The 57,380-nt window shown below is 76.9% G+C and carries 53 protein-coding genes and 1 tRNA gene (2 of these 54 only partly in view); 35 read left to right on the top strand and 19 right to left on the bottom strand.

The window, feature by feature from the left end; all coding sequences use genetic code 11:
• The 4 genes from CHC04_RS05865 to CHC04_RS05850 form a co-directional block, all read left to right on the top strand.
• On the top strand, positions 1-39 hold the end of the coding sequence (locus CHC04_RS05865) for a type II toxin-antitoxin system VapC family toxin (RefSeq protein WP_089402949.1). 351 nt of this gene lie to the left of the window's left edge; only the last 39 of its 390 coding nucleotides appear in the window; its start codon lies beyond the left edge, outside the window; it ends in the stop codon at positions 37-39.
• Between the two features lie 120 nt (positions 40-159).
• Positions 160-1,260: a transcriptional regulator gene (locus tag CHC04_RS05860; protein WP_089403359.1), complete on the top strand. Its 1,101-nt coding sequence runs from the start codon at positions 160-162 to the stop codon at positions 1,258-1,260.
• Positions 1,257-2,174 (top strand): ABC transporter ATP-binding protein, encoded by a 918-nt coding sequence (locus CHC04_RS05855; protein WP_089402948.1) that lies wholly within the window; start codon positions 1,257-1,259, stop codon positions 2,172-2,174. Before CHC04_RS05860 ends, CHC04_RS05855 begins: the two co-directional genes overlap by 4 nt.
• 16 nt (positions 2,175-2,190) lie before the next feature.
• Entirely contained in the window at positions 2,191-3,000 is an 810-nt protein-coding gene (locus CHC04_RS05850) for an ABC transporter permease (RefSeq protein WP_089402947.1), read from the top strand.
• A gap of 185 nt (positions 3,001-3,185) precedes the next feature.
• Here CHC04_RS05850 and CHC04_RS05845 read toward each other — a convergent pair whose 3' ends face one another.
• Positions 3,186-3,995: a lipase family alpha/beta hydrolase gene (locus CHC04_RS05845; RefSeq protein WP_089402946.1), complete on the bottom strand. Its 810-nt coding sequence runs from the start codon at positions 3,993-3,995 to the stop codon at positions 3,186-3,188.
• A gap of 56 nt (positions 3,996-4,051) precedes the next feature.
• On the opposite strand from CHC04_RS05845, the gene CHC04_RS05840 reads away from it, so the two are divergent.
• Positions 4,052-4,723, top strand: coding sequence for a CDP-alcohol phosphatidyltransferase family protein (locus CHC04_RS05840; RefSeq protein WP_089402945.1), 672 nt, complete (start codon positions 4,052-4,054; stop codon positions 4,721-4,723).
• Positions 4,724-4,803: 80 nt separating this feature from the next.
• Entirely contained in the window at positions 4,804-5,781 is a 978-nt protein-coding gene (locus CHC04_RS05835; RefSeq protein WP_089402944.1) for a carbohydrate kinase family protein, read from the top strand.
• A gap of 205 nt (positions 5,782-5,986) precedes the next feature.
• Here the strand turns inward: CHC04_RS05835 and CHC04_RS05830 are convergent, their stop codons facing one another.
• From CHC04_RS05830 to CHC04_RS05805, 6 genes are read right to left on the bottom strand one after another with little or no spacing between them, the layout of a single operon-like run.
• Complete coding sequence (locus tag CHC04_RS05830; RefSeq protein ID WP_217897192.1) at positions 5,987-6,697, bottom strand: flavin reductase family protein; 711 nt, start codon at positions 6,695-6,697, stop codon at positions 5,987-5,989.
• 19 nt (positions 6,698-6,716) lie between these two features.
• Complete coding sequence (locus tag CHC04_RS05825) at positions 6,717-7,820, bottom strand: glycosyltransferase family 2 protein (RefSeq protein WP_089402943.1); 1,104 nt, start codon at positions 7,818-7,820, stop codon at positions 6,717-6,719.
• Complete coding sequence (locus CHC04_RS05820; protein WP_245817015.1) at positions 7,817-8,635, bottom strand: carotenoid biosynthesis protein; 819 nt, start codon at positions 8,633-8,635, stop codon at positions 7,817-7,819. Before CHC04_RS05820 ends, CHC04_RS05825 begins: the two co-directional genes overlap by 4 nt.
• Positions 8,632-10,287, bottom strand: a complete 1,656-nt coding sequence (locus CHC04_RS05815; protein ID WP_089402942.1) for a phytoene desaturase family protein — start codon at positions 10,285-10,287, stop codon at positions 8,632-8,634. Before CHC04_RS05815 ends, CHC04_RS05820 begins: the two co-directional genes overlap by 4 nt.
• 2 nt (positions 10,288-10,289) lie before the next feature.
• Positions 10,290-10,871, bottom strand: coding sequence for a GNAT family N-acetyltransferase (locus CHC04_RS05810; protein ID WP_089402941.1), 582 nt, complete (start codon positions 10,869-10,871; stop codon positions 10,290-10,292).
• A gap of 13 nt (positions 10,872-10,884) precedes the next feature.
• Complete coding sequence (locus CHC04_RS05805) at positions 10,885-11,421, bottom strand: YbaK/EbsC family protein (protein WP_089402940.1); 537 nt, start codon at positions 11,419-11,421, stop codon at positions 10,885-10,887.
• A gap of 227 nt (positions 11,422-11,648) precedes the next feature.
• On the opposite strand from CHC04_RS05805, the gene CHC04_RS05800 reads away from it, so the two are divergent.
• The 6 genes from CHC04_RS05800 to CHC04_RS05775 all read left to right on the top strand — a co-directional run bounded on the left by CHC04_RS05800 (position 11,649) and on the right by CHC04_RS05775 (position 18,922).
• Positions 11,649-11,975, top strand: coding sequence for a DUF6504 family protein (locus CHC04_RS05800; protein ID WP_089402939.1), 327 nt, complete (start codon positions 11,649-11,651; stop codon positions 11,973-11,975).
• Positions 11,975-12,466, top strand: coding sequence for an SAV_6107 family HEPN domain-containing protein (locus CHC04_RS05795; RefSeq protein WP_089402938.1), 492 nt, complete (start codon positions 11,975-11,977; stop codon positions 12,464-12,466). The genes CHC04_RS05800 and CHC04_RS05795 overlap by 1 nt, the downstream gene beginning before the upstream one ends.
• Entirely contained in the window at positions 12,463-16,239 is a 3,777-nt protein-coding gene (locus CHC04_RS05790; RefSeq protein WP_089402937.1) for a DNA polymerase III subunit alpha, read from the top strand. Before CHC04_RS05795 ends, CHC04_RS05790 begins: the two co-directional genes overlap by 4 nt.
• Before the next feature lie 143 nt (positions 16,240-16,382).
• Complete coding sequence (locus CHC04_RS05785; RefSeq protein WP_089402936.1) at positions 16,383-16,865, top strand: VOC family protein; 483 nt, start codon at positions 16,383-16,385, stop codon at positions 16,863-16,865.
• A 42-nt stretch (positions 16,866-16,907) separates the two neighbouring features.
• Positions 16,908-17,660: a class I SAM-dependent methyltransferase gene (locus CHC04_RS05780; protein WP_089402935.1), complete on the top strand. Its 753-nt coding sequence runs from the start codon at positions 16,908-16,910 to the stop codon at positions 17,658-17,660.
• An 80-nt stretch (positions 17,661-17,740) separates the two neighbouring features.
• The gene (locus tag CHC04_RS05775; protein ID WP_245817014.1) at positions 17,741-18,922 is read left to right on the top strand and encodes an alkaline phosphatase family protein; all 1,182 of its coding nucleotides are present in this window, start codon (positions 17,741-17,743) and stop codon (positions 18,920-18,922) included.
• Here CHC04_RS05775 and CHC04_RS05770 read toward each other — a convergent pair.
• The 3 genes from CHC04_RS05770 to CHC04_RS05760 form a co-directional block, all read right to left on the bottom strand.
• Positions 18,919-19,869, bottom strand: coding sequence for a ferredoxin family protein (locus CHC04_RS05770; RefSeq protein WP_245817013.1), 951 nt, complete (start codon positions 19,867-19,869; stop codon positions 18,919-18,921). The genes CHC04_RS05775 and CHC04_RS05770 overlap by 4 nt on opposite strands.
• Before the next feature lie 19 nt (positions 19,870-19,888).
• Positions 19,889-20,983 carry a cupin domain-containing protein gene (locus CHC04_RS05765; RefSeq protein WP_342743472.1) on the bottom strand — a complete coding sequence of 365 codons (1,095 nt, stop codon included), beginning with the start codon at positions 20,981-20,983 and terminating at the stop codon, positions 19,889-19,891.
• Positions 20,984-21,297: 314 nt separating this feature from the next.
• Complete coding sequence (locus tag CHC04_RS05760) at positions 21,298-21,591, bottom strand: BatC protein (RefSeq protein ID WP_089403354.1); 294 nt, start codon at positions 21,589-21,591, stop codon at positions 21,298-21,300.
• A gap of 212 nt (positions 21,592-21,803) precedes the next feature.
• On the opposite strand from CHC04_RS05760, the gene dinB reads away from it, so the two are divergent.
• Together dinB and CHC04_RS05750 are read left to right on the top strand one after the other, a co-directional pair.
• The gene (gene dinB, locus CHC04_RS05755) at positions 21,804-23,021 is read left to right on the top strand and encodes a DNA polymerase IV (protein WP_245817012.1); all 1,218 of its coding nucleotides are present in this window, start codon (positions 21,804-21,806) and stop codon (positions 23,019-23,021) included.
• 123 nt (positions 23,022-23,144) lie between these two features.
• A complete protein-coding gene (locus tag CHC04_RS05750) occupies positions 23,145-23,546 on the top strand; it encodes a DUF3040 domain-containing protein (RefSeq protein ID WP_089402932.1) in 402 nt (133 codons plus the stop codon).
• Positions 23,547-23,762: 216 nt separating this feature from the next.
• Here CHC04_RS05750 and CHC04_RS05745 read toward each other — a convergent pair whose 3' ends face one another.
• Genes CHC04_RS05745 through CHC04_RS05735 form a run of 3 tightly spaced genes read right to left on the bottom strand, consistent with a single transcriptional unit; the run spans position 23,763 to position 28,570 of the window.
• Positions 23,763-26,204: a transglutaminase TgpA family protein gene (locus CHC04_RS05745; RefSeq protein ID WP_089403353.1), complete on the bottom strand. Its 2,442-nt coding sequence runs from the start codon at positions 26,202-26,204 to the stop codon at positions 23,763-23,765.
• Positions 26,201-27,583, bottom strand: a complete 1,383-nt coding sequence (locus CHC04_RS05740; RefSeq protein WP_089402931.1) for a DUF58 domain-containing protein — start codon at positions 27,581-27,583, stop codon at positions 26,201-26,203. Before CHC04_RS05740 ends, CHC04_RS05745 begins: the two co-directional genes overlap by 4 nt.
• A 3-nt stretch (positions 27,584-27,586) precedes the next feature.
• A complete protein-coding gene (locus CHC04_RS05735; RefSeq protein WP_245817011.1) occupies positions 27,587-28,570 on the bottom strand; it encodes an AAA family ATPase in 984 nt (327 codons plus the stop codon).
• A gap of 338 nt (positions 28,571-28,908) precedes the next feature.
• Here CHC04_RS05735 and mraZ point away from each other — a divergent pair, with 338 nt between their 5' ends.
• The 17 genes from mraZ (at position 28,909) to CHC04_RS05650 (ending at position 47,989) form a co-directional block, all read left to right on the top strand.
• A complete protein-coding gene (gene mraZ / locus CHC04_RS05730; RefSeq protein WP_089402930.1) occupies positions 28,909-29,343 on the top strand; it encodes a division/cell wall cluster transcriptional repressor MraZ in 435 nt (144 codons plus the stop codon).
• Positions 29,344-29,803: 460 nt separating this feature from the next.
• Complete coding sequence (gene rsmH, locus CHC04_RS05725; protein WP_089402929.1) at positions 29,804-30,781, top strand: 16S rRNA (cytosine(1402)-N(4))-methyltransferase RsmH; 978 nt, start codon at positions 29,804-29,806, stop codon at positions 30,779-30,781.
• Positions 30,778-31,377, top strand: coding sequence for a cell division protein FtsL (ftsL, locus tag CHC04_RS23945; protein ID WP_089402928.1), 600 nt, complete (start codon positions 30,778-30,780; stop codon positions 31,375-31,377). Before rsmH ends, ftsL begins: the two co-directional genes overlap by 4 nt.
• 1 nt (position 31,378) lies before the next feature.
• A complete protein-coding gene (locus tag CHC04_RS05715; protein ID WP_245817010.1) occupies positions 31,379-33,412 on the top strand; it encodes a peptidoglycan D,D-transpeptidase FtsI family protein in 2,034 nt (677 codons plus the stop codon).
• Between the two features lie 127 nt (positions 33,413-33,539).
• Complete coding sequence (locus CHC04_RS05710; RefSeq protein WP_089402927.1) at positions 33,540-35,105, top strand: UDP-N-acetylmuramoyl-L-alanyl-D-glutamate--2,6-diaminopimelate ligase; 1,566 nt, start codon at positions 33,540-33,542, stop codon at positions 35,103-35,105.
• Entirely contained in the window at positions 35,102-36,520 is a 1,419-nt protein-coding gene (locus CHC04_RS05705) for a UDP-N-acetylmuramoyl-tripeptide--D-alanyl-D-alanine ligase (protein ID WP_089402926.1), read from the top strand. Before CHC04_RS05710 ends, CHC04_RS05705 begins: the two co-directional genes overlap by 4 nt.
• Entirely contained in the window at positions 36,517-37,596 is a 1,080-nt protein-coding gene (mraY, locus tag CHC04_RS05700) for a phospho-N-acetylmuramoyl-pentapeptide-transferase (RefSeq protein ID WP_089402925.1), read from the top strand. The genes CHC04_RS05705 and mraY overlap by 4 nt, the downstream gene beginning before the upstream one ends.
• A 188-nt stretch (positions 37,597-37,784) precedes the next feature.
• Positions 37,785-39,242 (top strand): putative lipid II flippase FtsW, encoded by a 1,458-nt coding sequence (gene ftsW, locus CHC04_RS05695; RefSeq protein ID WP_089402924.1) that lies wholly within the window; start codon positions 37,785-37,787, stop codon positions 39,240-39,242.
• Positions 39,239-40,366, top strand: a complete 1,128-nt coding sequence (gene murG, locus CHC04_RS05690) for an undecaprenyldiphospho-muramoylpentapeptide beta-N-acetylglucosaminyltransferase (protein WP_245817009.1) — start codon at positions 39,239-39,241, stop codon at positions 40,364-40,366. The genes ftsW and murG overlap by 4 nt, the downstream gene beginning before the upstream one ends.
• Positions 40,356-41,795: a UDP-N-acetylmuramate--L-alanine ligase gene (gene murC, locus CHC04_RS05685; protein WP_089402923.1), complete on the top strand. Its 1,440-nt coding sequence runs from the start codon at positions 40,356-40,358 to the stop codon at positions 41,793-41,795. The genes murG and murC overlap by 11 nt, the downstream gene beginning before the upstream one ends.
• Entirely contained in the window at positions 41,792-42,586 is a 795-nt protein-coding gene (locus tag CHC04_RS05680) for a cell division protein FtsQ/DivIB (protein ID WP_089402922.1), read from the top strand. Before murC ends, CHC04_RS05680 begins: the two co-directional genes overlap by 4 nt.
• Before the next feature lie 424 nt (positions 42,587-43,010).
• Positions 43,011-44,288 carry a cell division protein FtsZ gene (gene ftsZ, locus CHC04_RS05675; protein WP_089402921.1) on the top strand — a complete coding sequence of 426 codons (1,278 nt, stop codon included), beginning with the start codon at positions 43,011-43,013 and terminating at the stop codon, positions 44,286-44,288.
• 60 nt (positions 44,289-44,348) lie between these two features.
• Positions 44,349-45,080 carry a peptidoglycan editing factor PgeF gene (gene pgeF, locus CHC04_RS05670; RefSeq protein ID WP_217897191.1) on the top strand — a complete coding sequence of 244 codons (732 nt, stop codon included), beginning with the start codon at positions 44,349-44,351 and terminating at the stop codon, positions 45,078-45,080.
• A 61-nt stretch (positions 45,081-45,141) separates the two neighbouring features.
• On the top strand, positions 45,142-45,888 hold the full coding sequence (locus CHC04_RS05665) for a YggS family pyridoxal phosphate-dependent enzyme (protein ID WP_089402920.1): 747 nt from the start codon (positions 45,142-45,144) through the stop codon (positions 45,886-45,888).
• A complete protein-coding gene (locus CHC04_RS25180) occupies positions 45,888-46,844 on the top strand; it encodes a cell division protein SepF (protein WP_089402919.1) in 957 nt (318 codons plus the stop codon). Before CHC04_RS05665 ends, CHC04_RS25180 begins: the two co-directional genes overlap by 1 nt.
• 63 nt (positions 46,845-46,907) lie before the next feature.
• Positions 46,908-47,204, top strand: coding sequence for a YggT family protein (locus tag CHC04_RS05655; protein ID WP_089402918.1), 297 nt, complete (start codon positions 46,908-46,910; stop codon positions 47,202-47,204).
• Positions 47,205-47,272: 68 nt separating this feature from the next.
• Positions 47,273-47,989, top strand: coding sequence for a DivIVA domain-containing protein (locus CHC04_RS05650; RefSeq protein WP_089402917.1), 717 nt, complete (start codon positions 47,273-47,275; stop codon positions 47,987-47,989).
• A 140-nt stretch (positions 47,990-48,129) separates the two neighbouring features.
• On the opposite strand, the gene CHC04_RS05645 is transcribed toward CHC04_RS05650, so the two are convergent.
• The 3 genes from CHC04_RS05645 to CHC04_RS05635 all read right to left on the bottom strand — a co-directional run bounded on the left by CHC04_RS05645 (position 48,130) and on the right by CHC04_RS05635 (position 51,560).
• Positions 48,130-49,053 (bottom strand): carbohydrate ABC transporter permease, encoded by a 924-nt coding sequence (locus CHC04_RS05645; protein WP_089402916.1) that lies wholly within the window; start codon positions 49,051-49,053, stop codon positions 48,130-48,132.
• A complete protein-coding gene (locus CHC04_RS05640) occupies positions 49,050-50,039 on the bottom strand; it encodes a carbohydrate ABC transporter permease (protein ID WP_217897190.1) in 990 nt (329 codons plus the stop codon). The genes CHC04_RS05645 and CHC04_RS05640 overlap by 4 nt, the downstream gene beginning before the upstream one ends.
• 144 nt (positions 50,040-50,183) lie before the next feature.
• Positions 50,184-51,560: an ABC transporter substrate-binding protein gene (locus CHC04_RS05635; protein ID WP_089402915.1), complete on the bottom strand. Its 1,377-nt coding sequence runs from the start codon at positions 51,558-51,560 to the stop codon at positions 50,184-50,186.
• A 319-nt stretch (positions 51,561-51,879) separates the two neighbouring features.
• Between CHC04_RS05635 and CHC04_RS05630 the strand changes: the two genes are divergently transcribed.
• The gene (locus tag CHC04_RS05630; protein ID WP_089402914.1) at positions 51,880-53,001 is read left to right on the top strand and encodes an ABC transporter ATP-binding protein; all 1,122 of its coding nucleotides are present in this window, start codon (positions 51,880-51,882) and stop codon (positions 52,999-53,001) included.
• A 63-nt stretch (positions 53,002-53,064) separates the two neighbouring features.
• On the opposite strand, the gene CHC04_RS05625 is transcribed toward CHC04_RS05630, so the two are convergent.
• From CHC04_RS05625 to selD, 3 genes are all read right to left on the bottom strand, one after another.
• A complete protein-coding gene (locus CHC04_RS05625) occupies positions 53,065-54,030 on the bottom strand; it encodes a zinc-binding dehydrogenase (protein ID WP_089402913.1) in 966 nt (321 codons plus the stop codon).
• A gap of 59 nt (positions 54,031-54,089) precedes the next feature.
• Entirely contained in the window at positions 54,090-54,677 is a 588-nt protein-coding gene (locus tag CHC04_RS05620) for a hypothetical protein (protein ID WP_141233696.1), read from the bottom strand.
• 136 nt (positions 54,678-54,813) lie between these two features.
• Entirely contained in the window at positions 54,814-55,821 is a 1,008-nt protein-coding gene (gene selD, locus CHC04_RS05615) for a selenide, water dikinase SelD (RefSeq protein WP_089402911.1), read from the bottom strand.
• Between the two features lie 23 nt (positions 55,822-55,844).
• On the opposite strand from selD, the gene CHC04_RS23940 reads away from it, so the two are divergent.
• From CHC04_RS23940 to selB, 3 genes are all read left to right on the top strand, one after another.
• Positions 55,845-55,940 (top strand) — tRNA-OTHER (locus CHC04_RS23940).
• A gap of 37 nt (positions 55,941-55,977) precedes the next feature.
• Entirely contained in the window at positions 55,978-57,288 is a 1,311-nt protein-coding gene (gene selA / locus CHC04_RS05610; protein ID WP_089402910.1) for an L-seryl-tRNA(Sec) selenium transferase, read from the top strand.
• Between the two features lie 18 nt (positions 57,289-57,306).
• Positions 57,307-57,380, top strand: partial view of a selenocysteine-specific translation elongation factor gene (gene selB / locus CHC04_RS05605; protein ID WP_089402909.1) — the 5' end (the start) only. 1,672 nt of this gene lie beyond the right edge of the window; the window shows 74 of its 1,746 coding nt (coding positions 1-74); the start codon lies at positions 57,307-57,309; its stop codon lies beyond the right edge, outside the window.

Below are 57,380 nucleotides of genomic sequence, written 5' to 3'. Positions count from 1 at the left end.
CGCACGCCCGGACACGAGGTCCGCGTCGAGGTGGTGTGACCGCTGCGCCTCGGAGGTGGACGGCGTGCGCGGACCTGCGGTCCCGGGCCGCAGGAGCGCGCGTCCGCGCACGCCGTCGCCCCGGGTCGCCGGTTGCGGGGCGCTCGTAGCGTGGCCGGCATGTCGGGGTACGGCCGCGGCCGACGGTGGGCGGTGCTCGCCGCACTGGTCGCCGGCCTGTGCGCCCTGCCCGCCGTCGTCGCCGCGCTCCCGGCCGACGACGCCGACGTCCCCGCCACCGCCCTGCGCGACGCCGTGCTGGCCAGCGCCGGCGTCGGGTTCTCCGGCTACGCCGTCTCGGCCGGCGGGCTGACCCTGCCGGTGAGCGACCAGCTGCCCGCCGTCGCCGACCTGCTCAGCGACCGGGTGCAGCTGCGGGTGTGGTGGCGCGGGGAGGACGAGCACCGGGTCGACGTCGTCACCGCGGCGGGGGAGACCGGCGTGCACGTCGACCCCGCCGGCACGTGGACCTGGGAGTTCGAGTCGGCCACCGCCGAGCGCACCGGGCCCGCGCCGCTCGCGCTGCCCGCCCCGCCGGACCTGGTCCCCGCCGCGCTGGGCCGGCGGCTGCTGTCGGAGGCCGCCGACGACGAGCTGTCGCGCATCGGCGCGCGCCGGGTCGCCGGCCGCGACGCGCTCGGCCTGCGGCTGGTGCCCGCCGCGCCGGCGGCGTCGGTGGCGCGGGTCGACGTCTGGGCCGACGCGGCGACCGGCCTGCCGCTGGCGGTGCAGGTGGTGGCCGACGGCGCGTCGGTCCCCGCGCTCGACACCCGCTTCCTCGACCTCGACCCGACCCCGCCCCCGGCCGCCGTCGTGGCGTTCACCCCGCCGGACGGCGCGCGGGTGCGGCCCGGCCGCGACGCCGGGGGGCTGCTGGCCGAGGCCGACCGCCGGCTGACCGCGGTGCCGCTGCCCGCCGAGCTGGCCGGGCTGCCGCGGCGCACGCTCGCGGGCGCACCGTCGTCGGTCGGGGTGTACGGCCGCGGGGTCACGCTGCTCGCCGTCGCCCCCGTCCCGGCCCGGCTCGCCCGGGGGCTGCAGGCGGCCGTCCGGGCCAGCCCCGACGCCCTCGTCGACCGCCGGGGCGTGCGCCTGGCGGCCGGGCCGCTGGGGCTGATGCTGGTCGAGCGGCCCGGTCGGGGCACCTACGTCCTCACCGGGACGGTGACGCTCGACGCGCTCGCCGAGGCCGCCGGGCAGGTGCCCGGCGGGGCGCCGTGACCGCGGTCGTCAGCACCCGGGGGCTGGTCAAGCAGTTCGGCCGGGTGCGCGCCGTCGACGGGATCGACCTCGACGTCCGCGCCGGCGACGTCTACGGCTTCCTCGGCGCCAACGGCTCGGGCAAGACGACGACGGTGCGGATGCTGCTCGGGCTGGTGCTGCCCACCCGCGGTGAGGTCGAGCTGCTCGGCGGCCGCATGCCGCGCGCCGGCCGGCGGGTGCTGCCGCGGGTGGGCGCGCTGATCGAGGGCCCGGCGCACCACCGGCACCTGTCCGGCGCGGCCAACCTGGCGCTGCTCGACGCCGCCGGGCCGGGCGGGCGCCGGCGCGACCGCCGGCGGCGGATCGCCGAGGCCCTCGACCAGGTCGGCCTCGGCGGGGTGGGCCGGCGGCCGGTGGGCGCCTACTCCCTCGGCATGCGGCAGCGGCTGGGCCTGGCCGGTGCGCTGCTGCGCCGCCCGGAGCTGCTGGTCCTCGACGAGCCGACCAACGGCCTGGACCCGCAGGGCATCGCCGAGGTCCGCGCGCTGCTGCTCGACCTGCACCGCGGCGGGACGACGGTGTTCCTCTCCAGCCACCTGCTCGCCGAGGTCGAGCAGCTGTGCACCCGGGTCGGCGTGCTCGACCGCGGCCGGCTGGTGCTGCAGGACGAGCTGGCCCGGCTGACCGCGCCCACCGGCGCCACCGTCGTCGACACCCCGGCACCGGAGCGGGTGCGCGCGGTGCTCGACGGGCGGGTGCTCGCCGCCGACGGCGGCCGCGTCGTGGTGCGCGGGCCGGACCCGGCGGAGGTCAACGCGCTGCTGGTGGGCGCCGGCGTCCCGGTGCGCGGGCTGGCGCTGCAGCGGCCGACGCTGGAGGAGGTGGTGCTCGCCGCGGCGGGCACCAGCGCCGACCGGGTGGAGCGGCCGTGATCGGCAGGGAGCTGGTGTGATCGGCACGGAGCTGCGCAAGACCTTCGGCCGGCCCCGCACCTGGGTCACCATCGCCGTCCTCAACGCGCTGCCGGTGCTGGTGGCCGTGCTGCTGCGGCTGACCGACCTCGCGCCGCGGCCGGGCGAGGGGCCGCCGTTTCTCTCGGCGGTGCTGACCAACGGGGCGCTGTTCCCGCTCGCGGCGCTGGCGATCGTGCTGCCGCTGTTCCTGCCGATCGCCGTCGCGGTGGTGAGCGGGGACGCCGTCGCGGGGGAGGCGCAGGCCGGGACGCTGCGCTACCTGCTCGCGCGTCCCGTCGGCCGCACGCGGCTGCTGGTGGCCAAGCTCGTCGCGGTGATGGCCTTCGTCCTCGTCACCGTCGTCGTGGTGGCGCTCGTCGGCTACGCCGTCGGCTCGGTGCTGTTCGAGGCGCGGCCGGCGGCCGGGACGTCGGTGTCGGGGACGTCGCTGACCACCGAGGAGCTGGCCGGCCGGACGCTGCTGGCCATCGGCTACGTCGCGGTGTCGATGCTCGGCGTCGCCGCGTTCGGGCTGTTCTTCTCCACGCTCACCGACTCGCCGCTGGCCGCCGCGCTCGGCGCGCTGGCGGTGCTGGTCACCTCGTCGCTGCTGTTCACCCTCGACGCCGCCTCACCGATCGCGCCGTACCTGCCCACGCGCTACTGGCTGGCCTTCGTCGACCTCTTCCGCGACCCCGTGCTGTGGCGCGACGTCGTCCGCGGCCTGGCGCTGCAGGGGGTCTACGTCGGCGTGCTGCTGACCGCGGCGTGGGCCAACTTCACCACCAAGGACGTCACGAGCTGAGGCTCGCGGCGGCCGGCCGGGCCCGCACCTCGGCCACCTCGGCGTCGCCGGTCACGTGACGGCGGTCGGCCGCACGTCGACACGGGGCGCCGTCCTGGCCCACCTCCGCGCGTCCTGGCTCGCCGCCGACGCTGACCCAGGACGCCGCACGATCGGGTTCCCCGACCGTGCGGCGACCACCGCCGTCAGCCGCCGAGGCGGGCGCAGTCGGCGGGGCCGAGCGGCACGGGGTCGCCCGGCGCGAGCTCGGCCAGCACCATCGCCTGCACCAGCGGGTCGCGCGGCAGGTCGCCGTGCCCCACTTGCGCGCCGCTGCACACCGACTGCACCGCCAGCCCGAGCGCGCCGTCGAGGCGGGCGGACTCCGGCGGGGTGACCGTCTCGTCCTGCGCCGTCCAGATCGATACCCAGGTCGGCCCGTCCGGCGTCTCGTCCCCCGCGTTGAGCGCGGCGAGCAGCTCGCTGTCGGTGGCCAGCTGCCGGCACGCGTCCGGGCACTGGCCGGGGGCGAGGGTGAGGGCGAGGTCGGCGAGCGTGGTGCCGTGGTGCGGCGAGCCGAGGGTGACCACCCGCCGGGCGACGCCGGCGCCGCCGTCGGCGGCCCACAGCCGGGCGACCACCCCGCCGGCGGAGTAGCCGACGACGTCGACGCTGCCCGCGCCGGTGCGCGCCAGCGCCGCGTCGACGGCCTCGCCCAGCGCATCGGCCGCCGCGGCGAGGTCACCGGTGCCGTCGCCGGGCAGCGTGACGACGGTGGCGTCGCGGCCCTCGGCGGTCAGCCGGTCGCCCAGTGACGTCAGCGACCCGGTGCCGCCGCCGTAGCCGGGCACGAGCAGCACCGGGCCGGGCTCCTCCTGCGACACCGGAGCCGCCGGCGCGGCGTCCTCACCCCGCCCGGCGAGCAGCAGCCCGGTCGCGGCGACGGCGGCCGCGACGACGAGGGCGAGCAGGACGAGCAGCAGGCGGCGGCGGGCGGGGGCGAGGCCGGCGAGCACGGCTCCACTGTCCCCGGTCCGGCCGGCCGGCGGCGCCGCTGGGGGAGACTGCGCCCGTGCTGAGCCGCGACGAGTACCTCGCCGAGTGGTCGCGGTGGCACGGCGGCACCGATCCCGCGGACAGCCGCCTGGTGCACGGCTGGCTGACGCTGGCCTACACGCTCGCCCGCGCGCTGTCCTGGCTGCCGCCGGTCGCCGCGACCGCGCTGGGCCTGCTCGTGGCGCTGTCGGCGATCGGCCCGGCGCTGGCCGGCGGGGGATGGCTGGTGGCCGCCGGGCTGCTGGTCGGGCTCTCCGGCCTGCTCGACTCCCTCGACGGGGCGCTCGCGCTGGCCGGCGGGCGGGCCTCGCGCCGCGGCTACGTGCTCGACTCCGCCGTCGACCGGCTGACCGAGGCCGGTTACGCGACGGCGCTGTGGGCGGCCGGGGCGCCGGGCTGGCTGGCCGCCGCCTTCGGGGCGCTGTGCTGGCTGCCCGACTACCTGCGCGCCCGCGCCGGGCAGGCCGGGGTCGCCGAGACCGGGTCCATCTCGGTGTGGGAGCGCCCCACCCGGGTGGCGATGACCGGCTTCACCGTCGGCGGCGCCGGGATCGTCGCCGTGACCGGGCTCGACCAGCTCGCCGGACCCGGGGCCGTGGTCACCGCCGGCACCGCCGTCGGCTGCCTGCTGGGGCTCGTCGGCACCGCCCAGCTCGGCGTCTCGCTGCGGCGGGCGCTGGCCGACTGACCCGCCGGGGCGCGGGCGGCCCGGCGCGCCTCTTAGGGTTGCGCTGCCCGCCGTCGGCCCGCCCCACCCCAGGAGCCCCCGTGCCCGTCCTCGTCACCGGCTCCATCGCCACCGACCACCTGATGACGTTCCCCGGCCGGTTCACCGAGCAGTTCGTCGAGGGACAGATGGAGAACGTCTCGCTGTCGTTCCTGGTCGACGACCTCATCCAGCACCGCGGCGGCGCCGGCGCCAACATGGCCTACGGCCTCGGCCTGCTCGGCCTCGCGCCGGTGCTGGTGGGCTCGGTGGGCAGCGACTTCGCCGACTACGACGCCTGGCTGACCCGCCACGGCGTGGACACCCGCGACGTGCGGTGGTCCGAGCTCAAGCACACCGCCCGCTTCGTGTGCACCACCGACGCGGTCAACAACCAGATCGCGTCGTTCTACTCGGGCGCGATGAGCGAGGCCGGTGAGATCGAGCTCGGCCCGGTGTGCAACCGGGTGGGCGCCCCCGACCTCGTCGTCGTCGGGCCCAACGACCCGAAGGCGATGGTCCGGCACACCCAGGAGTGCCGCGAACGCGGCTACGCCTTCGCCGCCGACCCCAGCCAGCAGCTGGCCTGGGCCGACGGCGAGATGATCCGCGAGCTGGTCGACGGCGCCGACCTGCTGTTCACCAACGAGTACGAGTCGGCCCTGCTCATGCAGAAGACCGGCTGGGACGCCCCGGAGGTGCTGCGCCGCGTCGGCACCTGGGTGACCACGCGCGCCGCGCAGGGCGTGCTCGTGCGTCAGGACGGCGCCGACCCGATCGAGGTCATCGCCGTCCCGGAGACCAAGCCGGTGGAGCCCACCGGGGGCGGTGACGCGCTGCGCGCGGGCTTCATCGCCGGCCGCACGTGGGGCCTGGGACTGGAGCGGGCCACCCAGCTCGGCTCGGCGGTGGCCACCGAGGCCGTCGAGGTCGTCGGCACCCAGGAGTACGAGCTGCGCCGGGAGCCCTTCCTCGAGCGGTTCGCCGCGGCCTTCGGCGACGCCGCCGCCGCCGAGGTGGCCGAGCACCTGCCGGCCTGACCGGCGCGTCGCGGGCGGCGCCCTCAGGGGCCGGCGTCGATCCGGTCGCGCGTCGCCGCCGGCCACGGCGGCCCCGCCGGCAGGTCCTCCCGCCACGGGTACGACCCGTCCCCGGGTGTGCGAGGCATGGGAAGCCATCGGCACGTCGTGGGCGCCGGGACGTGCGGACAGCTTCCCGTGCCTCCGTGTCCTATGCCCCCGTGTCCTATGCCTCCGTGTCCCGTGCCTCCGTGTCCCGTGCCTCCGTGTCCCGTGCCTCGCCGCCGCGGACGCGCTCGCCGATGGAGGGGTCCCCGGCCCAGGTCGCGTAGGGGATCCGCGGGATGGTGCGGACCTCGCCCACGGTGCACCACTCGTTGCCGCCGAGCCGGGCCAGCGGCCGCAGCGCCTCGATGCGGGGCCGGCCGTCGCGCACGGCCTCGCTGACCACGCTCACCCACTCCACGCGGCCGAAGACGACGGTGCTGTCGCCGAGCCGCAGCGTGGAGTGCAGCGTGCACTCCACGCTCACCGGGGACTGCGCCACCCGCATCGCGCCCACCTTCTCGCTGCGCTCGAGCCGGATGCCGGCGGCGTCGGCCTCGCTCTGGTCGGGCGGGAAGTCGGTGCCGGTGGCGTTGGCCTGCTCGAACAGCTCCTCCGGCACCAGGTTCACGGTGAACTCGCCGGTGGCCTCGACGTTGGTCAGCGAGTCCTTGCGGCCCACCGAGGTGAACTGCACGATCGGCGGCTCCACGCAGGCGACCGTGTAGAACGAGTGCGGCGCCAGGTTGTGCACCCCCTCGGCCGAGCGGGTCAGCACCCACGCGATCGGCCGCGGCACGACGATCGAGTTCACCACCCGGTAGAAGTCCCTCGGGCGCATCGCCGCCGGGTCGAAGGACGTGCGCGGGCGGCCGGTCTCGGGGGAGGTCACACCCCATACTCGCCCGGGCTCAGCCGACGGCGCGCCCGCGCCAGGTCAGCGTGCCCCGCCGGTGCCCGGCCACCGACCGCACCAGCAGCACGTCGAGGGCCAGCAGCGACGCCGGGTGGGCCAGCGCGTCGGGCCACACCCGCCCGCCGGTCACCGCGGCGCTCACCGCCCGGCCGGCCACCCCGGCCGCCCAGCCGGCCAGCCCGGCCCGCGAGCCGCGCAGCGCGGCCAGCGGCGGGACGACGCCGACCGCGGTGAGCACCGCCGCGGCGGCCAGCGAAGCCGCCGGGGAGCCGCCGACCGAGGCCCACAGCGACTTGCCGTAGCCCTCCCGCATCGCCGCCCAGCCGTCGTACATGCGGCACTGCGCCAGCGCCGCGCCGGCCACGGGCACCGCCCGCCCGCCCGAGCGCTTCACCGCGCGGGCCAGCGCGACGTCCTCCACGACCTCCTCGCGCACCGCCGCGTGCCCGCGGGCGCGCAGGTAGCCGCGGACGGGGAGCGCGAGGAACTGGCCGTTGGCCGCGGTCAGCGACGGCCGCGGGGAGCGCTCGGCGACCCGCAGCGGCAGCGTCGTCAGCCACAGCCAGGGGGAGAGCGGCTGCACCAGCCGCTCGGCCGGGCTGCCGGTCACCGGCCGGGGCCACGGTGAGACCAGGTCGAGGCCGTGCGCGTCGAGCAGCGCCACCGCGGCGGCCACGGCGTCGGGGGCGAGCCGCACGTCGGCGTCGACGAACACGAGGTACCCGCCGTCGCGGGGGGCGGTCTGCGCTCCGACCCAGCAGGCGTGCGGCTTGCCCAGCCAGCCCTCCGGGACGGCGCCCGCGGGCACCAGCCGCACCCGCGGGTCGGCGATCCCGCGCACGACGTCGGCGGTGCCGTCGGTGGAGCCGTCGTCGACGACCACCACCCGCAGGTCGGGCACCCCGCGCGAGGCCAGCACCGCGGCCAGGCAGCCGCCCACCTGGGCCTCCTCGTCGCGCACCGGGACGACGACGGTGACCGGGAGGCGCACCTCGGGCGGGGCGGCCGGCGGGCGGCGCAGCAGGAGCGCGTTGACCCCGGCGTGCACGGCGCCGGCGACGGCCAGGCCCGACAGGGCCCGGACGACCGCGCCGCTCACCGCCGGCGGGCCTGCAGCGCGAGCACCGCCAGCACTCCCGCCGACAGCGCCGCCCCCCACGCCGCCGAGCCGGGCAGGTCCAGCCACAGCGCGTGCGCCAGCGCCCCGCCGGGGACCATCCACGCGATGACCAGCAGCGGCGCGGCCGTGACCGGCGGCCCACCGGGCACCGCGGTGCGTGCCACGGCGACCTCGAGCAGCGCCATGAGCACCAGCCCGGCGAGCAGCCACCCGGCCAGGTTGGTCAGCGGCACGGTGTCGATGCCCGGCAGCCCCGGGGCGGGGTGCGCCCACGTCCAGTAGCCGGCCTGCACCAGCTGCGGGTCGAGGACGACGTCCCAGCCGGCGAACACCGCCGCGGCGACGGCGACCCGCGCGGCCCGCCGCCGCCCCTCCCGCACCCGGCGGGTGAGCAGGCCGGCGAGCACCCGGCTCGGCCAGGCCATCATCAGCCAGGCCAGCGGCACGAGGAACGGGACGCCGAGCAGCGTCGGGCCGAGCACGTCGCTGTAGGTGTACTCGCCGTAGGGGAAGCCGGTGGCCAGCCCGACCGACTCGAACACCACCGCGGTGACCACGACGAGGGCCAGCACCGCGGCGCCGGTGCGCGCGCCGTGCGCCGCGGCCGCGGCGGTGACCGAGACGCCCGAGCCCAGCAGCACGATCGTCCAGGACACCGCGTCGCGGGCGCCGCCGTCGCTGAGCGGGTAGGCGATCGCGGCCAGCACCAGCAGCACCGCGAGGACCAGCGGCACCCGCGCGGGCAGGCCCGCCCGCCGCAGCGCCGCCGGCCCCGAGTCCACCCCGGCGCTCACCGGCCCGCCCGCAGCAGCCGGCCGGCGACGTCCTGCACGCGGGTGCGCGCCCGGGCCAGCGGACGGCGGTCGGTGAGGACCACGCGCGCCGCCGTGCGCCCGGAGTTGCCCGACACCCCGCCGCCGGGGTGGGTCGAGGCGCCGGCCAGGTACAGCCCGTCGAGGCCGGGCACCCGGTAGCCCGCCAGCGCCGGCGTCGGCCGGAAGGCGAACATGCTGGCCAGCCCCATCTCCACGTGCATGACGTTGCCGCGCAGCAGTGACAGTTCCCGCTCCAGCAGCAGCGGCGTCTGCACGTGGACGTCGTGCACCGAGCCGGCGAAGCCGGGCGCGAACCGGTCGACGGCGGCCACCAGCCGCTGCGCCTCCGCGTCGGCGAGGGCGTCCCAGTCGCCGCCGTCGGCGAGGTCGTAGGGGTACCACTGCCCCCACACGGTGACCACGTGCCGCCCGGGCGGGGCCAGGGTGTCGTCGCTCGCGGAGAACGACATCGCCAGCGGCACCGGCTCGCGCGGCAGCCGGCCGGCCAGCCAGTCGCCGTGCGCGGCGGCCAGCTGCGCCCGGTCGGTGCACAGCAGCTGCAGGCCCTGCGCGGAGACCGCGGGGTCGACGCCGGGGTAGGCCGGCAGCGCGTCGGTCAGGCAGCGCAGCACCAGGCCGAAGCCGTTGCCCACCGGCGGGGCGGCGTCGGCCAGCGCGGGCGGGGCGGACGCGCCGGCGAGGTCGCGGGTGGCCAGGACGTGACAGGCGGCGACGACGACCGGCGCCGCGATCCGCCGTCCGGAGACGGTCTCGACGCCGGTCACCCGGCCGCCGTCCGGGCCGCCGTCGACGAGCAGCCGCGCGGCGCCGTCGCCGAGGGTGACGCGCCCGCCGTCGGACTCCAGCCGGCGACGCAGCGCCTCGGTGAGGCCGCCGGAGCCGCCCACCGGGTGGCCCGGCGGGGTGTCGTGCAGCAGCGCCACCCACGCGACCATCGCGGCGGTGCCCGGCTCGCTCATCGGCGGCCCGGACTGCGCGCCGAACCAGGCCAGCGCCGCCTTGAGCCGCTCGCTGGTGAACCAGCGGTCGAGCAGCGCGTCGCCGGAGCCGAGGAAGTCGACGGCGAGGTCGCCGCCGGGGGTGCGCGGGCCGTCGCCGGTGGGGGCGCCCAGCGGCCAGAACGCGCGGGCCAGGCCCAGCGGGGTCGGCCGGCGGCCGAAGGAGTCGACGACGGCGCGGCTGCGCGGCCCCCAGACGCCGACGAACCGGCGGTAGGCCCGGGCGTCGTCCTCCCCGCAGGCGGCGGCGATCGAGGCGCAGGTGGCGTCGAGGTCGACGGAGAACACCAGCGGGCGGCCGTCGGGGCCGGGGTCGCCGGGCGCCGGGGCCGGTGCGAAGCCCCACGGGTCGCAGTCGAGGTAGCGCAGCCCGTGCGCGGCCAGGTCGAGTTCCTCGACGACGCCGCTGTGCCGGACGATGACGTGCGCGCTCGAGCCGCGGTCGACCCGGACCCCCGGCCAGCGCTCGACGGTGGACACCGCCCCGCCGAGCACCTCGTCGCGCTCGACCACCTCGACGTGCAGCCCGGCGCGCGCGAGGTAGCAGGCCGCGACCAGGCCGTTGTGGCCGGCGCCGACGACGACGGCGTCGGCGGTGGTGGAACCGGGCACGCTCAGGCGCCGCTGCCCGGCACCGGCCGCAGCGGCAGCCGGGCGCCGAGGATGGCGAAGGGCCGGGTGTCGCCGGGGAAGTGGTGGCCGCGGGCGAGGTCGACGAAGCCGTCGGCGTGGTAGAGCCGGAAGGCCTTGGTGTCGGCGTCGGGCGTGGACAGCAGCGCGGCGGGTGCGTCGACGCCCTCGACCAGCGCGTGCAGCAGCCGCCGGCCCAGCCCCCGGCTCTGCGCGTCGGGGTGCACGTGCAGCTCGCACACCTCGAAGGCGCCGGGCAGCCACCGCTTGGCGGTGCGCCGGTCCAGCGCCGCGCGCACCTGGTCGTGCCACCACTGGCCCGGGGCGACGAGGTAGCCGTAGCCGAACCCGGTCAGCTGCTCGCCGTCGGGGCCGGGCGCGAAGGCGCCGACGGCGCGGAAGCCGGGGCGCTCGGTGTGCTGGATCGCGTAGCCGTAGCGGCCGGCCACCACCGAGGCGTCGTAGCCCATGGCCGCGCCGTAGATGGCCAGCGCCTCGTGCATGTGGTCGCGCAGCCAGCCGGCGGGCAGCTCGGTCACCCGGGCCGCGGGCGTCGTGCCGGTCACTGTCTCTCCTCGCTCACGGACCCACCGGGGCGGCGGGGGGCTGCGCGGTCACCGAGGCGACGCCGGCCGGGCCGTCGCCGACCTCGGCGGGGGTGCCCCCGGTCAGCCGGAGCAGCTCGTCGTAGGTGGTGGGGAAGACGGCCGACGGGTGGCCGGCGGCGGCCCAGACCTGCTCGTAGCGGGCCAGCTCGACGTCGACCAGGGTGCCGATCGGCGCGGGGTGGCCGACCGGGGCGACCCCGCCGATGGGCTGGCCGGTGTGCTCGCGGACGAAGTCGGCCGGGGCCCGGCGCACCTCCGGGACGCCGAGCAGGTCGGCGACCCTGGCGGTGTCGACCCGGTGCGCGCCGCTGGTGAGCACCAGCAGCGGCTGCCCGCCGACGTCGAAGACCAGGCTGTTGGCGATGGCGCCGACCGGGACGCCGAGCCCGGCGGCGGCCTCCGCGGCGGTGCGCGCCCCCGACGGGATCCCGCGGACCTCCCCGCGCACGCCGGCCGCGGCGAGCAGCTCGGCGAGGGCGGCCACCCGGGGGTGGTCGGGTCGGCTCATGCGCCGATCCTGCCACCGCTGTCGGTGCCCCGCCGTACCGTCCGCCGCAGCGGACGGGGAGGGGCTCGCCGGGCGCCCGGCTTGACGGGACCGGCGCGATCGGGTCTACTCGACTCGTTCGAACAGACGTTCGAACGCCGCCGGCCTCCCACCGCACCCGGGTCCTTCCCCACCCGGTGCGGTGGGTCGGGTCGGCCGGTCAGCGGGCACGGGGTGGGGAGTCGGGCATGAGCCGGGTGCTGGGTGACGTCGGCGAGCGGGTCGGCGAGGAGGTGCAGGTCGAGCGCGGGCCGCTCGGGCCGGCGCAGTTCTGGCGCGGGCAGTGGCGCTACGTCGTCGGCGAGCTGCTCGACTCCTGGGTCGAGACCGCGCCGTGGTGGCAGCGGCCGGCCGACGTCCCCGGCGGCGCCTCGGCCGACCTGGTCGCCCCGCGCGAGGTCTACCGGGTCGAGGCGGTGCGGGCCGGGCGCTCGCGGATGAGCTTCGCCGGGGTCTACGACCTGTGCTGGGACGCGGCGGACAACCGCTGGTCGCTCGTGCGGGTGCACGACTGATGGGCGCCGCGTACGCCATGACCCACCACCCGGCCGACCAGCTGCCGCTGCCCCCGCCGCTGCCGGCGGCGGCGACCCAGCTGCTCGACCAGGCCACCCGCGCGCTGGCCGAGGCCCGACGCGCCCCCGACGCGTGCCGGCGCTACGCCACCGCCCACCTGGGCGCGCTGCGCGCGGCGGCGGCGGTGCTGGCCGCCCGCACCCGGCCCGAGAGCGGCCGCCGCCGGCCGCGCAGCGCCTGGGTGCTGCTCGAGCAGGTCGCCCCGGAGCTGGGGGAGTGGGCCGCCTTCTTCGCCGCCGGCGCCGCCAAGCGCGCCGCGGCCGAGGCGGGGCTGTCCCGCGCGGTCACCGAGCGCGAGGCCGACGACCTGGTCCGCGACGTCGGGGCCTTCCTCACCGTGGTCGACAGCGTGCTCGCCAGCACCCCCGAGCCCGTACCCCGGCCACGCGTAGTGGGTGGCACCGCGCACCGTCCCGCCCGCGGGCGGTGAGCGGCGACCCCTTCGTCCACCTGCACGTCGCCTCCGGCTACTCCCTGCGGTACGGGGCCAACCACCCGGCCGACCTGGTGGCCCGCGCCGCCGAGCACGGCATGGGTGCCCTCGCCCTGACCGACCGCGACGGTCTCTACGGCGCGGTCAAGTTCGCGCTGGCCTGCCGGTCGGCGGGGGTGCGCCCGCTGTTCGGGGTCGACCTCGCCGTCGCCCCGGCGGTGGACACCGCGGTGCCCCCGGCGCGGGCGCACGTGCTGGGGGAGGACGACGAGCTGTCGCCGCGGCGCACGGCAGGTGGACGCTCCCGGACCGCTCCCGCGCGGCGCAACCCGGTGCGCGGCGGTGCCGCCGTCGACCCGCGGCTGCCGCGGGTCACCTTCCTCGCCCGCGACGGCGCCGGCTGGCGCTCGCTGTGCCGGCTGACCAGCGCCACCCACCTGCGCGGCACCCGCGGCGAGCCGGTGTCCTCGCTGGCGCTGGCCGCCGAGCACGCCCCGGGGCTGGTCGCGGTGCTGGGGCCGGACTCGCCGGTGGGCCGGGCGCTGGCGGCCGGGCGGGCCGACGTCGCCGCGGCGCGGCTGTCGGCCTGGCGGTCGGTGTTCGGCCCGGGCTCGCTGGTGGTCGAGCTGGTGCACCACCGCGGCCGGGGCGACCGCTCCCGCGCCCAGCGGCTGCTGCGCTTCGCCGAGGAGGAGGGCGTGCCGGTGGTGCTCACCAACGCCGTCCGCTACGTCGAGGCCCTCGACGCGCCCACCGCCGACGTCCTCGACGCCTCCCGGCGGCTGGTCGCCCTCGACACCCGGCACGTCGACCGGCGCACCGCCGAGGGGTACCTGAAGTCGGGCAAGGAGATGGCCGAGGTCGCCGCGGAGATCGCCGGCCCCGACCGCGACGCGGCGCTGCGGCTGACCGAGCGCACCGCCCGGCTGGCCGAGCAGTGCGCCGTCGACGTCCGGGACGACCTCGGCATCGGCACCGTGCGCTACCCGGAGCTCGACGTCGTCACCGCGCCGGGCGAGCAGGGGATGGACCCCTCCGAGGTGCTGCGGGCCCGCTGCGAGGCGGGGCTGGGCCGGCGCGGGATGGTGCGCACGGCGACGGTGACCCGGCGGCTCGAGGAGGAGCTCGCCGTCATCGACTCCCTCGGCTACCCCTCCTACTTCCTCACCGTCGCCGACGTCGTCGGCCTCATCAAGGGGTTGCGGGTCCGCGCTGCGGCGCGCGGGTCGGGGGCGGGCAGCCTGGTCACCTACCTGCTGGGCATCTCCGACGTCGACCCGATCCGCTACGGCCTGCTGATGGAGCGGTTCCTGTCCCCGCTGCGCCACCAGCTGCCCGACATCGACATCGACGTGGAGTCCGCCCGGCGGATGGAGGTCTACGACGCGGTGATCGCCCGCTTCGGCGCCCACCGGGTCAGCTGCATCTCGATGATGGACACCTACCGGGTGCGCCACGCCATCCGCGACGTCGGCGCCGCGCTCGGGCTGCCGCCGGCCGAGATCAACGCCGTCGCCAAGGCCTTCCCGCACATCCGGGCCAGCCAGGTGCACGCCGCGCTGCGCGACCTGCCGGAGCTGCAGGCCAGCCGGCTGGGCTCCCGGCGCGGCGGCGGCACCGGCGACCTCGACCTGCTCTTCGACCTCGTCGCCCGGCTCGACGGCCTGCCCCGGCACATCGCGCTGCACCCGTGCGGGGTGCTGTTGTCCGACGCCACGCTGCTCGACCGCACCCCGGTGGAGAACAGCTACCTCGGCTACCCGATGAGCCAGTTCGACAAGGACGACGTCGAGGAGCTCGGGCTGCTCAAGCTCGACCTGCTCGGCATCCGGATGCAGTCGGCGATCGCGCACGCCCTCGACGAGGTGGCCCGGGTCGACGGCGAGCGGGTCGACATCGACGGGATCCCGCGCGACGACCCGACCACCTTCGAGCTGATCCGCAGCACCCGCACCCTCGGCATGTTCCAGATCGAGTCGCCGGGGCAGCGGGAACTGGTCGGCAAGTTCGGGCCGGAGTCGTTCGAGGACATCGTCATCGACATCTCGCTGTTCCGGCCCGGGCCGGTGAAGAGCGACATGGTCACCCCGTTCCTGCTGGCCCGGAACGGCTGGCGGGACCCGGTCTACCCGCACGAGGACCTCGCGCCGTACCTGCGGGAGACCGCCGGCGTCGTCGTCTTCCACGAGCAGGTGCTGCAGATCGTGGCGCAGATGACCGGCTGCGACCTCGCCCAGGCCGACGAGGCGCGCCGCGCGCTGGGGGACCGGGAGCTGCACCCGGAGGTGCGGGCGTGGTTCATGCCCGAGGCGCTGCAGCGCTACCCCGTCGAGGTGGTCGAGCGGGTGTGGGAGGTGCTGGTCGCCTTCGGCTCGTTCGGCTTCTGCAAGGCCCACGCCGCGGCGTTCGCGCTGCCGACCTACCAGTCGGCGTGGCTGAAGACCCACCACCCCGCGGCCTTCCTCGCCGGGGTGCTCACCCACGACCCCGGCATGTACCCGAAGCGGCTGATCCTCGACGACGCCCGCAACTTCGGCATCCGGGTGCTGGGCCTCGACGTCAACGCCTCGACCGGCAGCTACCGGGTGGAGCGGCTCGCCCCCGCCGACCGGCGGGCGGACTGGCGGCGGCCGGAGTGGATGCCGGCGGCGATGGCCGACCCGTCGGCCTACGGGATCCGGCTGTCGCTCACCGACGTCAAGGGCATCGGCGAGGACGAGGTCGAGCGGGTCGTCGCCGGTCAGCCCTACCGGTCGCTGACCGACTTCTGGTCGCGGGCGTCGGTGTCGCGGCCGGTGGTGGAGCGGCTGGTGCTGGCCGGCGGGTTCGACTCCCTCTACGGCTTCGGGGTCCGCGACCGCGAGGCCGGCCGGCCCACCCGCTCCCGCCGGTCGGTGACCCGCCGCGACCTGCTGCTGCAGATCGGCGAGCTGGACCGGTGGAGTCGCAGCGCGGCCCGCGCCGGGTCGGTGGGGCAGCTGAGCCTCGACCTGCTCGGCCTGGAGCTCCCGGGGGAGGGGACCGGTCCCGGGGAGACCGACCCCGGGGACGACGGTGGCGTGCCCGGCCCCGAGTGGGCGGCCGGCTCCGGGCTGCCCGAGTTCACCGACGCCGAGCTGGTGCGCGCCGAGCTGGAGGTGCTGGGGCTCGACGCCAGCCGGCACGTCGTCGACTTCTACCGGCCGTTCCTCGCCGCGGTCGGCGCGGTGCCGGCCGGGGAGCTGCTCGGCTGCCGCAGCGGCGCCGAGGTGCTGGTGGCCGGGGTCAAGGTGGCCACCCAGACGCCGCCGATCCGGTCGGGGCGCCGGGTGGTGTTCGTGACCCTCGACGACGGCACCGGCTGCACCGACTCGACCTTCTTCGAGGACGTGCAGGGCCCCTACGCGGCGACGGTGTTCCACTCGTGGCTGCTGGTGATCCGCGGGGTGCTGCGCCGCACCGGCCCGCGCGGGGTGTCGATCCGGGCCACCGGGGCCTGGGAGCTGCCGGCGCTGTACGAGGCGTGGGAGACCGGCGGGCCGGCCGCGGTGGCCGAGCACACGGCCGCGCCGGGGGAGTTCACCGAGCAGGCCATCGCCGGCGCGGCGGCCTCGCACGGTGCCCGGCCGGTGGTGGTCAAGCCGGTGCTGGTGCACCCGACCGGCTTCCGGATGTCGCCCTACGCCGACATCAAACCGGCCGGGGACGACGCCGGGACCGCCGCCCGCCGCGCCGCGGCGTCCGCGCCCCGCAAGCTCTGGCACTCCAGCCCCGGCAGCTCCGGCCACTGAGGAAGCACCCGAGATGGCGTGCGTCCGTGGTGGGCCCTGCAGCTTGGCCGTTCCAGCACCTCACCACCGATGAGTCCGGGGCGCGGAGGCGGTCGGGACCCGCGAGCGCCGGTGTCCCGCCGGCCGGTCCGGAGGAGGACGCCGTGCCCAAGCAGATCCCGTGCCTGTGGTTCGACACCGAGGCGGAGGAGGCCGCGCGGTTCTACACGTCGATCTGGCCGGACTCCGAGATCCTCGGCACCGTCCGTCACGGCTCCGAGACCCCCGAGCGGGAGGGGCAGGTCCTCACCGTCAGCTGGCGGCTCGGCGACACCGAGTACGTCGGCCTCAACGGCGGCCCGCAGGACTGGCACTTCAGCGAGGCGATCTCCTTCCAGGTCCTGTGCGCCGACCAGGCCGAGGTCGACCACTACTGGGACCGGCTCACCGACGGCGGACAGGAGGCTCCCTGCGGGTGGCTCCAGGACCGCTTCGGCGTCTCGTGGCAGGTCGTGCCCACCCGCCTGCTGGAGCTGCAGAACGACCCCGACCCCGAGCGCCGCCGGCGCGCCGTCGAGGCGGTGTTCACGATGCGGAAGATCGTCGTCGCCGACCTGGAGCGGGCCGCCGACCCGGTCTCCGCCTGAACCGGCCGGTGGGCCCGACCGGCCGCCACTAGGGTCGGACGGGTGCCGCCGACCCCGCCCGACCCGTCCTCCGGCGAGCAGCTGCCCGTCCGGACCGCCGCGGTGTGGGCCGCGCTGGACCCCCTCGTGGCCGCCGGCACCCCGCTGCGGGTGCTCGACGTCGGCGGCGGCAGCGGCGGGTTCGCCGTCCCGCTCGCCCGCCTCGGGCACGAGGTCACCGTGGTCGACCCCAGCGCCGACGCCCTGGCCACCCTCGAGCGGCGGGCCCGCACGGCCGGCGTCGGCGGCCGGGTCCGCGGCCTGCAGGGCGACGGCGACCAGCTGCACGAGCTGCCCCTCGACGAGGGCCACGACGAGGGCTACGACCTCGGCCTGTGCCACGCCGTCCTCGAGGTCGTCGACGACCCGGCCACCACGCTCGGCGAGATCACCCGCGCCCTGCGCCCCGGCGGCCGGGTGAGCGTGGTGACCGCCAACCGGGCCGGCGCCGTCCTCACCCGCGCTCTCGGCGGCCACCCGAAGGAGGCCCTCGCGCTGCTCGAGGACCGCGACCCGGTGCCGGCCCGCACCCGCCCCGCCCGCCGCCGCTTCACCCCGGCCGACCTGCTCGCGCTCGTCGAGGGCGCCGGGCTGCGCGCGGGGGAGTGGCGCGGCGTCGCCGTCGTCGCCGACCTGCTCGACACCGCCTCCGGCGCCGACCCGGCCGCGGTCCGCCGGCTCGAGCTCGCCCTGGCCGGCACCTCGCCCTACCGCGACGTCGCCGCCGGGCTGCACGTGCTGGCGAGTCGGCCCTGATGTCCTCTCAGATCCGGCCCCGTCCCGGGTCCCGCCCTGAGCCTGCGAAGGGTGGGGAGGACGGGGTCCTCCGACCGCCCGTGACGCTGCCCGAAGGACTGGTCCTGCCCGCCTACGGCCGGACCACCCTCGCCGACGTCCTGCCCGGCGTGGCCACCGCCCTGGGCGTCGACGTCGACCGCGCCGGCCTGCCCGCCGACCCGCTCGGGCTCACCGCCGCGCTGGCCGGGGCACGGCGGGTCGCCGTCCTGCTCGTCGACGGCCTGGGCGCCCGGCTGCTGCGCGCGCACGCCACCCTCGCACCCACCCTCGCCGGGCTGGCCTCGCCAGTGGGCGACCTCGACGCCCCCTGCCCGAGCACCACCCCGGTCAGCCTCGCCACCCTCGGCACCGGCGTGCCCCCCGGCGGGCACGGCGTCCTCGGCTTCGTCACCGCCGTCCCGGGCGAGGGCCGGCTGCTCAACCACGTCCAGTGGGCCGACGACCCCGACCCGCGCGACTGGCAGCCCCGCCCGACCGTCTTCGAGCAGGCCGCCGCGGCCGGGCTGCCGGTCACCGCGGTCGCCCCCTACGCCTACCGGGGCTCGGGGCTGTCCACCGCCGCCTACCGGGGCGCCGGCTACGCCGGGACGGTGAGCGCCGGCGACCTCGCCGCGGTGCTGCTGCAGTCCCTGGCCGCGGCCCCCACCGGCCTGGTCTACGGCTACACCCCCGAGCTCGACCTCACCGGCCACGTCCGCGGCGTCGACTCCGACAGCTGGCGGCTGCAGCTGGCGCTGGTCGACCGCGTCGTCGAGCAGGTGGTCACCGGCCTGCCCGACGACGCCGCGCTCCTGGTCACCGCCGACCACGGCATGCTCGACGTCCCCGCCACCACCCGCGTCGACGTCGACGACGAGCCCGCCCTCCTCGACGGCGTCGCGCTGCTCGCCGGGGAGCCGCGGGCCCGCTACGCGCACGCCCTGCCCGGCGCCGCCGGTGACGTCCTCGACGCCTGGCGCGGCGTCCTCGGCGAGCGCGCCTGGGTCGTCGGCCGCGACGAGGCGGTGGCCAGCGGCGTCTTCGGCGACGTCGACGGCGCGCTCGCCGCCCGCATCGGCGACGTCGTCGCGCTGGCCCGCGGCCCGTGGGCGATCACCGCGTCGGCCACCGAGCCCGGCCCGAGCCGGCTGGCGGCCTACCACGGCTCGCTGACCGGCGCCGAGGTCGCCATCCCGCTGCTGCTGGCCCGCGGGCGCGCGCTCGAGGGGACGGGCAGCTAGGAGATCGACAGCACCGTCCACGCGCGGGGGTGGGCGGGGTGCACGGCCCGGCAGGTCAGCTGGGCCGCCTCCGCCGTCGGCCGGCTCTCCACCCGCACGACGACGTCGCCGTCGGGGCCGACGAGCACCACCTCGACCCGCTCGATGCCGGCCGCGGCCTCGGCGTCGGTGCCCGGCAGCCGGTGGGTGCCGCGCAGCGGCAGGTCGTCGACGCCGAGCAGTCCCAGCCGCTCGCGGACGGCCTGCTGGGCGGCCTGCGCCGGCATGGGCAGCCCGGTCCGTCCGCGCAGCCAGGGCAGGGCCACCTCGCCGCGGGCGTGCGCGGTGACGAGGTCGGCGCCGTCGCCGGGCACCTGGGCGTAGGCGAAGCCGTGCGGCAGCACCAGCACGTTGGTGGCGAACCGGCAGCCGCCGAGGTGGCTGCACTCCCACACGTCGGGCGCGGGCAGCGCGCGGGCCAGCGGCCGGCCGCGCAGCGCGCAGCAGGCGTCGTGCTGTCCGTGGGTGCACACCAGGTAGACGGGGCCGTCGGCGCGCTCGCCCATCGAGCCGTCCCAGGGCGCCTCGAGCAGGTCGGCGTCGGTCTCGCGGGTCGACCACCACAGGCCCTCGCGGCCCGGCCTGCTGTCGGCGTAGGCCCAGCGGTGCCCGGACTCGGCCAGCCGCTCCCCGGGGCGGCGCACCAGCAGCACCCGGGTGCCCTCGGCGCGGGCGCGGGCGGCCAGGCGCGGGGCGACGGCGGCGTCGAAGCGGGACTGCAGGAGCGCGTCGGGCCCCCACGGCCCCGGCTGCTCGACCAGCAGCCAGCGCTGCGCCGGCCCGGCCGTGGCGACGGGGGAGTCGCCGCGGACCAGGGCGGTCACCGAGCAGCGCGTCGGGTCCAGCCGGCCGACGCGGACCGGCCGGGACGTCGGGGAGGGGTCGGGCTGCGCCGGCGCGGTACTCACCCGGGGGAGGGCGGCGGGCTCACGACCCGGTCCCGAGGGCGTCGGCACGCTCCCCATCGTCCCCGCCCGCGTCCGGGGCCGGGGCACCCGGTCCGGCCGGGCCCGGCTCGGGGGCGGTGGCCGGCACCCCGTCGGGCGAGCCGTCGACGTGCGCGTCGGCGACCACGACGATCGACTCGGTCACCAGCCGCCGGGCCAGGGTGAGCCGGTCGGCCGGGTCGAGGCCGGCCAGGTCGGCGACCTCGAGCTCGCCGGCGGTCAGCAGCGCCTCGAGCGCGGGGCGGGTGGTGGCCGGGAACTCGTGCGTGCGGCGCCCGCCGATCAGGGTGACGCGGTCGCCGCCGGCCGGGTGGGCGGGGGAAGGACGCAGGGACACCCGCAGGCGGCGGCGCAGCCGCAGCACGGTGTCGGGGGTCAGGGCCGCGGCGGCGGTCGCCTGCGCCAGCGGCGCGACCGGCTCCGGGCGCACCTGCGCCCACGTGCGGCCGCGCACCCGGTCGGCGACCCGGTCGGGGTCGACCCGGCCCAGCCAGCCCTGCAGCGCGCCGACCACGGCGGCGACGTCGTCGCGCAGGGCCGCGGGGTCGGCGAGGTCCACGCCCAGCGGCAGCGCCCGGCGCAGCTCGACGTCGTCGGCGGCGAGCACCCGCACCAGGTCCAGCGCCGCCTCGACGGCCGACCAGCGGGTGACCGAGTGGACGCCGACGGTCAGGTGGGCGCTGGTCTGCCCCAGCGCCACCGCCGAGTGCAGGTAGCCGCGCGGCAGGTAGAGGGCGTCCCCGGGGCGCAGCACCGCGTCGATGACCGGCTCGCGCTCCGCGGCCGCGGCGACCTCGGCGGCGCGGTCGTTCCACGGCTGGCTGCGCAGCGGCTCGGGGAGCACCGGCTCGTGGATCGTCCAGTGCTTCTCGCCGGCCACCTGCAGCACGAAGACGTCGTGCACGTCGTAGTGCGGGCTGAAGCCGCGCGAGGACGGCGGGGTGACGTACGCGTTGACCTGCGTGGGGTGCCCGAGGTCGGCGGCGAGCTGGTCGGCGAACTCGATCAGCGGCGGCCAGAGCCGGTGCAGGCCCTGCAGGACGACGGTGCTGCCGTCGGCGAACAGCCTCAGCACGGCGTCGGAGGAGACCTGGTCGGCGATCTCGGCGCCGGCGCCGCCGGAGGTGGTGAACCGCGCCGCATCGACGACGGCGCCGTCCTTGGCGATGCGCAGGAACGGGGTGCGCAGCCCGCGGCGGGAGAGCAGCTCGTCGACGTCGGCCAGCGTCAGCAGGTCGGCGAAGGACTCCCCGGTGTCCTCGGCGCGGGTGAGCAGCGGGCGGCGCGACCAGTGCCGCTCGGCGAAGACCGCGGGGTCGAGGTGGGTGCACCGGCGCAGGGCCGGGCGGGGGTCAGCCCCGCCCGGCCCCGCGACGGCCGGGTCCTGGCTCAGGCCGAACCGTCCGCGCCGCCGTCGGCACCACCGTCGGCACCGCCGTCGGAGCCGCCACCGGCCGCACCGCCGTCGGCCGGGCCGTGCCCGGCGCCGCCGTCGGCACCGCCGTCCGCGCCCCCGTCGTGGCCGGCACCGCCGTCGGCCGTGCCGTCCGCGCCGCCGTCGTGGCCCGCGCCGCCATCGGCACCGCCGTCGGCACCGCCGTCGTGCTGGCCGGGCGTGCCCTCGCCGGCACCGCTGTCGGCCGGACCCTCCACGCTGGTCATGTCGTCGTCGTCGAGCGCCATCGAGCTCCTCCGGTGCTGATCGGCGCCGGCCGCCGGGCGGCGGTCGGTCGTGTCCCACCTACCTCGTTCGCGGGGCGGTCACACATGCGGCCACCTGCGAGTTCGTGCCGTTCCGGGACACGCCGGGGAGCCCGCCGGCACCGCGCGCCACGGACCCGGCCGGACCGTTACCCTCCCCGGGTCGGTCCGAACAGGTGTTCGAGGGAGGGGTCGTGGCAGCGGGGCGGGCGGAGGGGTGCACGGTGCTGCACGTCGACATGGACGCCTTCTTCGCCAGCGTCGAGGTGCGCCGGCGCCCCGAGCTGGCCGGCACGCCGGTCGTCGTCGGGGGCGCGGGCAACCGCGGGGTGGTCACCTCGGCCACCTACGAGGCGCGCGCGTACGGCGTGCACGCCGCCATGCCCACGGCCCGGGCGCTGCGGCTGTGCCCGACGGCGACCGTGCTGCCCGGCGACATGGCGCTCTACGCCGAGGTCTCCCGCTCGGTCATGGCGCTGTTCCGGTCGGTCACCCCGCTGGTGGAGCCGCTGAGCCTCGACGAGGCGTTCCTCGACGTGTCGGGGGCCGGCCGCCGACTGGGCGACGCGGCGCAGGTCGGCGAGTACCTGCGCGCCCGCGTCTACGACGAGCAGGGCATCACCTGCTCGGTCGGCGTCGCCGGCACCAAGTTCGTGGCCAAGCTCGCCTCCACCCGCGCCAAACCCGACGGGCTGCTCGTCGTCCGCCCGGCCGAGGTCATCGACTTCCTGCACCCGCTGCCGGTGGGCGCGCTGTGGGGCGTCGGCGCGAAGACCGAGGAGCTGCTGCTGCGGCTGGGGCTGCGCACCATCGGCGACCTGGCCCACGTGCCGGTCCGCACGCTGCAGCGGGCGGTGGGCCCGGCGGCCGGCGCGCACCTGCACGAGCTGTCCTGGGGCCGCGACCCGCGCCGGGTGGTGCCCGACGAGCCGGAGCGGTCCACCGGGCACGAGGAGACCTTCGCCACCGACGTCGACGACCCCGCCGTCGTCCACCGGGAGCTGCTGCGGCTGGCCGAGCGGACGGCGGGCCGGCTGCGGGCGGGCGGCTGGCTGGCGCGCACGGTGAGCATCAAGGTCCGCTTCGCCGACTTCACCACGATCACCCGCAGCCGCACCCTCGACGTCCCCACCGACGTCGGGCAGGACCTCTACGAGACCGCCCGCGCGCTCTTCGACGCCCTCGGCCTGGACCGGGCGCGGCTGCGGCTGGTGGGCGTGCGGGCCGAGCGGCTGGTGCCGGCCGGGTCGGCGCCCCGGCAGCTGCAGCTCGGCGAGCGCGAGCACGGCCGCCGGGACGCCGAGCTGGCCGCCGACCGGGCCGCCCGCCGGTTCGGCGCGGGGGCCGTCCGGCCGGCCACGCTGCTGCACCGCGACCGCGACCGGCGGGTGCGCGACCGCCCGGGAGGGTGACCGGAGACGATCACCGGCGGGTCGCCGCGCGCTCGCCTTTCGCACCCCGCGAACGGCTCGTATCCTCGGAGGCACCGCCGGGGTGACCCCGGCGGTATTGGCTTGGCCCATCTGGAGGTCTCGGTGCCGCTCTCCGAGCACGAGCAGCGACTGCTGGAGCAGATCGAGCGCGCCCTCGTCGACGACGATCCCAAGTTCGCCTCCTCCGTCCGCACGGGTGACCGCAGGCTCAAGGCCCGGCGGAAGCTGCAACTCGGTGCGCTGCTGGTGGTCGTGGGCCTGGCCGTCCTCGTCGGTGGCGCGGTCGTCCCGTCCGTCCCCCTCGGGGTCCTCGGGTTCCTGGTGATGTTCGGCGGTGCCGCGCTCGGCGTGCTGAACTACCGCAGCGCCACCGGCGCGGTCGAGACCGGCCCGGTCGGCGCCCGCGGCGGGAGCACCGCGGCCCGCGGCCGCGGCGGCCGGCCCCGCCGTCAGCCGCTGAAGAACCGCCTCGAGGAGCGCTTCCGCCGCCGCTACGACCAGTAGCCCCTCCGCTCGGCCGACGGCCGCCGTCCCCTCCGGGACGGCGGCCGTCGCCGTTCGGCGGGCCCGTTCCCCGGACGGTGTGCGCCGGCGCGGCGTCCCCGTCCCGATCGTGCGGCGTCGGCGCACACGCCCGGCGGCCCGGTGACGTGCCGGAACGGCCCCCTCCCCGGGCCCCGCCCTGAGCTCGCGAAGGGCGGGGAGGAAGGGGGCCCTCCGTCAGGCGGTGCGGCGGGGGAGCCGGCCCAGCAGTGCCCGGGCTGTGCCCCCGAGTCCCTCGACCAGCGAGGCCGGCCACAGCCGCGCCAGCAGCCGGGTGCGGGCCGGGACCGCCGCGACCAGCCCGTGCCGGGCCGTCCGCAGCGCGGCCACGGCGGCCGGATCGCCGGAGGCGGCGCCGGGAGGGCCGTAGCGGGCGGCCTCCTCCGCGCGGGCCAGCCGCTCGACCGCGTCCCCCGCGCCCGGCCGGGACCCCCCGCCGCGCCCGGGCCCGAGCGCGCGGGCCAGGGCCGCCGCCTGCCGGCGCGGGGTCAGCGCGGGGTCCCAGGGCAGGCCGAGGTCGCGGGCGGTGGCGGCCAGTTCGTCCCACAGCGCGCCCGGGCTGCCGTCGGCCACCCGGCGGCGGCGCTGCAGCGCCCGCGCGCCGGCCGGGGTGGCCACGAGCGCGGCCAGCCCGAGCAGCACGCCGGCGCCGACCAGCACCGGCCGCGCCGACGACGTCTGCCCGGCGGCCGCCGACCCCTGCTGCGCGCCGTCGTCGAGCCGGTCCTGCCGCGGCGCGGGGGTGGGCTGGACCGGGGTCGGCGCGGTCGGGACGTCGGTCGGCCGCTCGAGGACCTCCTGGTCGGCCGGGCGCGGCGCCCAGGGCAGGTCGACGGCGCGGTCGCTGTCGATCGGCGTCGGGTCGAACGGGATCCAGCCGAGGTCGTCGAAGTAGACCTCCACCCAGGCGTGGGCGTCGTCGCTGGTGATCAACCGGCTCCCGCCGGGCTGCAGCCGGCCGGGGGTGTAGCCCAGCGCCACCCGCGCGGGGATGCCGGCGGCGCGGACCATGGCCGCCATCGCCCCGGCGTACTGCTCGCAGTAGCCCTGCTTGAACCGGAGGAAGCGGGCCAGGTCGTCACCGGCGGTGCCCGGCGCGGTCGCCAGGCTGTAGACGAAGCCGTTCGCCCGGGAGAAGTGGTCGTGGATGGCGCGGACGGCCTCGTACGGGCTCGCCGCGCCGGCGGTCAGCCGGGCCACCAGGTCGGTGACCTCGGGGTCCAGGGGCGGCAGCGCGGTGCCGCGCTCGAGCACCGGGTTGCCGGGTGCCAGCGGCCCGGCCTCGAGCAGCTCCTCCTCGCTGGGCTGGGCCTGCACGGCGCCGACCCGGTAGCTGGTGCGGGCGGTGGTCACGTCGCGGCCGAAGACGGTGCCGGTGGCGGGGTCGAACCGCCACGCCTCGGGGTCGGCGATCTGCACCCGCAGCGGGGAGGGGAGCACCGGCAGGAACCGGTCGTCGTGCCCGATGGCGGTGATGGTCGCCTCGACGCGCCGTCCGTCGCGCCGGCCGGGCAGCGGCGCGAGGTCCTGCGACTGCGCCACCGAGCTCTCGCCGTCGAGGTTGCCGATGGTCCAGCCCTGCTCGGCGTCGTAGGCGTCGAGGGTCACCACGCGCAGGTAGCCGGGATCGGGGACCGAGGCGTCGACGCGCAGCAGGTCGATCGGCTCGGGCAGGGTGAGCTGGCCCTGCAGCGCCGCGGCCGGGTCGAGAGCGGTGCCGGTGGCCCCGCCCCCGCCGCCGCCGGGACCGAAGCCGGCGGCCAGCCGGCCCTCGGGGAGGGTGGGGACGAGGCTGCCGACGACGAGGGCGGCCGCCAGCGCGGCCAGCGCGGTGCCGGCGGCCGCCGCCGCGCCCGCCCCGGAGCCGCGGCCGGCCCGGCGGGCGCGGCGGGTCAGCCGCCGCGCCTGGTCCGACCACAGCAGCAGCGCCAGCCCGGCTGCCGGGGCGGCCAGCGCGACCAGCCCGACGTCACCGGTGACCGTGCTGACCGGCACGCAGAAGAGGACCAGCAGGCCCAGCCCGGCCAGCGCCGGCTGCCGCCCGCCGACGGCGATCAGGTCGACGGTGACCGCGACCATCCCGACCAGCAGGACGGTCAGCGCGAGCAGGCCGGTCAGTGGCAGCGCCGGCGTCGCCTGCTCGCGCAGCTCCGCCGACCCGTCGGTGAGGACCACGGCGAGGTCGCGGAGGCTGCGCGGGGTGGGCAGCCACCCGGCGAGGGCGCGGTCGGGGGCGAACAGCGCCGTCATGAGGGAGGTGAGGGCGGCGAGCTGGGCCAGCGGGACCAGCGGCACGCCGGCGGCCGCGACGCGGGCGGGCGCCGGCCGGCCGCCCGACGCCCACTCCCACAGCGCCGGACCGGCCGCGCGCAGCGCGAGCCCGGTGAGCGCGACGACGGCGATCGCCGCCAGCGCCGGCGGCAGCCACGCCGGGCGGGTGAAGACCGGCAGCAGTGCGCACGCGCCGAGCGCGGTGGCCACCGCGGCGGCGAGGGTGGTGGGGCCGTCGTGCTGCCCGGCCGCGGCCGGCCGCGCCGGGGTCGGGCGGGCGGCGGGGGTGGGCGGCCGGGGCGGCGGCAGCGGGGCCGACGGCGCCGGCGGCGGGGCGAGCGTCGTCATGCCGGCACCCCCGCGGGACGGGCGGCGGTGCCGCGCTGCGCGGCGAGCTCGGCCCACACGGCCTCCACCGAGGAGCCGGCGCCGGCGACGGTGACCTGCCAGCCCGCGCCGCGCAGCAGCGACGCGGACTCCTCGACCTGCGCGGCCAGGTGCGCGCGGGCGGTGGCCGACAGGCCCCGGCGGGTGCGGCCGCCGGCCTCGGCCCAGCTGGCCACGTCGAGGAGGACGGCGACGTCGCTGTGCGGGCCCGAGCGGGCCGCGAGCAGTTCGGCGAGGTCGTCGGGGGCGACCGCGCCGAGCACCGCCACCACCGGCGCGTCGCCGGCGACCCGGCGCAGCTGCTCGACGGCCGGCCGCAGCGAGGACCCGCGGGTCGGGGAGAGCACGGCCAGCCGGTCGAGCAGCTCGGTGGGGCCCAGCCCGCCCGTGCCCTCCGCCGGGCGCAGCTCGCCCTCGGCGGTCACCACGCGCAGCGCCGAGCCGCGGCGGGCCAGCGCGCTGCCGATGCTGGCCGCGGCCTCGACCAGCCACTCGAGGCTGTCCGGCGGCGGGGCGGGGTCACCCGGCGGCCCGGGCACGGCGGGTGTGGCGGCCGGCCCCGGACCCGCGGCCCGGACGAGCAGGTGGGCGTGCACCCGGGTGTCGAGCAGCAGCGCGGCCTGCGCCCGCCACGGCCGTTCCTCCATCCGCACCATGAGCTCGCCGGTGCGCGCCGTCGCCCGCCAGTGCACCTTGCGCAGGTCGTCGCCGTGCCGGTACGCGCGGGTGCTGACGTCGTCCTCGCCGTGCACCGCGATCGAGCGGCGGGCGCCCTCGCCCCCGCCACCGTGCCCGCCGGCCGGGCCGCCGGGACCCAGCGGCCGCACCCGGGGGACGACCACCAGCGGCGTGCCGTCGCTGCCGCTGGTGGTGCGCTGCACCAGGCCGAAGGGGTCGACGAGCCGCAGCTGCAGCGGGCCGAGGCGGAACCGGCCCCGGCGGCCGCCGTGCACCCGGTAGGGCAGCGCGGCGGCCCGCCCGCCGGGGAGCCGCTCGACGACGAAGCCGGGAGAGCGCCCCAGCTCGGCCGGCAGCTGCTCCGACAGCAGCCACAGCCGGCCGGTGCGCCGGTCGGCGTTGGTGACCTCGAGCAGCACGTCGGCGCCCTCCCCGCGGGGGACGCGGGCCGGGGTCACCGTGCGCCGGACGCCCACCCGGAACCGCTGGCGGGCGACGGCGACCGCCGACAGCAGCGGCAGCGCGAGCAGGAAGACGGCGATCTGCACCAGGGGCCGCTCACCGAGCAGCGCGCCCAGCGCCAGCAGCGTGAGCCCCGCGGCGACCAGGCAGCGGCCGCGCAGCGTCAGTGACGTCAGCGCCGTCCGGAGCGGGCCGGCCACGGCTCAGCGCCCGCGGAGGACGGGCACGCTGCCCAGCAGCCCGCGCACCACCTGCTCGGGTGTGCGCCGGGCGGCGGCGGCGTCGGCGGTGAGCAGCAGGCGGTGGGCGAGCACCGGCAGGGCCATCTCCTGGACGTCGTCGGGCAGGACGTGGTCGCGGCCGGCCAGCGCCGCCGAGGCCCGGGCGGTGCGCAGCAGCTGCAGGCCGGCCCGGGGCGAGGCGCCCAGGCGCAGGTCGGGGGAGCGGCGGGTGGCCTCGACCAGCGCGACGACGTACCGGCGCAGCGCGTCGGAGACGTGCAGCGTGCCGACGGCGGCGACGAGAGCGCGCACCGTGCCGGCGTCGGCCACCGGGGCGAGCGTGGCCAGCGGGTCGCCGGTGCCGCGGTCGTCGAGCATGGCGACCTCGGCCTCGCGGTCGGGGTAGCCCATCGACACCCGTGCGGTGAACCGGTCGCGCTGGGCCTCGGGGAGGGGGTAGGTGCCCTCCATCTCCACCGGGTTCTGCGTGGCCATCACCAGGAACGGCCGGGCCAGCTCGTAGCTGACGCCGTCGACGGTGACCTGCCGCTCCTCCATGCACTCCAGCAGCGCCGACTGGGTCTTGGGCGAGGCCCGGTTGATCTCGTCGGCGACGACGACGTTGGCGAAGACCGCGCCCGGCCGGAACTCGAACGCGCGGGTCTCCTGGTCGTAGATGGACACGCCGGTGACGTCGCTGGGCAGCAGGTCGGGCGTGAACTGGATGCGGCGGACGCTGGCGTCGATCGACGCGGCCAGCGCCTTGGCCAGCGTCGTCTTGCCGGTGCCGGGCACGTCCTCGACCAGCAGGTGACCCTCGGCGAGGAGCACGACCAGGGCCAGGCGGACGACGTCGGGCTTGCCCTGGACGACCCGCGCGACGTTGGCCGTGATGCGCGCGCCCTCCGCGGCGACGTCGACCGGCAGCCCCGCCGTCCCGTCCGCCGCACGCATGGTGTCGGTCACCCGGCCCACGGTACGTGCCCACCGCCGTTCCGGAGCAGGTCCGCGCACCGGCTGCCGGGGACCGTCCGGAGACCCCACCGGCACGGTCGGCAGGGGCTCCCGGGCCGGCCCCGCGGGGGTCGCGCGCCCCACCCGGCCCCACCCGCGCCCCCCTGCCGGCGGGGAGCCCGGGGAACCGCCGCTGACCTGCGCGGGGAGCGGTGGGGAGAACCGGTCACGACATGGTGTCGAGTGGTGTTGGGTGGGGCGTAGTGGGTTAGTGTGTGGCGCGGTGGGGAGCCAGGGCCCGTCCCGGGTCCGCAGTGGACGCGAGGAGGGCGCATGGGGGAGGTGATCCGGTGTTCGTCGGCAGCTACTCGTTGCGGCTCGACGAGAAGGGCCGGCTCGCGCTCCCCGTGCGCTTCCGGGACCAGGTGGCCGACGGCATGGTGATCAAGAAGGGCCAGGAGCGCTGTGTCTACGGCCTCACCATGGCCCGCGTCGCCGAGCAGAGCCGCGCCGCCGCCGCGATGGCCCCCGCCGACACCGCCGAGGCCCGCATGCGCGCCCGCCTGAGCTTCGGCTCGATGGTCGAGGTCGAGCCGGACAAGGCCGGCCGCATCACCATCCCCGCGAGCCTGCGCCAGTACGCCGGCCTCGACCGCGACGTCGTGGTGGTCGGCGTCGACACCCGCTTCGAGATCTGGGACCAGGCCACGTGGGACTCCTACGAGGCCGAGCAGGAGGCGGCGTTCGCCGCCATGGAGAGCGAGGGGATGCCCACGCTGTCCTGACCCCGTCCAGCCGGTCGCCCCGGCCGCCGCGCACCCGACCGCGAGCCGACTTCCCCGCGGCTCGACCGGGTACGGCCCGAACCGCCTTCCCCGCGGCTCGGTCCCCGCGCGGACCCCGGCGTCCCCACGCCACCGGCCCCGCCGGTGACCGGCATCGGCGGCCTCCGCCCCCCGCGGCCCCCTCCTGACGCACTTCCCCGGCGCCAGGCGGTCCCGCGGGGGGTGGGGGTCCCCACCCCCGCTCCACCCCGCCCCCCGGACCCCACACGGCCCCACCCGCGCGTCCCGCCCGGGTGGCCTCCGGCCTGCCCGCGCCCTGCCGCACGGCGTCCCTCGCGTCCCGTCCGTCCCGCGGCACGCCGCCGAGCTCCCCCAGCCGACCCGCTGCCCGCGCCACCATGGGCGCACCCGACCGGCGACGACGCGTCCCGCGCGGGAGCCCGACCCGAGGAGACCGACGATGAGCACGCCCGAGCCGACCCGGCCCGCGGTGCACGTGCCCGTCCTCCTCGACCGGGTCGCCCAGCTGCTCGGCCCCGCCTGCGCCCGCGACGGCGCCGTCCTCGTCGACGCCACCCTGGGCCTCGCCGGGCACGCCCTGGCCCTGCTCGACGCCCACCCCGGCCTGCGGCTGGTCGGGCTCGACCGCGACCCGCACGCCCGCGTCGAGGCCGCCGCCCGCATCGCCGCCGCCGGCCACCGCGACCGCGCCACGCTGGTGCCGGCCGTCTTCGACGAGCTGCCCGACGTCCTCGACCGGCTCGGGCTGACCGAGGTGCAGGCGGTGCTGTTCGACCTCGGCGTGTCCTCGCTGCAGCTCGACCGCGCCGACCGCGGCTTCAGCTACGCCGCCGACGGCCCGCTGGACATGCGCATGGACCCCGACGCGCCGAGGTCGGCCGCCGACGTCGTCAACACCTACTCCGCCGCCGAGCTGACCCGGGTGCTGCGGGTCTACGGCGAGGAGCGCTTCGCCGCCCGCATCGCCGGGGCGATCGTGCGCGAGCGCGCCCGCGAGCCGTTCACCGGCACCGAGCGGCTGGCCCACCTGGTGCGCGAGTCGATCCCGGCGGCCACCCGGCGCACCGGCGGCCACCCCGCCAAGCGGACCTTCCAGGCGCTGCGGATCGAGGTCAACGACGAGCTGGGGGTGCTGCAGCGGGCGCTGCCGGCGGCGCTGGATGCGCTCGCGGTGGGCGGCCGCATCGCCGTCATCACGTTCCACTCGCTGGAGGACCGGATCGTCAAGCAGATCCTCGCCGCGGGCGCCACCGACCGGACGCCGCCGGAGCTGCCGGTCCGGCTGCCCGAGTACGGCCCGGTGCTGCGGCTGCTCACCCGTGGCGGCGAGGCGCCCTCCGAGGAGGAGCTCGCCGCCAACCCGCGGGCGGCCTCGGCCCGCGTCCGGGCCGCCGAGCGCATCCGGAGAGCCGCGTGAGCGCCGCTGCCCGCGCGCCGCGCGACGGCGCCACCCGCACCACCCCGAAGGCGACCGCCACGCCGCAGACGCCGCACGTGGTCCCGTCCCGGCCGCTGCGCGCGCTGCCCTCCCGGCCGGTGCGGACGCTGCCCTCCCGGCCGGTGCGCGGCGTGCCGGTCCGGCCCTCGCGCGGCACCGGTCCGGCACCGGGCGTGCCGTCGACGGCCGAGCCGCGGCCGGCGAGCGGCGTCGCCGGCCGGGCGCGCGCCGCGGCCGCCGGCCGCCGGGCGCCGTTCGTGCTGTTCGTCCTCGTGCTCCTGGTGGCCACCACCATCGGCCTGCTGGTCCTCAACACGGCCATCGCGGTCAACTCGCTCAAGGCCACCGAGCTGCGCGCCGCCAACGCCGAGAAGGCCGAGGAGGTCCAGCAGCTCGAGCAGCAGGTGGTGGCCGGCGGCGCCCCGGCCCAGCTCGCCGCCGCCGCGGCCGCCGCCGGGCTGGTCCCCGCCGGTGCCGCCGCCTACCTCGTCATCGGTCCCGACGGGAGCGCCACGCTGCGCGGCACCCCCGAGCCGGCGCCGGGCCCCGAGCAGCCCGCAGCGGACGGCGGCTGACGTGGCGCCCCGCGACCTGTCCCGCGAGACCGCCCGCCCCGGCGACCCCGGGCGGCGCGCCTCCGAGCGCCACAGCCCCGAGCGCCGCAGCCCCGAGCGCCGGACCCCCGAGCGCCGCAGCCCCGAACGCCGCAGCCCCGAACGCCGGACCCCCGAGCGCCGAGGTGTCGAGCGCCGCAGCCCCGAACGCCGTGGTGCCGCCCCTCGGGGCGGGGGAGCGACCCGCGCCGGCGCGTTCGTCCCGCGGCGCGCGCAGGGACGCCGGCACAGCGGCCGGCCGCTGAGCGCCGCCCCTGCGCGCCTGTGGTGGGGGCTGGTGCTCGTCGTCGTCCCGCTGCTGGTGGTCACCGGACGGCTGGTGCTGCTGCAGGGCGTCGACAGCGCCGACCTCGCCTACCGCGCCGAGCAGGACCGGCTCGCCGACGTCCCCCTCGCCGCGCTGCGCGGCGCCGTCGTCGACCGGGACGGCAACCCCCTCGCCTACACCGTCGACGCCTCGCGGGTCACCGCCGACCCCTCCCTCGTCGAGGACCCCGAGCGCGCCGCGCTGGCGCTGACCGCGCTGATCGACGTCCCGGTCGACGAGCTCACCGAGCAGCTCTCCTCCGACGGGCGCTACGTCAGCCTCGCCCGGCAGGTTCCGCCGGAGACCGTGGAGGCCATCGAGGAGCTCGGCCTGCCCGGGGTGTACTTCGAGGACGACCCGGTGCGGCTCTACCCGGCCGGCGCCGTCGGCGGGCAGGTGGTCGGCTGGACCGGCCGCGACGGCACCGGCCTCGGCGGGGTCGAGCTGCGCTTCGAGGACACCCTCGCCGGCACCGACGGCCGCCGCCGGGTCGAGGTCGGCAGCGGCGGCAACCCGATCCCGGCGGGCATCGACGAGTCGACGCCGGCCACCGACGGCAGCACCGTCGAGCTCACCCTCGACCAGGACGTGCAGTACGTCGTGGAGCAGCGGCTCGCCGCGGCCTGCGCCGACGGCGCGACCACCCGTGCCTCGGCCGTCGTGCTCGACGTGCACACCGGCGAGGTCGTCGCCATGGGCTCCTGCCCCGGCTACGACCCCGCGCAGGCCGGCCGCACCGACCCCGAGCTGCTCGGCAACCCCGTCGTCAGCGACGTCTTCGAGCCCGGCTCGGTCATGAAGGCGGTGACCATGGCCGCCGCGCTCGAGGAGGGCGTGACCACCCCCGACACCGTGCTCACCGTCGACGGCCACATCCGGGCCGGCGACACGGTGGTCACCGACGCCCACGACCACGAGCCGATCGACTGGACGGTGACCGGCATCCTCGCCAAGTCCAGCAACGTCGGCACGATCATGCTGGCCCGCGAGGTCGGGGACGCGAAGCTGGAGCAGTACCTGCGCGCGTTCGGCGTCGGCGCGAAGACCGGGGTGGAGCTGCCCGGCGAGAGCGCCGGGATCCTGCAGGGCGCCGACGAGTGGGAGGACAGCCGCGCGGCCAACATCGCGATCGGGCAGGGCGTGTCGGTGACGACCCTGCAGATGGCCTCGGTCTACCAGGCCATCGCCAACGACGGCGTCCGCATCGCCCCCCGCGTGGTCTCCTCGGTCACCGCCCCCGACGGGACGACGACCACGCCGGACGCGCCCGAGCCGACCCGCGTCGTCAGCGAGGACACCGCCGCCGACCTCGCGCACATGCTGGAGGCCGTCGTCGGCCCCGGCGGCACCGCGCCGCTCGCGCAGGTCGACGGCTACCGGGTCGCCGGCAAGACCGGCACCGCCCAGCGCGCCAACCCCGAGTGCAACTGCTACGACGGCGGCGGCTACGTGACGACGTTCGTCGGGTTCGCCCCCGCCGACGACCCGCAGTACGTCGTCGCCGTCGACCTCGAGCGGCCCACCAGCTCCGCGGAGGGCGGGCAGGTCGCCGCGCCGGTGTTCGCCGACGTCATGCGGTACGTGCTCACCTCCGCCGGCGTGGTGCCCTCCGGCACGCCGCGCCCGGACTTCGCGTTCACCCGCGAGGACCAGGCGGCGGCCGCCGCCGGCCCGCCCGCCGGCGACTGAGCCGGGCACTTCCGCGGAAGTGCCCGGTCGTCCGGCGAGCACTTCCGCGGACGTGCACGGGGTCGGACACCGCCGAGCGGCCGCGGGTGCGCGGGCCGCGGTCGGTGCGCCGGTAGATTGGCCCGACGTGAGCCCGACCGGACCCGGGTCGGCGCCCCGGCCCGCGGGGAACCGCCCGCTCGCCCTCAGCGCGCTGGCCGACCTCGTCGGCGACCCCGTGCAGGGCGACCCCGCCACCGCGGTCCGCGGCGTCACCCTCGCCTCCACCGAGGTGGCCCCCGGCGACCTCTACGCCGCCCTGCCCGGGGCCCGCACCCACGGCGCCCGCTACGCCGCCGACGCCGCCGCGCGCGGTGCGGTCGCCGTCCTCACCGACCCCGCCGGCCGGGAGCAGGCCGCCGCCACCGGCCTGCCGGTGTGCGTCGTCGACGACCCCCGCGCCCGCCTCGGCGCCGTCGCCGCCCGCGTCTACGGCGAGCCCGCCCGCCGGCTGCCGGTCATCGGCATCACCGGCACCAACGGCAAGACGACGACGAGCTACCTGGTCGAGGCGGGGCTGGCCGCCGCGGGCCGCGGCACCGGGCTGATCGGCACCGTGCAGTCGCGCACCCGCGGCCGCGACGGCGCGGAGACGACCTTCCCCAGCGTCCGCACCACGCCCGAGGCGCCGGTGCTGCACGCGCTGCTGGCCACCATGGCCGAGTCCGGCGTCGACGCCGTCGTCATGGAGGTCTCCAGCCACGCGCTGGTGCAGGGCCGGGTCGGCGGGGTGCCCTTCGCCGCGGCCGGCTTCACCAACCTCAGCCAGGACCACCTCGACTTCCACGGCGACCTGGAGAGCTACTTCCGGGCCAAGGCGCTGCTCTTCGACGGCCGCGCGGCCACCGAGGTGGTCGTGGTCGACGACGACGCCGGCCGCCGCCTGGCCGGGATGCTGGGGGAGCGGGCGGTCACCGTCTCCGCCGACGGCGCCCCCGCCACCTGGACCGCCACCGGCGTCGCGACCGCGCCCGACGGCGGCTCCACCTTCACCCTCACCGGCCCCGGCGGCAGCTGGCCGGGCAGCGTGCGGCTGCCCGGGCGGTTCAACGTCACCAACGCCGTCCTCGCCGTCGCCCTGCTCGACGCCGTGGGTGTCCCGGTGCCGCAGGCGCTCGCCGGCGTGGCGGCCACCGTCGTCCCCGGCCGCATGGAGCCGGTCGACGCCGGCCAGCCGTTCACCGCCGTCGTCGACTACGCCCACACCCCCGACGCCGTGGCCACCGCGCTCGCCGCGCTGCGCGCCGCCACCCGGGGCAGGCTGATCACCGTGCTCGGCTGTGGCGGCGACCGCGACCAGGGCAAGCGCCCGGCGATGGGCGCGGCGGCGGCGCTGGGCAGCGACCTGGTCGTGGTCACCGACGACAACCCGCGCTCGGAGGACCCCGCCGCCATCCGCGCCGCCGTGCTGGCCGGGGTGCCGGCGGGACGCCGCGCCGCCGTCGAGGAGGTCGGCGACCGCCGGGCGGCCATCGCCCGCGCCGTCGCGCTGGCCCGCCCCGGCGACACGGTGCTGGTCGCCGGCAAGGGACACGAGTCGGGACAGGAGGTCTCCGGCACCGTGACGCCGTTCGACGACCGCGCCGTGCTGCGCGAGGTGCTCGCCGCCCTGCAGCCGGGGGCGTCGGCCCCCGCCGGGGCGGCCTCCCGGTGATCGCCCTCTCCCTGGCCGAGGTCGCGCAGGCCGTCGGCGCGGCCGTGCCGCCCGGCGCCGGTGACCTCGCCGTCACCGGCGTGACGCTGGACTCCCGCGGCGTCTCGGCCGGCGACCTGTTCGTCGCCGTCGCCGGCGAGCGGGTCGACGGGCACGACTTCCTCGACGCCGCCGCGGCCGCCGGCGCCGTCGCCGCGCTGACCACCCGCCCCGGCGGCCCGCTGCCGGCCCTCGTCGTCGACGACACCGTGGTCGCGCTCGGCCGGCTGGCCGCGCTGGTGCACACCCGGCTCGCCGCCGGCGGCCTGCTGACCGTCGGCATCACCGGCTCCTCGGGCAAGACCTCCACCAAGGACCTGCTCGGCCAGGTGCTGGCCGCCGCCGGTCCCACCGTCAGCCCGCCCGGCTCCTACAACAACGACATCGGCATGCCGCTCACCGTGCTCTCGGCCGGCGAGGACACCCGGTACCTGGTCCTGGAGATGGGCGCCCGCGGGATCGGCCACATCGCGCGGCTGTGCACGCTGGCCCGTCCCGACGTCGGGGTGGTGCTCAACGTCGGCTCGGCCCACCTCGGCGAGTTCGGGTCGGCCGACGCCATCGCGGTGGCCAAGGGCGAGCTGGTCGAGGCGCTGCCGGAGGCCGGCACCGCCGTCCTCAACGCCGACGACGCCCGCGTGCTCGGGATGGCGCCGCGCACCCGCGCCCGGGTGGTCACCACCGGGCGCACCGCCGACGCCGACGTCCGCGCCACCGACGTCGTCCTCGACGACACCGCCCGCGCCCGGTTCACCCTCGTCGCCGGCGGCGAGCGGCACCCCGTGGCGCTGCAGGTGGTCGGTGAGCACCAGGTGGCCAACGCGCTGTCGGCCGCGGCCGCCGCGCTCGCCGCCGGGATGACACCGGCCGCCGTCGCCGGCGCGCTGTCGCAGGCCCAGCCGCGCAGCCGCTGGCGCATGGAGGTCACCCGCCGCGCCGACGGCGTGACCGTGGTCAACGACGCCTACAACGCCAACCCCGAGTCCATGCGCGCGGCGCTGGCCGCCCTCGCCGGGCTGCCGGCGGGCCGGCGGGTCGCCGTCCTCGGCGGGATGGCCGAGCTCGGCGCCGACGCCGTCGCCGAGCACGAGCGGCTCGGCCGCGACGCGGTCGCCGCGGGCGTCGACCTGCTCGTCGCCGTCGGACCCGATGCGGTAGGGATGGTGAGGGGTGCCACGGCCGCCGGTGCCCGCGAGGCGGAGGGCAGCAGCACCGACGCCGCGACGCGCGCCGTGTCCGTGCCCGACCGGGCGGCCGCCCTCGACCTGCTCTCGGAGGTGCTCGTGCCCGGTGACGTCGTGCTGGTGAAGGCCAGCCGGTCGAACGGGCTGGAGGTCCTGGCCGAGGGCCTGCTGAGCGCCGGGGCAGGCGCGTGAAGTCCGTCCTCATCGCCGCGGCGTTCGGGCTGTTCATCTCCATCCTGGCCACGCCGCTGGCCGTGCGCGCCTTCCGGCGGCGCGGCTTCGGCCAGGAGATCCGCGACGACGGCCCCGAGTCGCACCTGTCGAAGAAGGGCACGCCCACCATGGGCGGCACCGTCATCGTCGGGGCCACGGTCGGCGGCTACCTGATCGCCCACCTCTTCCTCATCGGCCAGCCCGGACGCGGTGTCACCGCCACCGGCCTGCTGCTGCTGTTCCTCATGGTGGGCCTGGGCACCGTCGGCTTCCTCGACGACTACCTCAAGATCCGTCACCGGCGCAGCCTCGGGCTGAACAAGACCGCCAAGCTCGTCGGGCAGCTCGTCGTCGGGCTCACCTTCGCCGTCCTGGCGCTGAACTTCCCCGACGAGGCCGGGGTGACGCCGGCGTCGGAGTTCGTCTCCTACGTCCGCGACATCGAGCCGCTGTTCGTCAGCGCCATCGGCTTCGTGGTCCTGGCCTACCTGTTCATCGCCGGGTTCTCCAACGCGGTCAACCTCACCGACGGCCTCGACGGGCTGGCGGCCGGGTGCTCGGCGATGGTGTTCGGCGCCTACGTCGTCATGAGCTTCTGGCAGTTCACCCACGACTGCGCCACCGCCGCGGTCGACGGCTGCTACCAGGTGCGGGACCCGCTCGACGTCACGCTGGTGGCCGCCGCGGCGCTGGGCGCCTGCCTGGGCTTCCTGTGGTGGAACACCAGCCCGGCGCGGATCTTCATGGGCGACACCGGCTCGCTGGCCCTGGGCGGGCTGCTCGCCGGGATGGCCATCGTCACCCGCACCGAGCTGCTGCTCATCGTCCTCGGCGGCCTGTTCGTCGCGGTGACGCTGTCGGTGGTCATCCAGGTCGCCTTCTTCCGCGCGACCCGCCGGCGGGTGTTCCGGATGGCCCCGCTGCACCACCACTTCGAGCTCGCCGGGTGGGCGGAGAACACCGTCATCGTGCGGTTCTGGCTGGTCACCGGGATGGCCGTGGCCTTCGGGCTGGGGCTGTTCTACGCCGACTGGCTGTCCCTCACGGGCCTGTGACGAAGGACCACCCTCCCCCCCACGCCTCGCAGGCTCGGCGCGGGCCCCTGGAGGGCGGCCGTTCCAGCACCTCACCTGCTCGCCGCGGGTCCCTGCGAGGGGGCCGTTCCAGCACCTCACCGCGCCGACGAACGCGACACGCGGGAGCCCTGCCGGGACCGCACGCCCGGCTCGGCGACGATGGCCGGATGGACGGCCGCAGCGAGTCCACCCGCGCCCGGCGCACGCCCCGCCGGACGTCCACAGCGGCGCCCCTGCGACGGCGGCTGCGCGGCCCGGCCTGGCTCGAGGGGCCGATGACCAGCTGCCACCTGGTCATCGGCGCGGCCGGACTGCTGCTGGCCATCGGGCTGGTCATGGTGTTCTCCGCCTCGGCCATCGAGGCCGCCCTCGACGACCAGCCCGCCTGGCGCCCGGGCGTCGACCAGCTCGTCTTCGCCGTCCTCGGTCTCGTCGCGCTCGGCGTCGCGGTGCGGCTGCCCGCCGGGCTGGTCCGCCGCTGGTCACCGGTCGCGCTGGTCGTCGTCACCGTGCTGCTGGTCGCGGTGCTCGTCCCGGGCATCGGGGTCGAGTACAACGGCTCGCGGGCCTGGATCAGCCTCGGGTTCACCGACTTCCAGCCCTCGGAGCTGTCCAAGCTCGTCGTCGCCCTGTGGGGCGCGCACGTGCTCGCCCTGCGCGGCCGCCACCTGACGGTCCGGACGCTGCTGGTGCCCCTGCTGCCGGTCTTCGTCCTGATGAGCGGCCTGCTCATGCTCGAGCCGGACTTCGGCGCGGTGGTCAGCCTGCTGCTCGTCGTCGCCGGGCTGCTGTGGGCCGGTGGCCTGCCGGGGCGGCTGTGGGGGATCGGCACCGCGAGCGTCGCCACGCTGGTCTGGCTCATGGTCGGCACCTCGGAGTACCGCCTGGAGCGGGTCACCTCGTTCCTGCACCCCTTCGACGACCCGACCGACACCGGCTTCCAGGCCGTCCGCGGGTTCTACGCGCTGGCCAACGGCGGGCTGTGGGGGGTGGGCCTGGGCAACAGCGCCATGAAGTGGAACCTGCTGCCCGAGGCCGAGTCGGACTACATCTTCGCGATCATCGGCGAGGAGCTCGGCTTCCTCGGCTGCCTGGTCGTCGTCACGCTCTACGCGGTGCTGGCCTACGCCGGCTTCCGCATCGCCCGCCGGACCGCCGACCGCTTCGTGTCGCTGGCCAGCGTGGCGATCACCGTCTGGCTGGTCGGCCAGGCGGCCATGAACATGGGCTACGTGGTGGGCGTCCTCCCGGTCACCGGGGTCACCCTGCCGCTGGTCTCCGCCGGTGGCACCTCGCTGGTGCTCACCCTGTTCATCGTGGGGATCCTCATCCGCTTCGCCCGATCCGAGCCCGCGGCCATCGAGTACGCCCGCAGCCGCGACCGCGGCCGGCCGGCCCGCTGGCTGCTGCCGGTGCCCGAGCTCGCCGTCGACCCGGTCCGCCAGCGCCGGCCGCGGCCCGAGCCCGACCCGGCCCGCCCGGCCCCGCGCCGGCCGGTCGGCGCCCACCCCCTGCGGCGGCCCGCCGAGGACCGCGGCACCGCCCGCCGCGTGCCGCCGCCGGCCGCCCGCCGTCCCGACCGCGACCGGCGGGGTCTCGCCGACCGCCCGGGACGGTCCCGGTGACCGGCCCGGCCGCCCGCCCGGGCGGCCGTCCGGTGAGCGTCGTCCTCGCCGGCGGCGGCACCGGCGGCCACATCGAGCCGATGCTGGCGCTGGCCGACGCGCTGCGGCGTCGCGACCCCGCGCCGCGGATCACCTGCCTGGGCACCGAGCGGGGCATGGAGACCCGGCTGGTCCCCGCCCGCGGGTACGACCTGCGGCTGATCCCGCCGGTCCCGCTGCCGCGCCGGCCCACCCCCGACCTGCTGCGCGTACCCGGCCGGGTGCGCCGCGCGGTCGCCGAGACCCATGCCCTGCTCACCGAGCTCGCCGCCGACGTCGTCGTCGGGTTCGGCGGGTACGTCGCGCTGCCGGCCTACCTGGCCGCGAAGCGGGCCGGCGTGCCGGTGGTCGTGCACGAGCAGAACGCGCTGCCGGGTCTGGCCAACCGGGTCGGCGCCCGGGTGGCCGCCCGGGTCGCGGTCACCGTGCCCGGGACGCCGCTGCACCGCGGCGAGCACGTCGGCATGCCGCTGCGCTCGGCGATCACCACCCTCGACCGCGCCGCCACCCGGCCCGCGGCCCGCGCGCAGTTCGGTCTGGACGCCGACCGCCCGACGCTGCTGGTCTTCGGCGGGTCGCAGGGCGCGGCCTCGCTCAACCGCGCCGCGGTCGCCGCGGCCGACGCGCTCACCGCCGCGGGGGTGCAGGTGCTGCACGCCCGCGGGCCCAAGAACACCGACGTCACGGTGCCCCCGCGGCCGGCCGGGTCGGCGCCCTACGTCGTCGTCGACTACCTGGAGCGGATGGACCTCGCCTACGCCGCCGCGGACCTCGCGCTGTGCCGCTCGGGGGCGGTCACCGTCGCGGAGCTGTCCGCCGTCGGGCTGGCGGCGGCGTTCGTGCCGCTGCCCATCGGCAACGGCGAGCAGCGCCGCAACGCGCTGCCGGTCGTCGAGGCCGGCGGCGGGCTGCTCGTCGACGACGCCGACCTCTCACCCGCCTGGATCGAGGCCACCCTGGTGCCGCTGCTCACCGACCCCGCGGCGCTGGCCGGGTACGCCGCCCACGCCGCCGCGGCCGGGGTGCCCGACGCCGACGAGCGGCTGGCCGACATCGTGCTGGAGGTGGCCACCGGTGACGGCTGACGCGACCGCGGCCTGGACCGGCCCGGTGCCCTCCCTGGCCGACCTCGGCGCCGTGCACTTCATCGGCATCGGCGGCGCCGGCATGAGCGGCATCGCGCGGATCCTGCTCGCCCGCGGGGTGCGCGTCTCCGGCAGCGACCGCCGCGAGACCCCGACCCTGCTGGCGCTGCGGGCCCTCGGTGCCCGGGTCGAGACCGGCCACGACGCCGCCCACCTCGGCGACGCCGACTCCGTCGTCGTCTCCTCTGCCATCCGCGAGGACAACCCGGAGCTGGCCGCCGCCCGGGCGCGCGGGCTGACCGTGCTGCCCCGCGCCGTCGCGCTGGCCGCGGTGATGTCCGGCCGGCGCAGCGTCGCCGTCGCCGGCACGCACGGCAAGACCTCGACCACCTCGATGCTCACCGTCGCGGTGCAGGCCTGCGGCGTCGACGCCTCCTTCGCCATCGGCGGCACCCTCAACGAGTCGGGCAGCAACGCGCACGCGGGGCAGGGCGACGTCTTCGTCGCCGAGGCCGACGAGAGCGACCGGTCCTTCCTGCTGCTCGCGCCGTACGGGGCCGTCGTCACCAACGTCGAGGCCGACCACCTGGACAACTACGGCGACCTCGCCGCCGTCGAGGCCGCCTTCGACCGCTTCCTGGGCACCGTCCACCCCGACGGCTTCGTCGTCGTCTGCGCCGACGACCCCGGCTCGGCCCGGCTGCGGGACGTGCCCACCCCGGCTCGCCTGCGCACCTACGGCACCGCCGAGGACGCCGACCTGCGGATCGTCGACCTCGACGTCGGCGCCGACGCCACCGCCTGGACCGCCGTGCTCGACGGCGCCGTGCTCGGCCGCGTGCGCATCCGGGTCCCGGGGGAGCACATGGCCCGTAACAGCGCCGCGGCGCTGCTGGCCGGCCTGGAGCTGGGGCTGCCCGCCGAGGGGCTGGTCGCCGGGCTCGAGCGCTTCGGCGGGGTGCACCGCCGCTTCGAGCTCAAGGGCACCGCCGCCGGCGTGCGGGTCTACGACGACTACGCCCACCACCCGACCGAGGTCACCGCGCAGCTGCGGGCCGCGCGCGCGGTGGCGGGGGAGGGCCGCGTGGTGGTGGCCTTCCAGCCGCACCTGTACAGCCGGACCCGCGAGTTCGCGGCGGCCTTCGGCGAGGCGCTGGGGCTGGCCGACGAGGTCGTGGTCATGGACGTCTACGGCGCCCGCGAGGACCCGGTGCCCGGTGTCACCGGCGCGATGGTCGCCGACGCCGTCCCGCTGCCGCCCGAGCGGGTGCACTTCGAGCCCTCCTGGTCGGCGGCCGCCCCGGCCCTGGCCGCCCGGGCGCGGCCCGGCGACCTGGTCATCACCATGGGCGCCGGCAACGTCTCCATGGTCGGCCCGGAGGTGCTGGCCGCGCTGGCCGGCCCGGGCGGCGGGGACGCCGTCCGGTGAGCCGCGCCGGCCTCACCACCGCCGACCGCGAGCGCGGGACGCCGGTCGAGGTCGCCCGGCCGGCCCGCCGGCGGCGCCGGGACACCCCGCGCGACCGGCGCCGGCGCCGACTGGTCGGCGCCGCCGCGGCCCTGCTCGTCCTGGCGCTGGCCTGGTGGGCGCTGTGGGCCAGCCCGCTGCTGGCGGTGCGCGGGGTCCGCGTCGACGGGGCCACCACGCTGACCGCCGAGCAGGTGCGCACCGCCGCCGGGGTGGCCGAGGGGACGCCGCTGCTGCGGGTCGACGTCGAGGCCGCCGAGGCGCGGGTCGCCCGGCTGCCGCAGGTCGCCTCGGTGCAGGTCGCCCGCGGCTGGCCGGGCAGCGTCGTGGTCACCGTGGCCGAGCGGCGGCCGGTCGCCGTCGTCGAGGACGGCGGCACCCGCTCTCTGGTCGACGCCTCCGGCGTGCTCTTCGACACCGTCACCGGCGAGGCGCCGGCCGGGGTGGTGCCGCTCGACGTCGCCGACCCCGGTCCCGACGACGCCGCCACCCGGGCCGGGCTCGACGCGCTGGGCGCGCTGCCCGCCGCGGTCCGGCAGCAGGTCGCCCGGGCGTCGGCCCCCTCCACCGACGACGTGACGCTCACGCTCACCGACGGCACCACCGTCGTGTGGGGCGGCACCGGCGACGACGCCGACGACGACCGCCGCGCCGCCGCGCTGGTGGCCCTGCTGGACCGGCTCGCCTCCGGCGCCCTCGAGCCGGCCGCGACCATCGACGTCAGCGCGCCGGACGCCGTCGTCCTCCGGTGACGGAGGACCGTCCTGCCCCCCACCCCTCGCTCCGCTCGAGGCGGGACCCTGCAGGAAGGCCGTTCCATCCCGTTGCCGTGCGTGCGTGCCCGCGTGCGGACCGCTGATCGACCGGCGCGCCGCCGACACGCCCGCTGCGGCGACACGCCCGACACGACATCGGGACCGAATCCGGCCACGGGTGCCGGTGCTCACGGTCTCGACCCCGGCATGAGGGATCGCCGACCGCGGGTCGTCACGATCGGTGGTGCAGATGTGACCAGCGGGTCGCCGGAGATCCGTGAGAAGCGGGGGTCGCGACACGCCGGTCCGAGGAGGGTGCTTGATGGTGCCGACAGGGCCCACCTAACTTCGTCCGCGTCGACCCAGTTGACATAACGCTAAGTCTCCACTTGAGGATGAGGGTCGAGGTCGGGAGCCCCACATGACACCTCCGCACAACTACCTCGCGGTCATCAAGGTCGTCGGCATCGGCGGCGGCGGCGTGAACGCGGTGAACCGGATGATCGAGGTCGGTCTGAAGGGGGTGGAGTTCATCGCCATCAACACCGACGCCCAGGCGCTGTTGATGAGCGACGCCGACGTCAAGCTCGACGTCGGCCGGGAGCTCACCCGCGGCCTCGGTGCCGGCGCGCAGCCCGACGTCGGCCGCCAGGCGGCCGAGGACCACCGCGAGGAGATCGAGGAGGTGCTCAAGGGCGCCGACATGGTCTTCGTGACCGCCGGCGAGGGTGGTGGCACCGGCACCGGCGGCGCGCCGGTGGTGGCCTCGATCGCCCGCAAGCTCGGCGCGCTCACCATCGGCGTGGTCACCCGCCCGTTCTCCTTCGAGGGCAAGCGGCGCGCCGTGCAGGCCGAGTCGGGGATCGAGGAGCTGCGCAACGAGTGCGACACGCTCATCGTCATCCCCAACGACCGGCTGCTGCAGCTCGGTGACCGCAACGTCAGCGTGATGGACGCCTTCCGCACCGCCGACCAGGTGCTGCTCTCCGGTGTCCAGGGCATCACCGACCTGATCACCACCCCCGGCCTGATCAACCTCGACTTCGCCGACGTCAAGTCGGTCATGTCCGGCGCCGGCTCGGCCCTCATGGGCATCGGCAGCGCCCGCGGGGACAACCGCGCGCTGCTCGCCGCCGAGCAGGCGATCGCCAGCCCGCTGCTGGAGGCCTCCATGGAGGGCGCCCACGGCGTCCTGCTGTCGATCTCCGGCGGCTCGGACCTGGGCCTGTTCGAGATCAACGAGGCCGCCTCGCTGGTGTCCGACGCGGCCCACGCCGACGCCAACATCATCTTCGGTGCGGTCATCGACGACGCCCTCGGCGACGAGGTCCGCGTGACCGTCATCGCCGCCGGCTTCGACGGCGGGCGCCCGTCCTCGCGCAAGGACGGCGCGGTCGCGGCCGTCCCGTCCGCCGGGCCCACGACCGCCCCCGGGCGGCTGCCGTCGCCGCCGGTCGCCCCGGCGCCGTCGGCCGGCCTGCCGCGGGCCACGGGGGAGCGGCTGGTCGGGTCGGTCCCGCCGGCCCCCGTCTCCCCGGCGCCGGCCCCGGTGTCCCGCGCGACCCCGCCCGGCGGCGGCATCACCGTCCCGCCGCTGCCGCCGGTCCACGGTGCCGCGTCCGGGGCCGCCGGCCGCCGGCCGCTGGGCAACGAGGACTTCGAGGAGGAGCTCGACATCCCGGACTTCCTCCGCCAGTAGAAGGACCCCCGTGCCCCCCACCGCTCGCACGCTCGCGGCGGGCCCCTGCACGGGGGCCGCGTGAGCGAGATCCCGGCCGCCCGGCCGGCGGTGCGCCCTCGACGGGTGGTCACCGACCGGCGGGGCGGCCGCTCGCGTCCGCCCTACGACGCGTTCAACCTCGGGGTCCACGTCGGGGACGACCCCGTCGACGTCGCGGCCAACCGCGAGCGCCTCGCCCGCGAGCTCGGCGTGCCCGGGGAGCGGCTGGTGTGGATGGACCAGGTCCACGGCACCGCCGTCGCCGTCGTCGACGGGCCGGTCGAGGCGCCGCTGCCGGCCACCGACGCGCTGGTCACCCGCACGCCCGGCGTGGTGCTGTGCGTGCTCGTCGCCGACTGCGTCCCGGTGCTGCTGGCCGACCCGGTCGCCGGGGTGGTCGCCGCCGTCCACGCCGGCCGCGAGGGCGTCCGGCAGGGCGTGGTCCCCGCGACGCTGGCCGCCATGGCCCGGCTCGGCAGCCGCCCGGCCGACACCACCGCGCTGCTCGGCCCGGCCGTCTGCGGCCCCTGCTACGAGGTGCCGCGCGCGATGCAGGCCGAGGTGGCCCGCGTCGCCCCGGCGGCCGCCGTCCGGACCCGGCGGGGCACCCCGGGGCTGGACCTGCGCGCCGGCCTCGACGAGCTGCTGACCCGCGCCGGCCTGGCCCAGGTGGTCCACGACCCGCGCTGCACCGTCGAGGACCGGCGGCTGTTCAGCCACCGCCGCGACGGCGTCACCGGACGCCAGGCCGGCGTCACCTGGCTGTCCTGACGGCGGACCCCCGCGTGCACGTCCGCGGAGGTGCACGGGTCCGATCCGGGAGGATCGGCGCATGACCTCCCCGGCCGACCGCCTGGCCGCCGTCCGCCGGCGCATCGCCGACGCCGCCCGCGCCGCCGGCCGCGATCCCTCCTCGGTGGCGCTGCTGGCCATCAGCAAGACCTTCCCGGCCGACGACGTCCGCGCCCTGGCGGCCCTGGGCCAGACGGCGTTCGGCGAGAACCGCGCCCAGGAGCTCACCGCCAAGGCCGCCGAGCTCGCCGACCTGCCGCTGCAGTGGCACTTCGTCGGCCAGCTGCAGCGCAACAAGGCCGCCGCGGTGGCCCGCACCGGCGCCGTCGTCCACTCCGTCGACCGGTTGCCGCTGGCCCGGGCGCTGGCGCGGGTGGGGGAGGAGACCGGCCGGCCGGTCGAGGTGTTCGTGCAGGTCGACCTCGGCGGGGCCGCCGGCGAGACCGCCGAGCGCGGCGGCGCGGCACCCGACGACGTCCCGGCGCTGGCCGACGCCGTCGCCGGGCTGCCCGGGCTGCGGCTGCGCGGGCTGATGGCCGTCGCCCCGCGCGACGAGGAGCCCGGCCCGGCCTTCGCCCGCCTGGCCGCGCTCGCGGAGCGGGTGCGGGCCGACCACCCCGCCGCCGCCGAGCTGTCGGCCGGCATGAGCGGCGACCTCGAGGAGGCCGTCGCGGCGGGCGCCACGCTGGTGCGTGTCGGAACCGCGCTCTTCGGCTCCCGGCCCCTAACCTCGCCCCGAGTCACACGAGTCACAGGGGTCCCACCCGGGTCCCCGGAGGAGGTCTGATGGCCGGGGCCATGCGGAAGATGGGCATCTACCTCGGACTCGTCGAGGACGACGACGCCCGCGCCTACGGGCGCTACGACGCCCGGCAGGCCGACCACCACGACCGGTACGACGACGACGGCCGCTACGACGAGCGCTACGACGACGGGCGCTACGACGAGCGCCGTGCCGGCCGCTACGAGGGCCGCTTCGACGACCGCCCCGACGACCGCTACGCCTCCGAGGGGCGCGGCGGGTCCGGCTACGGCGGCTACGACTCGCTGACCGGCGACCCCGGCTACGACGAGCGCTACGACCGCCGCTACGACGACGAGCGCGCCGAGCCGCGGGGTCCCGAGCCGCGCGGCCTCGACCCGCGCGGCCTCGACCCGCGCGGCCTCGACCCGCGCGACGCCGAGCTCGCCGACCCGGAGCCGGCCCTGCCCCGCCGCGGCGCGACCCGGCTGGGCCTGGCCACCCCGCTGGCGTCCTCGGGACCGGTGCCGGCACCGGGGTCCTCCGGTGAGTCCCGCGTGTCGGCGTCGGCCGGCACCCCGTCCCCGCGGCTGGGCACCGTCGGTGCCGGCGGGGGCGGCGGCACCGGCGCGGCGGCGGTCGGCGCCGCCGGCTCCGCCGCGGCCGCCGGGCTGGCCGCCCGCGAGCCGGTCGCGGCCGCGGAGCCGGCTCCGGCGCCGCAGCCCTACCGGATCACCACGCTGAGCCCCAAGACCTACAACGAGGCGCGGGCCATCGGCGAGGCCTTCCGCGAGGGCAGCCCGGTCATCATGAACCTCACCGACCTCGACCACGCCGACGCGCGCAGGCTCGTGGACTTCGCAGCGGGACTGATCTTCGGCCTGCGCGGTAGCATCGAGCCCGTCACGGCCAAGGTGTTCCTGCTCAGCCCCAGGGACGTCGACGTGACGGCCGAGGACAAGGCCCGGATCCGCGAGGGCGGGTTCTTCGCCGAGTCCTGAGGTCGTCGGCCGGGGCGCTGGCAGACACACGGCACCGCGCGTGCCCCGGGACGAGCGAGGACAGTGGCTCTCTTCTGGCAGATCGTCTCGTCGATCCTGCTCGTCTTCCTGATCCTGCTGTTCGCGCGCTTCGTCGTGGACTGGGTGATGGTCCTGGCGCGCAGCTGGCGCCCGTCGGGCTTCGTGGCCGCGGGTCTCGAGGTCGTCTACGCGACCACCGACCCGCCGCTCAAGGCGATCCGGAAGGTGATCCCACCGCTGAACCTGGGGTCCATCCGCCTGGACCTCGCCTTCATGGTGTTATTGATCGCCGTGTACATCCTGCGGAACATCACGACCGGTCTCGCCCTCACCGCGTGACCACCTCTCACGCGGCCCGCGCGTGATCGACCGTCCCCGTCCCCGCCGTCCGACCCGAGGTGAGCCCCTTGCCACTCACGCCAGCCGACGTGCACAACGTCGTCTTCAAGAAGCCGCCGATCGGTAAGCGTGGCTACGACGAGGACGAGGTGGACGCGTTCCTCGACGTGGTGGAGGCCGAGCTCGCCCGGCTGATCGAGGAGAACAACGAGCTGCGCTCGGGGTCGAGCACCGGCCGGGTCGCCGCCCAGGCCGCCGCGCCCGAGCCGCCGCCGGCGCCCGCGCCGCCGCCGCAGCCCGTGGCGCGCGAGGACGACACCGCGCGTGCCTCCCGGATGCTGGCGCTCGCCTCCGAGACGGCCGACCGCTACGTCAACGAGGCCAAGGCGCAGGCCGACCAGATGGTCTCCAGCGCCAAGGCCACCAGCGACCGGCTGCTGTCCGACGCCCGGTCCAAGAGCGAGCAGATGGTCAACGACGCCCGCGCCCGCGCGGAGTCGATGGTCAACGACGCCCGCACCCGCGCCGACACGATGGAGCGCGAGGCCCGGGCCAAGGCCGCGGCCCTCGACCAGGACGCCGAGCGCCGGCACCGCGAGGTCATGGGCGGCCTGGAGGAGAAGCGCGCCAACCTCGAGCGCAAGATCGAGGAGCTGCGCACCTTCGAGCGCGAGTACCGCACGCGGTTCCGCTCCTACCTCGAGTCGCACCTGCGCGACCTCGACAGCCGCGGCTCGGCCGAGCCGTCGTCGGCCAGCCGGCAGACGCAGCACGCGCCCGCCTGAGGAAGGACCACCCCCCGCGCCTCGCGAGCTCGGCACGGGCCCCTGGAGGGCGGCCGTTCCAGCACCTCACCACACGAGAGAGGCCCCCGGACCAGGTCCGGGGGCCTCTCTCGTGTGTGCGCCCCGTACGGGGCCGGCCGTCAGCCCTTGACGCTGCCGGCCAGCAGCCCGCGGACGAAGTAGCGCTGCAGGCTCAGGAAGACGATGAGCGGCAGCACCATCGACACGAAGGCGCCCGCGGCCAGCAGGAACCAGTCCGACCCGCGCGTGCCGGCGAGCTCGGCCACCCGGACGGTGAGGGGGACGACGTCGGGGGCGCCGCCGGCGAAGGTGAGCGCGACCAGCAGGTCGTTCCACACCCACAGGAACTGGAAGACGCTGAACGCCGCGATCGCGGGCGTGAGCAGCGGCAGCAGCACCTGGAAGAAGATCTTCACGTGACCGGCGCCGTCCATGCGGGCGGCCTCCACCAGCGACGCCGGGATCTCCTTCATGAAGTTGTGCAGGAGGAAGATCGCCAGCGGCAGCGCGAAGATCGAGTGCGACAGCCAGATGGTCCAGAAGGACCCGGCCAGCCCCGTGTCGACGTACAGGCTCAGCAGCGGGATGAGCGTCACCTGGATCGGGACCACCTGCAGCGCGAACACCGCGACGAACAGGATGTTGCGGCCCGGGAACTTGATCCAGGCGAACGCGTACGCGGCCAGCAGTGCCAGCGAGATCGGGATGACCACCGCCGGCAGGGTGATGACCAGCGAGTTGACGAACAGCGCCGCGAAGTTCGTCCCGCCGCCGTAGAGCACCTCGTTGTAGTTGTCGAGGGTGAACTGCGGGTCGGTGAAGAACGACCACCAGCCCGAGCGGCGGATGTCGAGCTCGGGCCGGAAGGACGTGATGAGCAGACCGAGGGTCGGCACCGTCCAGAGCACCGCGATGACCAGCGCGATGATCGACGCGGCCGGGGAGCTGAGCTTGTTCTTGGCAGCCACCGCCCGGCGCTCGCTCCGGGTCAGCCGGCGCTCGTCCGGGGGGACGGGCGCCATGACCGGCGTGGTCGTGGTCATCGGATCTCCTCGGCGAGACGCAGCTGGCGGACGTTGTAGGCGATGATCGGGATGACCAGGACGAACAGCAGCACCGCGAGCGCCGCACCGAGACCGAAGTTGAACTGCCGGAAGGCCTGCGTGTAGAACTCGTTCGCCACCACGCTGGTGCCGAACTGGCCACCGGTCATGGTGCGGACGACGTCGAACACCTTCAGCGTGGTGATGGCGACCGTGGTGAGGACGACGACCAGCGCCGGGCGGATGCTCGGCACGGTCACGTAGCGGAACATCTGCACGCCGCCCACGCCGTCGAGGCGGGCGGCCTCCACGACGTCGTCGGGGATGGCCTTGATGGCCGCCGACAGCACGGTCATGGCGAACCCGGCCTGGATCCAGATCATGACGACGATCAGGTAGAAGGTGTTCGACGGCCAGTTCAGCAGGAACTGCTGCGGCTCCACGCCGATCAGCACCAGCAGCTGGTTGAGCAGGCCGATCTGGCGCACGCCCGGCTGGTCGGGGCGGTACTCGTAGACGAACTTCCAGATGACGCTGGCGCCGACCATCGAGATCGCCAGCGGGAGGAAGACCAGCGCCTTGGCCAGCTTCTCGAAGCGCGTGCGGTCGACGAGGTAGGCGTAGACGAGGCCGAGGCCGGTGGTCAGCAGCGGGACCAGGACCACCCACAGGAAGGTGTTGAGCAGGACCCGCTGGAAGTTGTCCTCGGAGAACACCGTGGCGTAGTTGTCCAGGCCGACGAACTCCGAGCCGTCCCGGTTGTAGAACGAGCCCCGGACGGTCTCGACGGCCGGGTAGACCAGGCCGACGCCCAGCAGGAGCAGCGTCGGGCCGACGAAGCCGGCCGCGACGACCCAGTTGGGGACCCGCTTGGGCCGGTCGACCGCGAACAGGATCAGACCCATCACGGCCGCGAACAGGAGGATGGCGAACACCATCAGGGCGAACTTGTGCCCCGTGGTGCTCGCGTCGAGGAACCACTGCACCGCTGACGACCTTCTCTCGGCAACGGAACGCCGGGGGGACCGCGGCGCCGCCGCAGGTGCGGTGGCGCCGCGCTCCCCCCGGCCTCCAGGGTGGTGGGACGGACGGTCCCGGTCAGCCGGGGCGGCTGACCGGGACCGCGGGGATCAGGACGTCGGCCAGGCGTTCTCGACGTCGGTGAGGACCTGCTGGGTCGGCTTGTCGTTCGCGATCCAGTTGGTCAGCTCGGTCCACAGCGCACCGGCGCCGACCTCACCCGGCATCAGGTCCGAACCGTCGAACCGGAAGACCGCGTTCGGGTCCTGGAACTGCTCGGCGGCCAGCTGGTCGATCGGCGAGGTCAGGTTCTCGACGTCGAGGCCGGTGTTGGCGCTGACCCAGCCGGGGCCGGAGACCTGGGCCTTGATGTTGGCCCACTCCGGGGAGGAGAGGTAGGTCTGGAACGCCTGGGTGGCCGGGTCGTCGTTGAAGGCCGCGGTGAACTCACCGCCGCCGAGGACCGGCGCCGTGTCGCCCTCGATGGGCGGCAGCGGGAAGGCGAAGATGTCGCCGTCCTCGGAGATGTCGGTGCCCTCCGGCCAGTTGGCCTGGTAGAAGGACGCCTGGCGGTGCATGAAGCAGCTGCCGTCGAGGATGGGCAGGCCCGCGTCGGTGAACTCGGTGGTCGCGATGGACTGCACCTCGCCCAGGCCGCCGTTGACGTAGTCGGGGTTCTTGAGGATGCCGCCGACCGTGTCGAGCGCCTCGGCGATCTGCGGGTCGTTGAACGGGATCTGGTGGCTGACCCACTGGTCGTAGACGTCGGGGCCGGCCGAGCGCAGGACGACGTCCTCGAGCCAGTCGGTGGCCGGCCAGCCGGTGGCGTCACCGGAGCCGATGCCCGCGCACCACGGCTTGGCGCCGGACTCGGCGATCTGGTCGGACAGGGCGATCATCTCGTCCCAGGTCTGCGGCACCTCGTAGCCGGCCTCCTCGAAGGCCGACGGCGAGTACCAGACGAAGGACTTGGCGTTGGCGCCGAGCGGGGCGGCGTAGAACTCGCCGTCGACCGAGCCGTAGTTCTTCCAGCTCTCGTCCCAGTACTCGTCGACGTTGGCCTCGGTCTGGGCCGGGGCCGGGACCACGGCGCCCTGCGCGACCAGGTTGGCCAGCAGACCCGGCTGCGGCACGAAGGCGATGTCGGGGGCGTTGCCGCTCTGGACGCGGACGACCAGCTGGGCCTCGAACTCGCGCGAGCCCTCGTACTGGACGTCGACGCCGGTGCACTCCTCGAAGGGCACGTAGGAGTCGATGTGCGGCTGGTCCTCGGGGTCGACGATCGAGGTGTAGACGCTGACCGTCTCGCCCTCCAGGTCGCCGAACTCCTCGTAGGGGGCGCAGTCGATGCTGAGCTCGGAGGCGTCGGTGGTCCCCCCCTCGCCGCCGCCGCTGGTCTCGCTGGCACCGCAGCCGGCGAGCACCAGCGCCACACCCAGGCCACCGGCCAGCGCCGTGGAGCGCCGGCCTCTCGCGCGCATCGTCATGTGTTCCCCTTCGGTTCTGCGGCGTCGTCGCCGCCCTGCGTCCTCGCACGCGGACCGACCGGCATCCCGTGCCGGTCGCCGTGTTCGCCCGGGGACGATAAGCGGCCGGGCGGTCGGTTTCGCGCAACAGTGTTGAAACCGTTATGCAACGGCACCACTCGCTCATCCGGACGGGTCGTTCCGGAATCGGTGCAGGTCGCAAGACGGTCCCCGTGCCCCGGACGGGTTGCCACGCCGGTGCCCCGTGGTCCCGACGGCGGCCGGCGTGTCACAGTGAGGTGATCTGCACCGGCGCAGAAGGGACGATCAGAGGAACCTCATGGCCGCCATCACCTACGACCACGCCACCTTGACCTATCCGGGGGCCTCCGCGCCGTCGGTCAGCGGGCTGGACCTCGACGTCGCCGACGGGGAGTTCCTGGTGCTGGTCGGCCCGTCGGGGAGTGGGAAGTCCACCGCGCTGCGGATGCTGGCCGGGTTGGAGGAGGTGACCGAGGGGTCGATCCGGATCGGCGACCGCGACGTCACCCACCTGCCGCCCAAGGAACGCGACATCGCGATGGTGTTCCAGAACTACGCCCTGTATCCGCACATGACGGTGGCGGACAACATGGGCTTCGCGTTGAAGATCGCCGGGATGAAGAAGGACCAGATCCGCTCCCGGGTGGAGGAGGCGGCCAAGGTGCTCGACCTCACTCCGTATCTGGACCGCAAGCCCAAGGCGCTGTCGGGTGGGCAGCGGCAGCGGGTGGCGATGGGCCGGGCGATCGTGCGCCAGCCGCAGGCGTTCTTGATGGACGAGCCGTTGAGCAACCTGGACGCCAAGCTGCGGGTGCAGACCCGCACGGAGATCGCGGCGTTGCAGCGGCGGCTGGGCATCACCACCGTCTACGTCACCCACGACCAGGTCGAGGCGATGACGATGGGCGATCGGGTGGCGGTGCTCAAGGACGGGCTGCTGCAGCAGGTCGACACCCCGCGCAACCTCTATGACAAGCCGGTCAACGAGTTCGTGGCCGGGTTCATCGGCTCGCCGGCGATGAACCTGGTGACCGTGGAGCTGGCCGAGGGGGGAGCGCGGCTGGGCGGGTCGACGGTGCCGCTGCCGCGTACCGCGGTGGCCGCGCTGGGCAGTGAGGGTGCGCGCACGGCGACGCTGGGGTTCCGCCCGGAGTCGGTGGAGCTGGTCGGCGCCGGGGAGGGGTTCCCGGTGGAGGTGGTGGTGGTCGAGGAGCTGGGCTCGGATGCCTACGCCTACGGCAACCTGCACGCCGCCGACGCCGGCGGGGCGGCCGGAGGTGAGGACAAGCTGTTGACCCTGCGGGTGGATGCGCGCAAGCCGCCGGCCAAGGGTGAGGTGGTGCACGTGGCGATCCGCCCGGGAGAGGCGCACGTGTTCTCCCCGGAGTCGGGGCTGCGGGTCTCCCAGGACGAGCGCTGACCCCCCGACACTGAGCACGGGTGAGACGGCCCCCGGACACCCGCCCGGGGGCCCTCCCCGCGCTCACGGGGTGAAGACGATCTTTCCGGCGGTGCGGCCCTCGAGCATGCGGGCGAAGCCCTCGCGCGCCTGGTCCAGGGGCAGCTCGACGTCGATGACCGGCCGCACGCCGCTGACCCGGCACATCTGCACCAGCGACTCCAGCTCCTCGCGGGTGCCCATCGTCGAGCCGACCACCGACAGCTGGGTGAAGAAGACCCGGTTGAGCTCGGCGCTGGGGTCGAAGCCGGTCGTGGCCCCGGAGGTGACGATGACCCCGCCGGGCTTGAGGGACTTGACGCTGTGGCCCCAGGTCGCCTTGCCGACGGTCTCCATGACGCCGTCGACCCGCTCGGGCAGCCGGGCGCCGGTCTCGAAGGCCCGGTCGGCGCCGAGCTCGAGCGCCGCGGCCCGCTTCTCCTCGCTGCGGCCGGTCACCCACACCCGGAAGCCGGCGGCCCGGCCGAGGACGACCAGCGCGGTGGCCACCCCGCCGCTGGCGCCCTGCACGAGCACCGTCTGCCCCGGCCGCAGGCCGGAGCGGACGAAGAGCATGCGGTAGGCGGTCAGCCAGGCGGTCGGCAGGCACGCGGCCTCGGCGAAGGACAGCTCGGCCGGCTTGGGCAGCAGGTTGCGCCGGGGCACCGCGACCCGCTCGGCCATCGTGCCCTGGTACAGCTCGGAGAACAGCGTCCGCTTCGGGTCGAGGGTCTCGTCGCCGGTCCAGCCGGGGCTGGCCACGACGCCGTGGACGACGACCTCGTTGCCGTCCTCGTCGAGCCCGGCCGCGTCGGTGCCCAGGACCATCGGCATCCGCTCCTGCGGCAGGCCGACGCCGCGCAGGCTGAACAGGTCGTGGTGGTTGAGCGAGACCGCCCGCACCTGCACCGTCGTCCAGCCGTCGGGGACCTCGGGCTCGGGACGCTCGCCGACCTCCAGCACGGACAGCGGGTCGTCGGGCGAGGGGGAGGAGACGAAGACGGCGCGCATGGGCCGGACGTTAGGACACGGCGGTCCGGCGGGCGACAGCGCGCCCGCCGGACCGGCGCTCAGGAGGCCGGCGGCGGGCAGGCGGTGTGGTAGTAGGACAGCGCGCTGTCGTGGCCGTCCGCGGCGCCGACCGTCAACGGCTGCCCGCCCTCGAGCGTGACCGTGACCGAACCGGTCAGGGCGGCGGCGCGGTGCAGCACCCGGCCGACGCAGTGGTCCCGGTTGCCCGTCCGCCCCTCCCGCTCCGTCGGGCCGGTGCCGGTCCAGGCGAGGTCGACGTCGACGGTGCCCGCCGTCGCCGCCAGGCCCTGGCCCCCGGCCGGCGCGCAGGTCACCGGCACGTCCGAGCCCGTCAGCGTCGCCGACTCCAGCGACACCAGCGACGCCGTCAGGTCGCCCAGGGGTGTGCACACCAGACCGTCGACGTAGACCTCCATCGGGGTGACCAGCGCGCCCGTGGTGTCGCGCGTGACCGCGGCGGCCACGGTGAGCGGGGCGCCCTGGGCGGTGCCCAGCTGCGTGGTCGCCTTGTACTCCGTCGTCGCCCCGCGCCCGTCGGCCGGCGCCGCCGCGGCGGTCCCCGGCAGCAGGCCCACGGTGCCGGCGGCCAGCAGCAGGGTCACCGCGCCGGCCGTCCTCGTCCTCATGTCGCCCTCCTCCGCGCCGCCCGGTCCGTCCGGGGTGGGCGCGGCCGGCAGGCTGGCAGCGGCACGGCCGGGCCGGAACGCCTCCGCGCGCGGCGGTGCCGGAGGACGGCGTGTCGCCCGGGACGCGCCGGACCCGTCAGCGGACGACGACGACGGCGTCCTGCCGCGGGACGAACTCGCCGATCACCGGCGCGCCGGGCACCTCACCTGCCAGCAGCAGCCCGCCGGAGGTCTGCGCGTCGGCCAGCAGCAGCGCCTCGTCGCCGTCCACCGCGGACAGGTCGGTGTGCGGCCGGACCCAGTCGAGGTTGCGCCGGGTGCCGCCGGAGACGAACCCGGCGGCCAGCGCCTCGCGCGCGCCGGTCAGGTAGGGGACGGCGGCGGCGTCGACGACCGCGGTCACCCCGCTGGCCCGCGCCATCTTGTAGAGGTGCCCGAGCAGGCCGAACCCGGTGACGTCGGTGCCCGCGCGGATGCCCGCGGCCAGCGCGGCCAGGGAGGCGTCCCGGTTGAGCGCGCACATCGACGCCACCGCCTCCTCGCTGACCTCGCCGGTGGCCTTCATCCGGTTGTTGAGCACCCCGACGCCCAGCGGCTTGGTCAGCGACAGCGGCGTCCCGGCGACGGCGGCGTCGTTGCGGATGACCCGGTCGAGGTCGAGCACACCGGTCACGGCCATGCCGTACTTGGGCTCGGGGTCGTCGATGGAGTGCCCCCCGCCCACGTGGCAGCCGGCCTCCTGCGCCGTCTCCAGCCCGCCGCGCAGCACCTCGGCGGCGAGCTCGGCCGGCAGCACGTCGCGCGGCCAGCCGAGCAGGTTGACCGCGACGACGGGGGTGCCGCCCATGGCGTAGACGTCGGAGAGCGCGTTGGCCGCGGCGATCCGGCCGAAGGTGTGCGCGTCGTCGACGACCGGGGTGAAGAAGTCGGTGGTCAGCACCAGCCCCTGCCCGCCGGCGATCCGGACGACGGCGGCGTCGTCACCGTCGTCGAGGCCGACGACCAGCTCGGCGGCCGGGGCGGCCGGCCCGGTGTGCGTCAACCCGGCGACGACGGCCTCGAGCTCGCCGGGCGGGATCTTGCAGGCACATCCGCCGCCGTGGGCGTACCGGGTCAGCCGGACCTTCTCCTGCGCGGTCGTCACGCGGCCACCGTAGGCTGCCCGGCGGAGGCGTCAGGGTGTCTGGTGGCCCCCGCGGCCTCTAAAGCCGACGTGGCCGAGCAGCTCGGTCAGGCGGGTTCGATTCCCGTCCGCCTCCGCCAGCCTCCCCGCGGGCCGGCGCGCATACGCTCCGCAGCGATGAGCGCCGACCCGCGGCGGGCAGTGCCCCGCACCGACACGCTGCTGGCCGACCCCGCGCTGGCCGCCGCGGCCGCCCGGCTGGGCCGCGACCTGGTCAAGGACGCCGTGCGCACCGTGCAGCAGCGGGTCCGCGACGGCTCGCTCGCCCCCGAGGACGCCGTCGGCGCCGCCCTCGCCGCCCTGCCGGTGACGGCGGGCAGCCTGCGGCCGGTGCTCAACGCCACCGGCGTCCTGGTGCACACCAACCTCGGGCGGGCGCCGCTGTCGGAGGCCGCGGTCGAGGCGGTGGTCGCGGCGAGCGGCACCACCGACGTCGAGCTCGACCTGCGCACCGGCCGGCGCGGGCCGCGCGGAGAGGCGGCGATCGCCGCGCTGCTGGCCGCCGTCCCCGCCGCGCAGGCGGCGGTCGTGGTGAACAACTGCGCGGCCGCGCTCGCGCTGGTGGCCACCGCCCTCGGGGGGGAGCTGGTCATCGCCCGCGGCGAGCTGGTCGAGATCGGCGACGGGTTCCGCATCCCCGAGCTGCTGGAGGCCACCGGCGCGCGGCTGCGCGAGGTGGGCACGACCAACCGGGTGGCGCCGGCCGACTACACCCGCGCGCTCGGCCCGGGCACCGGCGCGGTGCTCAAGGTGCACCCGTCCAACTTCGTCGTCCGCGGCTTCACGACGGCCGTCCCGGTCGCCGGGCTGGCGGCGGCGCTCGCCGGCACCGGGGTGCCGCTGGTGGCCGACGTCGGCTCCGGCCTGCTGCGGCCGCACCCGGTGCTGCCCGACGAGCCGGACCTGCAGACCACCCTCGCCGACGGCGCCGACCTGGTGCTGGCCAGCGGTGACAAGCTGCTCGGCGGCCCGCAGGCCGGGCTGGTGCTGGGCCGCGCCGACCTGGTGCAGCGGCTGCGCCGGCACCCGCTCTACCGGGCGCTGCGCGTGGACAAGACGACGCTGGCCGCGCTGGAGGCGACGCTGCGCGGCCCGCTGCCGCCGGTGCAGCGGATGCTCGCCGCCGACGTCGACGGCCTGCGCGCGCGGGCCGGGGCGCTGGCCGCCCGGCTCGCCGCCGCCGGTGTGGACGCGGTCGCCGTGGACTCGGCGGCCCGGGTCGGCGGCGGCGGGGCGCCCGAGCACCCACTGCCCAGCGCGGCCGTCTCGCTGCCCGAGCCGTTCGCCGGGGCGCTGCGGACCGGGCCGCGGCCGGTGGTCGGGTACGTCGCCGACGGCCGGACCCTGCTCGACCTGCGCAGCGTGCCGCCGCCGGCCGACGACGACCTGGCCGCCGCGGTGCTGGAGGTGGCCCGGTCGTGGAGGTGACGGCGTGGAGGTGACGGCGTGGAGGTGATCGCGACCGCCGGCCACGTCGACCACGGCAAGTCGACGCTGGTCCGCGCGCTCACCGGCATGGA

The organism is Geodermatophilus saharensis (genome assembly GCF_900188205.1).
GTDB lineage: Bacteria > Actinomycetota > Actinomycetes > Mycobacteriales > Geodermatophilaceae > Geodermatophilus > Geodermatophilus saharensis.
Note: the sequence above shows the minus strand (reverse complement) of the source record. Positions and strands in the feature narration are given on the sequence as shown.

What these genes read in the sequence shown, in the direction of transcription:
- rsmH (WP_089402929.1), top strand. Translation starts at nt 29,804, where the DNA reads ATGAGCACGCCCGAGCCGACCCGGCCCGCGGTGCACGTGCCCGTCCTC.
- selA (WP_089402910.1), top strand. Translation starts at nt 55,978, where the DNA reads ATGAGCGCCGACCCGCGGCGGGCAGTGCCCCGCACCGACACGCTGCTG.
- CHC04_RS25180 (WP_089402919.1), top strand. Translation starts at nt 45,888, where the DNA reads ATGGCCGGGGCCATGCGGAAGATGGGCATCTACCTCGGACTCGTCGAG.
- CHC04_RS05630 (WP_089402914.1), top strand. Translation starts at nt 51,880, where the DNA reads ATGGCCGCCATCACCTACGACCACGCCACCTTGACCTATCCGGGGGCC.
- ftsZ (WP_089402921.1), top strand. Translation starts at nt 43,011, where the DNA reads ATGACACCTCCGCACAACTACCTCGCGGTCATCAAGGTCGTCGGCATC.
- CHC04_RS05795 (WP_089402938.1), top strand. Translation starts at nt 11,975, where the DNA reads ATGGGCGCCGCGTACGCCATGACCCACCACCCGGCCGACCAGCTGCCG.
- CHC04_RS05645 (WP_089402916.1), bottom strand. Translation starts at nt 49,053, where the DNA reads ATGACCACGACCACGCCGGTCATGGCGCCCGTCCCCCCGGACGAGCGC.
- CHC04_RS05745 (WP_089403353.1), bottom strand. Translation starts at nt 26,204, where the DNA reads ATGACGACGCTCGCCCCGCCGCCGGCGCCGTCGGCCCCGCTGCCGCCG.
- CHC04_RS05800 (WP_089402939.1), top strand. Translation starts at nt 11,649, where the DNA reads ATGAGCCGGGTGCTGGGTGACGTCGGCGAGCGGGTCGGCGAGGAGGTG.
- CHC04_RS05625 (WP_089402913.1), bottom strand. Translation starts at nt 54,030, where the DNA reads ATGCGCGCCGTCTTCGTCTCCTCCCCCTCGCCCGACGACCCGCTGTCC.
- CHC04_RS05635 (WP_089402915.1), bottom strand. Translation starts at nt 51,560, where the DNA reads ATGACGATGCGCGCGAGAGGCCGGCGCTCCACGGCGCTGGCCGGTGGC.
- CHC04_RS05620 (WP_141233696.1), bottom strand. Translation starts at nt 54,677, where the DNA reads ATGAGGACGAGGACGGCCGGCGCGGTGACCCTGCTGCTGGCCGCCGGC.
- ftsW (WP_089402924.1), top strand. Translation starts at nt 37,785, where the DNA reads ATGGACGGCCGCAGCGAGTCCACCCGCGCCCGGCGCACGCCCCGCCGG.
- CHC04_RS05760 (WP_089403354.1), bottom strand. Translation starts at nt 21,591, where the DNA reads ATGGCGCTCGACGACGACGACATGACCAGCGTGGAGGGTCCGGCCGAC.
- CHC04_RS05665 (WP_089402920.1), top strand. Translation starts at nt 45,142, where the DNA reads ATGACCTCCCCGGCCGACCGCCTGGCCGCCGTCCGCCGGCGCATCGCC.
- CHC04_RS05860 (WP_089403359.1), top strand. Translation starts at nt 160, where the DNA reads ATGTCGGGGTACGGCCGCGGCCGACGGTGGGCGGTGCTCGCCGCACTG.
- CHC04_RS05805 (WP_089402940.1), bottom strand. Translation starts at nt 11,421, where the DNA reads ATGAGCCGACCCGACCACCCCCGGGTGGCCGCCCTCGCCGAGCTGCTC.